A 57,671-nucleotide genomic window follows, 5' to 3' on the forward strand; every position below is an offset into this window, starting at 1 on the left:
TAGAAGATCGAGATCGAGATGACTAGGCCGACAAGAAGGACAATGTAGTCCTTCATCATTTTTCTCATGCTTGAGAGAGAAATTTTAAGTAACATATGCTTCGCTCCCTTATTCCATGCCTGCAGTCGCGCCAAGATCAGCAAGAATATCTAGAATCTGCTTATAAAATTGCTCGCGGCTACCAGAACGATGTAGTTCGGTAAATAATTTACCATCACGAATGAATAAGATTCGTTTGCAATAGCTTGCACTGAAAGCATCATGCGTTACCATCAGAATCGATACATCCTGTTGTTCATTTAGTTCTTGCATCGCTTCAAGCATGCTTGTCGCATTCTTCGAATCCAGTGCTCCTGTCGGCTCATCCGCAAGAATAATTGCTGGCTCATGCACAAGTGCACGGGCTGCAGCTGCACGTTGCTTCTGACCACCAGAAACTTCACTAGGACTTTTCTTAATAATCTCTTCAATGTCTAGTGTCTTCGCTACTTTCATTACTTTCGCGCGAATTTGCTTGGCTGGTACTCCTTGAAGGGAAAGTGGCAAGGCAATATTTTCATAGATCGATAAATTCTCAAGCAAGTTAAAATCTTGGAAAATAAACCCTAACGTCTTCGCACGGAAGTCCGCTAGCTGTGTCTGATTCATAGCCGTGATATTCTGACCCGCTACTTGAATCACACCACCTGTAGAACGATCTAATGTGGAAATCACGTTCAGCAAAGTCGTCTTACCCGAGCCTGATGGCCCCATGATACCGACGAACTCCCCATCCACAATACCAAATGAAATCCCGTTCAATGCATAAGATAAATTATCACCTTTCTTACCATATATTTTCTGGACGTTGCTAACTTCTACTACCTTGTTCATATGATCCTCCTTAGGTCGCGTATGTAATCGCTTGTTCTCTATGGACCAATCATACTCGCTTGCCCAGGATGTTCCTATCGAAGTTAGTGATACGCGAATGACAGTTCTGTAAGATAAGTCAAGGTGACGCACCGATGTGGGTCATCGTATTTAATGTTCTCGTGTTTATTGTCCATGACGATCATGTATCAACTGAATTCCATTAAGGCAGCTACCCTATGGTATGGATATAGTGAAGAATAAGTAGATGATATAAACAAAAGACGACCTTCGATCCCATATCTGGAACCGAAGGTCGTTTGTCCTTATAGTCGTTCTTTCGGAAGAACGATGCTTTTGTATAGCTGAACAGTGATCATGTAATATACCGTGTAAATCACAGAGAAGATCACGATTGGCACCCAAATTTTGAAATATGGATCAGCCAAAATAAAGCTAAACATTTCCATCCCCGCAACAACGTGCATAACACCAATGATTGCTGGAAGCGCGAAGATTGCAAGTAATTCCTTGTAGATTGACTTCGTTAATAATTGCTTGCGTACCCCAATCTTACGTAGCATCTGATAACGCTGTATATCACGGGCAGCACCAGATAAAATTTTGAACATCAGACAACTTGCCATCATCGCAAGGAATGCAATACCTAGGAAGAATCCCATGAACATCGTACCGCTGGACATCGTGTGCATTGCTTCGTACGTTGCATACTTGGTACGCATATCTTCCATTTTGCTACCATGCTGTTTAGCAAGAACCATTTGTCTCTCGTTTATTTCTTTCAATTCTTTTTTGTAAACGAGGAAATCGTCGACATACCCAACGTATACTTTATGCTCTTCTGCCTTGACATTATTATAATTGTTCTGATCGGCTACATACGTACTTCGTCCACCGAACATGGAGTAACCGCTATTAAACTCTGTGCTTAGAGTTTCACTCCAATTCGATTCCAGAACTTTAGCTTTCGGAGCAGAACTATCTTTATCTCGTTCAAAATCAATATAAAGAGGTTCAGGTAGCGGAATTGTTAATCGTTCCGGCTTTTTCTTGGGATCGAAAATCCCCTTATCACTCTGCTCTAACTTACGATAAAGTGGCGGAGATGCGAGCAAGTCTTCTTTTAAGAAGTATATATTCTTATCCGTTATCTTATAACGATACTCATGCTGTTCATTGAATTTCATATTTGCAAGCAAATCTTTATCATGCTTACTCGGATCATGAACGACAACATCAGCTACTTGACTATTCGCTGCATTATTATAGGCATTGTTCTGGAACGCAAGCCCTCCAGAAATTGCGCCTACACCAAGTGCAATTAGCATAGCAATTGTACCTAATAATCGGGATAAGGAATTCGCACGAAATTGAAGCTGAGAGAATGTAAAGGCATTAATGCCTTTCAAATTACGCTTCTCGTTCTTCTTTAACCCATTTACCCATACCGGCAAGAAAGTCATAAAGAATAAGTACGTACCAATTGTTGTAGCAAACGCACCAAGGTAAAAACCCATCTCTTTAAGCTTCATTAAGTTCCAAATACCATAGTAACCTGCTGCAATACATGCCACTGCAATGACTGCGAAGATTACTGTGATGATTCCACCTTTTCTAATACGATCTTTACTCGACTCTGCGCGAAGTAAATCTAGAATCGATGTACGTGAAAGCTTAAGTGCATTCACAATACCTGTTAAGATGAAAATTGCAATGAAAAATCCAATTGTCATAATGACAGCCTTCATTAAGAAAGCATCGTACCCGCTCGAAGTAAAATCAATTTGCTTCATGAGCATCTGACCCACAACTTTAGCAAGCCCTGTTCCTACAAGAATACCGATAATGAGCGCAGCAATCCCAACGAGCATTGTTTCAATAAACATCAATTTTACAATCTTACTTTTCTTGGCACCTAGCATCATATACATGCCATATTCTTTACGTCTTAGTGATAACAAGAACGAATTTGCATAGAAAATATAGAAGAATGTAATGATGGCCAGCAATACAGAACCCACATTGAACACTAACATAATCGATCGGATGACCGCATTTGCCTTTACAAATTCTTCGTTCATCGCAAGTGTTTGGAACATGTAGAAGATCGAGATCGAGATGACTAGGCCGACAAGAAGGACAATGTAGTCCTTCATCATTTTTCTCATGCTTGAGAGAGAAATTTTAAGTAACATATGCTTCGCTCCCTTATTCCATGCCTGCAGTCGCGCCAAGATCAGCAAGAATATCTAGAATCTGCTTATAAAATTGCTCGCGGCTACCAGAACGATGTAGTTCGGTAAATAATTTACCATCACGAATGAATAAGATTCGTTTGCAATAGCTTGCACTGAAAGCATCATGCGTTACCATCAGAATCGATACATCCTGTTGTTCATTTAGTTCTTGCATCGCTTCAAGCATGCTTGTCGCATTCTTCGAATCCAGTGCTCCTGTCGGCTCATCCGCAAGAATAATTGCTGGCTCATGCACAAGTGCACGGGCTGCAGCTGCACGTTGCTTCTGACCACCAGAAACTTCACTAGGACTTTTCTTAATAATCTCTTCAATGTCTAGTGTCTTCGCTACTTTCATTACTTTCGCGCGAATTTGCTTGGCTGGTACTCCTTGAAGGGAAAGTGGCAAGGCAATATTTTCATAGATCGATAAATTCTCAAGCAAGTTAAAATCTTGGAAAATAAACCCTAACGTCTTCGCACGGAAGTCCGCTAGCTGTGTCTGATTCATAGCCGTGATATTCTGACCCGCTACTTGAATCACACCACCTGTAGAACGATCTAATGTGGAAATCACGTTCAGCAAAGTCGTCTTACCCGAGCCTGATGGCCCCATGATACCGACGAACTCCCCATCCACAATACCAAATGAAATCCCGTTCAATGCATAAGATAAATTATCACCTTTCTTACCATATATTTTCTGGACGTTGCTAACTTCTACTACCTTGTTCATATGATCCTCCTTAGGTCGCGTATGTAATCGCTTGTTCTCTATGAACCAATCATACTCGCTTGCCCAGGATGTTCCTATCGAAGTTAGTGATACGCGAATGACAGTTCTGTAAGATAAGCCAAAAAGGCACTACCCCTAATAAATAGGAGTAGTGCCTCTTCTAACATTGAATTCGCGTTTATTACAGCTTCGTGTCGTCTACACTGTTGAGCCACTCTTCAATCGTACCGATAACAGATGCCACGCAGCCATCTTCGAATGGTGAGATCAAGTTTGCTTGCTCTACGAGTTTAGTGAAGGACTTGCTTCCGCCAGCCTTACATAGTTCAACGTAATCTGCCCAAGCCTTCTCTTTGTTGTCATGCATGCCTTTCCAGAATTGGAACGCACAGATTTGAGCTAATGTGTAATCGATATAATAGAACGGTGAATTGAAGATGTGCTGTTGTTGCACCCAGAATCCGCCGCGCTCTAAGTAATCATTCTCATCATAATTGCGGTGAGGCAAGTATTTGCGCTCGATATCACGCCATGCTTGCTTACGCTCAGCTGGTGTAGCAGTAGGATTCGCATAGATGAAATGCTGGAACTCATCTACCGATACGCCATAAGGAATGAAGTTGAGACCTTCACCTAAGTGATTGAACTTGTATTTCTCTGTGTCTTCCTTGAAGAACAATTCCATCCAAGGCCATGCGAAGAATTCCATACTCATTGAATGAATTTCGCAAGCCTCATGTGTTGGCCAGTGATACTCTGGGATTTCATGTCCACAGCTGGAATACACTTGGAACGCATGACCTGCTTCATGTGTCAACACGTCGATGTCGCCTGCAGTACCATTAAAGTTGGAGAAAATGAACGGCTTCGAGTAGTCGCTGAAGTATGTGCAATAACCGCCACTTTGCTTGCCTTTCTTACTCACCAAATCCATAAGCTCTTCATTCACCATCATCTGGAAGAACGCATCTGTCTCTGGAGATAGTTCTTTGTACATTTGAGAACCGCTATTTACGATGTATTCCGGGTCGCCCTTCGGCTTCGCGTTACCTGTTAAGAAACTGAATTTATCATCGTAATAAGACAATTTCTCAACACCAATGCGCTTCGCTTGGCGCTCTTTCAAGTTTTGTGTAACAGGAACGATGTACTCCAAAACTTGCTTTCTAAAGTTCGCAACCATATCTGCATCGTAATCGATACGTTGCATACGTGCATAACCTACTTCAGTGAAGCTGTTAAAGCCTAGCTTTTGTGAAATCGTGTGTCTTACTTTAACAAGATCATCATAGATACGATCTAATTGTTCTTCGTTTTCTACGAAGAAGCCATAGCGTGCCTCACTTGCACGACGGCGCATATCGCGATCTGTCGATAACGTAAACGGCTGCATTTGCGCAAGTGTACGCTCTTCACCTTCAAACGGAATTTTTGCAGAAGCAATCAACTTCTGGTATTCCGAACTCAGCTTATTTTCCAATTGCAAGTCTTCGATGATCGAAGGACTAAATACTTTGATTGAAAGCTCTGCTAATTGAAACAGCTGTGAGCCCCACTTTTCTTCCAACTCAGATCTAAACTTGGATTCTACAAGTGCTTTGTAGTAATCTGCTTGATGCTTCTGAATGTGCGGAATCGTATCATCCCAGAATTCTTGCTCAGCTTTATAGAACTCATCATTCGTATCTATGGAGTTGCGTACATAAGCGATGTTAATCAACGTTTCTACGCTGCTGCGATGTTGATTGTAAGCTCTCATAGCTTCATTTTGCGCTTCGAATGTTTCTGCTGCTTGGAAAGCAGCGAGCAGCTCAGTAAATTGACTTTCCACCTGCTCCATATCTGGTCTTTCATAAGGCATTTGACTAAATTTCACTCGGTAATCATCCTTTCTAGTTACAAGAAAATAAGTTACCTTAAATTACTTCCCTACTTTTTACTGAAACCCTTCTTATGTTTCTGATTTTTAGTAAAATTTTAAATGACAAACTGATCGACAAATGCCGAAACAGGCATCGACTCGAATTTCTCCTGATCCTTACTTGCATCAAAAATGCTCGTAGCCTGATGCTGTGGAAACCTCGTAGCAAGGCTTGCTATGAACTTACTTTCTAAATGTGGGATACCTTCTACACGACGGCGGCGATGTCCGATTGGATACTGCACTTCAATATTAGCTGTACATGTTCCATCTTTGAAAAAGACTTGAACCGCATTGGCAATGGATCGTTTCTCAGGGTCTAAATAATCGGCAGAGTATGTGATGCTCTCTTGTGTACGCATGAATTGACGTAAAGTATCAATCTGAGGATCAGAGGCGAACGAATCTTCATAGTGATCCGCGTTCAGTTCCCCGTACATGAGTCCAATTGCCACCATATATTGCAAGCAGTGATCGCGGTCAGCAGGATTGTGAAGCGGTCCTGTCTTGTCGATGATTCGAATCGCTGATTCGTGGGTTGTGAGTACAATTGCATCAATATCGTCTAAGCGATGTTTGACTTCAGGATGTAATTGAATGGCACATTCGACTGCCGTCTGGGCGTGAAATTCGGCTGGGAATGAGATTTTGAATAGAACATTTTCCATGACATAGGAGCTATAAGGTCGGCTAAACTTAAAACTATTCCCCTTGAACAACACATCATAGAAACCCCACGTCTTCGCCGTTAAGGCCGACTCATATCCCATCTCACCCTTCATTGTCATCAAGGCAAGTCTAACCGCACGGCTTGTGGCATCTCCTGCAGCCCAAGATTTACGAGAGCCGGTATTCGGTGCATGACGATACGTACGAAGCGACTGTCCGTCAATCCAGCTTTGAGAAAGCGCACTTGCAATCTGCTCTTCACTTCCTCCGAGAAGATGAGTCACCACTGCTGTTGAAGCGACTTTCACGAGTACGACATGATCCAGTCCAACTCTGTTAAAACTATTTTCCAAAGCAAGAATGCCTTGTATCTCATGGGCTTTGATCAGCGCGGTCAGGACATCACGCATGGAAAGTGATAATTTGCCCTCCGCAATGTTCTTCCGACTCATGTAGTCTGCTATCGCAAGGATGCCCCCTAAATTATCCGATGGATGACCCCATTCAGCAGCAAGCCATGTATCGTTGTAATCCAACCAGCGAATCATCGTTCCAATATTAAACGCAGCTTGGACGGGATCAAGTTGATGTTGAGTCCCCGGCACTTTCGCTCCATGTGGGACTACTGTTCCTTGTACAATTGGGCCGAGCAGCTTCGTGCATTCCGGGTAACGCAGTGCTAGTAGTCCACAACCAAGTGCATCCATTAGGCACAAGCGCGCAATATTGTAAGCTTCTTCACTTTCAATGGAGTCATTCGCCACGTACCTCGCTATTTCTTGGAGTACTTGGTCGTATTCTCCTCGGGATTTGGAAATAGATGATGACATAAGTTCGCACCTCCTTTTTCAACGTATAGAAAATGGAGTCCAGACATGTTGTTAACCTCGATCTGCCATAGGCAGCCATGGCATCGGATCATGACCAATATAATCGGCACTAGGACGGATCAGCTTATTATTCGCTCGCTGCTCCATGATGTGGGCTGACCACCCACTTGTGCGGGAAATAACGAAGATTGGAGTAAACATCGCCGTAGGAATACCAAGCAAGTGATAAGCCGATGCGCTATAGAAATCCAGATTCGGAAACAGCTTCTTCTCCTGCCACATCAAGCTTTCAATTCGCTCAGAGATGTCAAACAACTTCATGTCCCCTGTTTCTTCCGACAGTTTACGCGACCATTCTTTAATAATGTCAGATCGCGGATCAGAGATCGAATAGACCCGGTGACCGAAGCCCATCACGAGCTGTTTACCCGCCAGCATCGATAAGAGACCCGCTTCGGCATCATCGGGATCGTTAAATTTAGCGATCAACTCCATCGCCGCTTCATTCGCTCCGCCATGTAAGGATCCGCGCAGTGTTCCAATTCCTGACGTGATCGCAGAGTACATATCCGATAAGGTGGATGCCGTCGTACGCGCAGCGAAGGTGGATGCATTAAATTCATGTTCGGCATACAGCGTGAGCGAGATGTCCATAACACGTTCATGCAGCTCACTTGGCGGATGACCATGTAGCAATTCTAAGAAAAGACCGGCAATGCTATCTGAACTTGCATGTAGTTCGATTCTTGTACCCGATTGTGAATAATGGTACCAATACAGCAGCATCGATCCGAAGCTTGCCATCAATCGATCAGCAATATCTGCTTGGGTATAGGACTCACCCTCTATCTCCATCGTACCAAGCGCCGAACATCCGGTACGCAGAACGTCCATCGGATGCGCTGAGCGTGGCAGTCGCTCCAGAATATTTTTCAGATCAGCAGGTAAATCTCGTAGTCCTTGAAGTTTCTGCTTGTATGCAACGAGCTCATTAGAGCTTGGTAATTGACCATAGATGAGCAAATAAGCGGTTTCTTCAAACGTAGCATGTGCAGCAAGATCAAAGATTGAATATCCGCGGTAATTCAGACCTTTACCTTCTTTTCCAACCGTAGCAATTGATGTCTGACCTGCTGTTATTCCCGCTAAACCACCTTGTTTCTGGGGTGCAGCCATGTTTATGATCCCCCTTTCACTTTAGCAAAGAGCTCATCCAACTTTTTCTCGTAATCGTAATAGCCAAGTACATCATATAGTTCAGTGCGAGTTTGCATTTGGTCCGTAATGTTACGCTGAGTTCCCTCCGTTCGAAGGGTCTGATACACTAAATTCGCTGCTGCATTCATCGCACGAAATGCCGCGAGCGGATAGAGTGCTAAGCTCACTTGGGCCTGTTTCAATTCATCAATTGTAAAAAGCGGGGTCTGTCCGAACTCCGTCATATTCGCTAAGATCGGTACTTGAACCGCTTGGGCAAAACGCTCATACTGCTCTAGTGTCTGAACAGCCTCCGGGAAGATCATATCCGCCCCAGCCTCCACACACGCTTGTGCACGATCAATCGCAGCATCCAGCCCTTCATTTGCAAGTGCATCGGTCCGTGCCATGATGACAAAGTTCGGATCGATCCTAGCATCCACCGCTGACTTAATGCGATCTACCATCTCATCTTTGCTCACAATGCCTTTATTCGGACGGTGTCCGCAGCGCTTCTCCATAACTTGATCTTCAATATGAACGCCTGCTGCACCCGCACGGATCATCTCGCGAATTGTTCGCCCCACACTATGCGTACCGCCGAAGCCGGTATCCACATCAACTAGTAACGGTAAATCGACTGCGGCAGTAATGCGCCGAACATCGTCTAGAACGTCGGTCAATGTCGTCATTCCCAGATCCGGCATCCCGAATGAAGCATTCGCAACACCTGCTCCTGACAAATAGATCGCACGAAAGCCGACCCGCTTCGCCATCAGCGCCGTATACGCATTAATTGTTCCTGCCACTTGGAGTGGACACTCATCGATCAGCGCTTGTCGTAGCCGCAATCCTGCTGATTCCATCGGCATCACCCCTTTCTACCTCACTTGATACATCGCGTCTTTCAAAATGTGCTTCGCAATGACGATCCGCTGAATCTGGTTCGTCCCTTCGTAAATTTGCGTGACTTTCGCATCGCGCATATAACGCTCGACAAGATTGTCTTGAGAATAGCCATAATCACCTAACATCTGTACCACATCTCTCGTGATGGACATCGCCGTATCTGTGGTAAACATCTTTGCCATCGAGGCTTCCTTGCCACAGGGCAATCCCTGATCGCGAAGCATAGCCGCTCTGTAGATAAGCAGCTTAGCGGCTTCAAGCTGAGTCGCCATGCTGGCGAGTTTATTTTTCATGAAGAGTAAATGTGCGTCGTTCAGGTCGGCACTCTGCTGCTTCGTATATTGAAGGGCTTGATCATACGCCGCCCTTGCGATTCCAAGAGCTTGTGCCGCGATGCTGATACGTCCACTATCCAGATGCCGAAGTGAGATATGAAACCCTTCACCTTCTACTCCAAGCAGTTGCGAAGCAGGTACTTTGGCTTGATCGAAGATGAGCGTCGTCGTCGCAGAGCCGTTCATCCCCATCTTCTTCTCTTTTTTTCCAATAATAAGACCTGGGGTCTCCTTCTCAACGATAAACGCAGAAATTTGGCGTGCACCGGAATTTGTTTCCGTAACAACTGATGTTATGTAAACATCTGCTTCGCCGCCGTTTGTAATGAACATTTTGGTACCATTCAGGATATAGTTCTCACCCTCTCGGTACGCCTTGGTCGCAATTTGTGAGGCATCTGATCCTGCTTGGGGTTCAGTGAGCGCGAATGCGCCGATCATCTGTCCCGTTGCTAATTTACGTAGGTACTTTTCCTTCTGCACCTGTGTCCCATTGTTCACAATCGGCATCGTACCGACTGAAGTATGCACAGCGAGAATGACGCCAAGTGTAGCGCTCGCATAAGAAATTTCTTCAATCGTGAGGTTGTACGAGAGAAAATCGACTTCTGACCCTCCCCATTGTTTCGGAACAGGCAGTCCGAGTAGCCCTTTCTCACTCATTTTGTCTACAATGTCACGTGGAAACTGATCACTTCGATCAATCTGTATGGCATAGGGGATGATCTCCTTCTGTGCAAATGTACGCACCTGATCACGATGCGCCTCTTGCTCGGATGTCAGAGTAAAGTCCATGAGCAGCCCCTCCCCCATAAATATGTTTCAAATGAGACAAATAGGTCAGTACTTATAAAAACCACGACCTGTTTTTTTACCGAGCCATCCTGCCTTCACATATTTGCGCAGCAGTGGACATGGACGATACTTGGTATCTCCTAAGCCCTCATGCAGCACTTCCATAATGGATAAACACGTATCTAGCCCGATAAAATCAGCTAGCGAAAGAGGTCCCATCGGGTGGTTCATCCCAAGCTTCATCACTTCGTCAATGGCTTCCGGTTTCGCAATTCCTTCATACACACAATAAATCGCTTCGTTGATCATCGGCATGAGAATACGATTGGACACAAAACCTGGGAAGTCATTGACTTCCACAGGAACTTTGTTCATTTTCCGAGCAAGATCTGTAATGGTCTGAGTTGTTTCATCTGATGTGGCAAGCCCACGAATGACCTCAACAAGCTTCATCACAGGCACAGGATTCATGAAATGCATGCCAATCACAAGCTCAGGACGGGTCGTGACAGCAGCAATCTCAGTAATCGGAAGGGACGATGTATTCGTTGCAAAAATAGCTTCTTTCGGCGCGATCGCTTCCAACCTTCGGAACAATTCACATTTGACAGACATGTTCTCAACAATCGCCTCTATAATGAGTTGAACCGAATGGGCGTCATCAAGTTGAGTAGATGGCTCGATATGCGCGAGGATCGCTTGCTTAGCAGCCTCGGTCTTACGACCTTTGGCTACATCACGAGTTAAATTGATCGTAATTTGATCGATTCCACGCTGGACAATCGCATCGGTTTGGTCATGTAAAATGACATACAGCCCTGCTTCGGCTGCTACCTGCGCAATACCACTGCCCATCTGACCTGCGCCAATAACCATCACAGTCTGAATCTCGATACTCACTCGATCACCTCTAATGATTCGGATGGCTCACCACTTGATGGTGGATGGACTTCAAGCATGATCGCATCGCCTTGTGCTGCACCTGAACAGATTGCCGCTACACCTAAACCGCCGCCGCGACGCCTTAATTCATGAATTAAGGTACAGATAATACGGGCACCGCTTGCTCCAATCGGATGGCCTATCGCAACAGCACCACCGTTTACATTGACTTTGTTCTCATCCCAACCGAGCAAGTATCCTGTCGTTATGGGAACCGCTGCAAACGCTTCGTTCACTTCAAATAGATCCACTTCCCAGGTTTCACGACGAGTTTTTGTTAACAAATTCTTAATTGCGAAAGCTGGTGTCACCGCAAGATAGGGTGCGACTACTGCATAATCAGCATGACCGATAATAGTTGCCAGTGGAGTTAGACCTTCCTGCTTCGCACGTTCTTCGGACATCAGAACAAGAGCAGCAGCCCCATCATTCACTCCCGGTGCATTGCCAGCTGTAATCGTGGAGGTTGACTCACCCAGTGGCTTTAGCTTCGCTAATTTCTCAAGTGATGTATCTCGGCGAGGCGCCTCATCTTGATCGACAATCGTCTTGCTTCCATTCTTATTCGTAATTTCCACAGGTATGATCTCATCCTTAAAGTAGCCGGACTCTTGCGCATAAATCGCACGCTCATGTGAACGAAGTGCCCAAGCATCTTGCGCTTCTCGTGATATTCCATACTCAGCCGCTACCTTAGCTCCATGTACAGACATGGGCACTTGATGGAATGCACAGCGGAGTCCATCATGATTAAGTAAATCTACGACCTCAGTGTTACCAAGGCGCATACCCCAACGAGCACTCGGAAGCGCATATGGCGCATTCGACATCGACTCCATGCCGCCAGAAACGATAACTTCCCCATCACCTGCTCGAATGATTTGATCACCAAGGGTGACGGCACGCATACCAGATGCACATACTTTGTTAATTGTCTCGGAAGTTGTCGTCCAAGGAAGTCCTGCTTGCCTTGCTGCTTGCCGAGAAGGAATCTGACCCGCTCCTGCTTGCAGGACCATTCCCATGACAACCTTATCTATGTGATCTGGCGCTACACCTGCTCGTTCTACGGCAGCTCGAATCACAGTTGCACCAAGATCTACTGCAGAAAGTGAAGATAACGCTCCCCCTAATTTTCCAATTGGTGTACGTACAGCACTTACGATTACCGTTCTTCGAGATGCTGTGCTCATCGCTCAACCTCCTCTAGTAAAGGACTGTATCCGTGATATGATTTTCCAAATACTGTTTCATACTTTGCAGAAAATGCCCGCTTGTCAGTGGATCAATTGCGTTAGAATCAACTGTTAAACATAAGTTCACAATGGAGCGAATGGCGAACATACTGTCAACAACGACTGGACGTTTCGTGATCATCTCAATGCTAAGGACAGCTGTTTGTGGATAATGAAGTGTGGGCTGAGATTCAATCGAACCGATTGCCCCTGTATTGTTAAGCGTAAACGTACCGCCTGAAGATTCATTCACATTAAGTCGGTGATGTTTAACTTTATTCACAACATCATGAAGAGATTGCGTGAGTCCTAAGAAGCTTTGATGATCGACATTGCGAATAACTGGTGCGTACAGTTTGTGATGAGCTGCGACTGCAAGGGATAGATGAATGGGCTTACCCGTAGTGAGTTGCTCGCCTTCCCAAGTGGAATTAAGCAAAGGATATTTCTTCAAGCCCTCGACGACTGCTCGGATAAAGAAAGGTAAGTACGAAAGTTTAAGCCCTTCTCGGCTTGCAAAATAATCCTTTTTCTCTTCTCGAAACTTAACGAGATTCGTGACATCGACTTCGACCATCATCCAAGAGGGATGTGCGTAATATTGAAGTGGAGTCGTTTTCTGTGAAGCTTGAATGTTAGAAATGGCAGCGATAGGGGTGTGATTATTAGAGGATATAGGGTGGGTAGATGGGTGGATGGGATCGCTGAATGGGTTGTTTGTTGATATTAATGCATGTGATGGCGACATGGATTGTGATGATAACTCTGAGGATCTTGATGCAAGTGGTTGTTGTACTTGTGACAACGGCGCTGACTTTGATAATGATTGTTGCTCCAAATATCCCAGTACATCCTTCCTCGTCACCCGTCCGCCTTTACCCGTACCCTGAATTTGGGACAAAGTAAGATTATGCTCTCTTGCTAATTCAAGTACAACTGGGGAGTAGATGTGGGCTTGGGAAATGCCGACAGAAGATTGCGCCAGCGTAGGTTGCTCAGAAGTACCTTCATTGAACGGATGTACCTTACTTGTTTCACCCTGTCTCACTCCGTACTGTTTTCCCCCATCCTGCCCCGAATCACCGAACCTTTCAGCTTCCGTCTTTTGCTCCAAATTAGTTACACTTTGCTCCGTAATCTCACACATCACTCCACCTACTGGAATCGTTGCTCCAACAGCAGCAATAAGTTGGTGAACAACTCCACTTACAGTCGAGGGGACTTCTGCAGTGACTTTATCGGTCATAATCTCGCAGATCGGCTCATACTTATTGACCCAATCACCTGGAGCGACTAACCATTTAAGTACTGTCCCTTCGGTTACTGTTTCTCCAAGCTGTGGCATACGAACAATCGAAGTCATCTCATCTCCCCCCTTAAAACTCAGCTAGATCGCGCATGGCATGCATTACAGCATCTGCATCTAGCATGAAAAATTTCTCTAGTGGTGGACTATATGGCATTGCAGGCGTATCTGGCCCACATAGTCTACGAATAGGTGCATCTAACTGAAACAAGCATTCTTCGGCAATAATCGCTGATATTTCCCCACCGATCCCGCCTTCTTTGTTATCCTCATGGATAATAAGAACTTTGCCCGTCTTAATTGCTGCATCAATAATGGCTTGCTTATCAATCGGATATAACGTGCGCAAATCGAGTATATGTGCACTTATCCCCTCTTCGGCGAGCGTATCTGCTGCTTGAAGCGCATAATGTAGCATAAGTCCAAACGCAATAACCGTTATATCATCGCCTTCGCGTTTCACTTCGGCTTTTCCAATTGGCAAGGTGTAATCCGTATCAGGAACTTCCCCTTTAATTAATCGATAGCACTTCTTATGTTCAAGAAACAACACAGGATCTTCGTCGCGAATGGCAGATTTAAGCAAGCCTTTTACGTCATATGGCGTAGATGGGGCTACCACTTTAAGTCCAGGTACATTCGCGAACATAGCCTCAATACTTTGCGAATGGTACAGCGCACCATGCACACCGCCTCCATATGGAGCACGAACGACAAGTGGACAATGCCAATCATTATTTGAGCGATAGCGCATCTTCGCTGCCTCACTTACGATCTGATTCACGGCTGGCATTATAAAATCGGCAAACTGCATCTCTGCTACGGGGCGCATCCCATAGGCAGCAGCACCAATAGCCACACCGACAATCGCAGATTCTGCAAGTGGCGCATCAATAACTCGCTCTTCCCCAAATTGTTCTAGCAACCCCTTAGTTGCCCTGAACACGCCTTCACGAATACCGACATCTTCCCCAATAACGAATACCTTACGGTCTCGCTGCATCTCTTCACGTAGTGCCAACGCAACTGCATCAATATAGCTAATGACGGGCATTGGTATGACCTCCTAATTTCCATACACATACTTAAGCGTGCTTTCTGGCTCGGGAAAAGGCGCCTTTTCCGCATAATCTGTTGCATCGTTTACTTCGTGAGTAAGTTCACTTAATAAGGCTTGTTCTTTATGCTCATTCCATAGCCCGACTTCTTCCAAATATAGACGAAACATTCGAACAGGATCTTTACTTCGAGCTGCTGCCACTTCATCTTGAGAACGATATTGACGGTCATCATCATCACTAGAATGCGGATTAATCCGATACATCAACGCCTCGATCAAGGTCGCACCTTCACCCCTGCGCCCCCGATCTACCGCTTCTTTCACAACCTGATACACCGCAATAGGATCGTTCCCATCTACCTTCACACCAGGGAATCCATACCCTTGCGCTCGCATCGCTACACTTTCACAACCAAGCTGCTTATGCAGTGGTACGGAAATCGCGTACTGATTATTTTCACAAAAGAATATAACCGGCAGCTTGTGCACCCCTGCGAAATTCGCACCTTCATGAAAATCACCTTGATTGCTCGTGCCTTCACCAAAGCTGACATATACAACCATGTCTTTTCCTTCTAGCTTTCCACCAAGAGCAATACCTACTGCATGTGGAATCTGCGTTCCAACAGGACTTGATGCACTCATAATGTTATGTTTACGACATCCGAAATGCCCAGGCATCTGCCTGCCGCCACTATTGGGATCTTCTGCTTTAGCAAACACGTTCAACATTGAATCGCGGCTTGTCATCCCGAATACATGGACGAACGCCAAATCACGGTAATAGGGACAGGCATAATCTTTTCCAATTTCAAAAGCGAACGCCGCCCCCACTTGCGCCGCTTCCTGTCCTTGACAGGATAAGAAGAATGGGATTTTGCCCGCTCTATTTAATAAAGACATTCGTTCATCGAGCTTACGAGTTAACAGCATATATCGATACATTTCGATGACTTGATCGTCAGGCAATCCCGCCTGCTGATGGCGACTTGGAATCGTCATATCAGCTGCTCCTTCCTTCAGCTTCTTTCATTAGATGGCTACTTATGACGAGCCGCTGAATCTCGTTCGTACCTTCATAAATTTGTGTAATCTTGGCATCCCGCATAAACCGTTCCACCGCATATTCACGAATGTAGCCATAACCCCCGAAGATTTGCACAGCCTCTGTCGTCACTTCCATTGCGGCATCACTTGCAAACAACTTCGCCATGGACGATTCACAGCCATAGCTTAAACCTTGATCCTCCCGCCATGCGGCTTGGTAAGTTAATAAGCGAGCTGCTTCAATCTTCGTCGCCATGTCCGCAAGCTTGAATTGGATTGCCTGCATCTTCGCTATTGGCTTGCCAAACTGCACCCGCGTAAGCGCATACTGAATCGCTAAATCGAACGCCCCTTGTGCAATCCCTACTGCTTGAGCTGCAATACCGCTTCGCCCTCCGTCTAACGTCTTCATCGCAATCTTGAAACCTTCACCCACTTGCCCGAGCATATTTGCCTTCGGCACTTTGCAATCTTCAAAAATGACCTGTGTCGTTGAGGACGAGCGAATGCCCATCTTCTTTTCTTTTTTACCAATGGTTAGTCCAGGCGTGTCTTTCTCCACAATAAAAGCAGTTATGCCTTTATGCTGCATTGCAGGATCGGTCTGAGCAAACACGATAAATACGTCTGCATAACTTCCGTTCGTAATAAATATCTTCGTCCCATTTAACAGCCATTCTTCATCTTGTAAAATCGCCGTCGTCTTCATATTGCTCGAATCTGAACCCGAACCCGGCTCTGTCAAACAATACGCGCCCATCCTCTTTCCTTCCGCCATTGGTTTCAAAAATTTAAGTTTCTGTTCTTCCGTTCCATAGCTGTATACCGGCCAGCTTGCCAATGAAACATGAGCAGATAACGTCACACCTACTGATGCGTCGATCTTCGATAATTCCTCCACAGCAAGAACATAGCTCAAGTAATCTGCGCCAGCGCCGCCATATTGTTCAGGCCAAGGAATACCCGTCAACCCGAGACTCGCCATCTTCCTCCAAATTTCCATATCCCAGCTTTCGTTCTCATCCCGCTCAATTGCTGTCGGTTCAACTTCACTTTTAGCAAAATCACGAATCATCGTACAAAGCATGACTTGCTCTTCCGTTAATTGAAAATTCATCGCTGCCACGCTCCTTGTTCACATATTCCGTCTGTACTGCCCTCCAACTTCATAGAGCGCACTTGTAATCTGTCCCAGCGAACAATATTTCACGGTCTCCATTAACTCTTCGAAAATATTTCCCCCGCGCTGCGCAACGTGCTGTAATTGTTTCAACATGCTTTCGCTTACATGCTGATTTCTTTCTTGAAAATGCTTCAAATTTTCAATTTGTAATTCTTTCATTTCAGTCGATGCCCGTGCCAGTTCAATCATCGGTGCTACGTAATCTTCAGCAAGTGTGAGCGGATTCTGATACGTATTGACCCCAATGATCGGCAGCTCGCCGCTATGCTTCAATTGTTCGTAGTACATCGACTCTTCTTGAATTTTACCCCGTTGGTACTGTGTCTCCATCGCACCAAGTACACCGCCGCGATCATTAATTCGCTGAAATTCAGCAAGAACCGCTTCTTCTACCAGATCAGTCAACTCTTCGATGATGTAGGCACCTTGTAAGGGATTTTCATTCTTCGCCAGACCATATTCCTTCGTAATAATGAGTTGAATCGCCATCGCGCGTCGAACGGATTCTTCGGTAGGCGTTGTAATCGCTTCATCATACGCATTCGTATGCAGACTATTGCAATTATCTTGAATCGCGAGCAGGGCTTGAAGCGTTGTTCGAATGTCATTAAAATCTATCTCTTGCGCGTGGAGCGAGCGACCGGAAGTCTGGATATGATACTTGAGCTTCTGTGACCGATCATTGCCGCCATATTGATGCTTGATTACCGTTGCCCATATTCGTCTTGCGACACGCCCCATGACCGTATACTCAGGGTCCATACCATTAGAGAAGAAGAACGATAAATTCGGAGCAAAGTCATCAATATGCATCCCCCGACTGAGATAATATTCCACGTACGTAAACGCATTGGATAAGGTAAAAGCAAGCTGAGAGACCGGATTGGCACCCGCTTCCGCAATGTGATAACCCGAGATCGACACCGAATAGTAATTACGTACATGATGATCGATAAAGTATTGCTGAATATCTCCCATCATCCGCAGCGCGAAATCAGTCGAGAAAATACACGTATTCTGACCTTGATCTTCTTTCAGAATGTCTGCCTGAACCGTACCTCTCACATTCGCCAAAGTAAATTTCTTGATCTGATTGTGCTCTTCAAGAATAGGTTCTCGCTGATGTTTCTCCACAAACTTCTGGACTTGCTGCTCAATCGCTGTATTCATATACATCGCAAGGATAAACGGTGCAGGTCCATTGATCGTCATCGATACCGAAGTCGATGGGTGACATAGATCGAAGCCTGCGAACAGCCTTTTCATATCATCGAGCGAACAGACGGATACGCCGGACTGACCGATTTTGCCATAAATATCTGGACGATAGTCAGGATCATTGCCATATAAAGTCACCGAATCGAATGCAGTGGAGAGGCGCTTGGCATCATCATTTTTCGATAAATAGTGAAATCGATGGTTCGTGCGTTCTGGGGTTCCTTCTCCAGCGAATTGACGCTTCGGTTCTTCTCCCTCTCTTTTAAAAGGAAACACGCCTGCCGTATACGGAAACTGACCCGGCACGTTCTCCTTGAGGCCCCACTTGATGCGGTCACCCCAATCCGAATAGGTCGGCAGCGCAATCTTCGGAATAGCTAAGCCTGACAAAGATGTTGTGAAAAGCTGTGTACGAATCGCTTTATCTCGAACATAGGTGACGTATTCTTGCTGACGATAAGCAGATTGCATCGCATCCCACTGATCTAATGCTTGCCGACTTTCGGGATGTAATTGCGATTCGAGGAGCGCAATACGATCATTAATGGCATGAATGAGTTCAGATTCCGACGTAAAATTCGAATGATTTCCCTCATGTGTACGACCCGCTTGCTCATTATTCTCTTCAAGCACCTGCTTCGTCCCATTCAGTTGATACAGCTTACGTGCAATAGAAGACTGTTCCTCCGTAAGTCGCTTATACTGACGAACCGTGCTCACAATTTCGGCCAAATACATCGTCCGATCTGGTGGTACTATGAAATTCTTACGACTGCGTGTTTCTTTAATCTCCAGACTCGACACCCAATCCATCTTGCATTTATTGTTAATAGTGTTAATTAAAGCGCGATACAAGACATTCGTCCCAGGATCATTGAATTGACTTGCGATTGTCCCATAGACAGGAAGTGTGTCATCACGTGCATGGAATAGCTGATGATTGCGCTGATACTGCTTTTTCACATCACGGAGTGCATCTTCTGAACCTTGTCTTTCGAACTTATTGATCGCGATCAGGTCTGCATAATCGAGCATTTCGATCTTCTCCAATTGAGAAGGTGAGCCGAATTCTGACGTCATGACATAAATCCCAACATCGGAGATCGTATGAATGCCTGAATCGCCTTGTCCAATGCCCGCTGTCTCGACAATAATCAGATCAAATCCTGCTGCCTTGGTTACCTCGATTGCATCTGTAATGGCTACGGATAGCTCAGACTTCGACTTACGAGTTGCCAACGAACGCATATACACACGTGGACTGTGAATGGCATTCATTCGAATACGATCACCAAGTAAAGCACCGCCAGACTTCTGTTTGGAGGGATCAACGGACAGAATTGCCACTGTTTTACTTGGAAAATCGTTCAGGAATCGCCTCACCAGTTCATCGGTGAGCGACGATTTACCCGCACCACCTGTGCCTGTTATGCCGATAACAGGTGGAAGATTGGTGATTCCAGGGTTCGAGTCCGAACCGGCAATCCGGTCTCCTTTTGCAAATAGAACAGATCTAGTGATGCTCGGAGTTCCCTCTAGCAATGCTTCTGAACGGGAAATATACTTCGCGATCGCGAGTGCATTACGCTCTTGCACCTGCTCGAATTCAACATTCGACTCCAACTCTTCGCCATGCTGCTGATCCTCTGCCAAATTCCTTACGGTCGGATAGTCTGACTCTCGCAGCATATGATTGATAATGCCTTGCAACCCAAGTCGCATGCCATCATCCGGTGAGTAAATCTTCACAATCCCGTACGCTTCAAGTTCCTTGATCTCCTCAGCAACTATGACGCCGCCACCGCCACCGAAAATCTTAATGCCATAAGCCCCTTTTTCACGTAGCAAATCGTACAAGTACTTGAAGTATTCAACATGCCCTCCTTGATACGAACTAATTGCAATACCTTGCACATCTTCTTGGATCGCTGCATTCACAACCTCATCCACAGAGCGATTGTGACCTAAGTGAATCACTTCCGCCCCTGATGCTTGCATAATTCGACGCATAATATTGATCGATGCATCATGCCCATCAAATAGACTGGATGCTGTAATGAACCGCAGCTTATGCTTTGGACGATACACTTCTGTTTCCATTTAAAGTTCGCCTCCATTTAAGCGCTGCCAAGCCAAGGAGTATCCCCAAACACCCCCTATTCTAGTGTAAGAATGAACAGCACGGGTTATGACTTTACGACAAAAAAACACGACAGGAATAACTCCTATCGTGTACCTAAATCGATTCATATGTAAGTTTATATAATTAGTAAGGATTAACCCTCAATCGCATGTGATACTTGCTTATGCTTGCTCCCAAACATGATATAGAATAACGTTGCTGCTGTGACATAGAGAGCACCTGTAATGCTGAACGTAATCGCATAACCCCAGTAATAACCGTATGTGGTAACTAAGTACGATTGTACCGTGCCCATGCTTGCCCAACCTATCATAAACGCTGTCTGTGTCATGGAGTTCACAATCCCTCTACGAGAATCGGAGACTCGTTCGATCATAATGGATGATGTAATCGGATTCGCTGCATTCATGAGCGCTTGTCGGAACAAGAAGCCAATTGAAGCCACAATCAATATATTCGTGAAACCCGTTAGGATCAAGAACGGTAGCGATAACAATTGAAAACACACGATTGCACGTACAGGTCCTATCCGTTTAACGAGCATCGGCCCGATCATCATCGAGAAGATCGTCATAATTTGCCCAAGTGAGATGAGTAATCCAACCATCGTCATATTCACACTAAATCGATTGACGAAGTACAAGTTCAGATACGGGATCACAAGCCCTGAGCCTATCCCGATCATCAGATTAATCAATGTAAACTGCGCAATGACTTTCCACTCCGTCTTCGCATCTCGCGCAGTTGAAGGTGTTACCTCTTCCTCTACTTTTAACTGTTTATCCTTGGCTGACTGCTTCTCCTTCGATTCCGTTACGAACAAGAGCGGTAAGAAGGCAACGACACTCACAACACCAGCAAACATGAGTACAGCCTGCAAGCTCATTTTCTGCGACCACCCGATAGATTCGAGCATGTCCGCAACAAATCCCCCACCAAGACTGCCGAGTACTTGTGCAGCGAGCACGACAGAGAAGTGATAACTGAAAAACTTCAGACGATACTCCTTACTCACATTTTCCGCGAGAAAAGGTACAGCAAGCACTTGAAAAACAGCTACGAATAATCCCGATCCAATCGCAAGCAACTGCATGCTGGATTCAGTCTCGGCATATGCGCGCCCTAGATACGTTAATCCTGTTAATAACGCACCAATTATAAGCAGACGCTTACGACTGGATCGATCCCCCAGAAACCCTATTGGAATAAACATAAGTGCTGTTGCTAAAGATTGTATACTGACAATGGAACCATTCATCGTCTCGCCGTAACCAATCGATTGAATATACAGGTTATACAAGACTGAGAAGATTCCACTGCCTACTTGGTAAAATATATTTGCTAGAAAAAAGAGCTTCACATTGCGGTTCCATTTGTTCATTTCGGTCTTGATCTGATGTAAGACGTTCATGTGTTCTCCCCCGTTATTCAATAAAATGCACAATTGCACAATCACCATTGTAGCACTTTGGAATACATAATGGGATTAAATTATCTCACAATTAACATTCTTACACTTCAGCTTCCCTTACCTTACATTTGTTCCCATAAATTTCAATCGTCTCATACGTTGCGTACACACCATTCTCAGTAACAAACGTCGCGTCATAGCGCTTCATCACTTCATGCAGCAATACTTTCGTTGTCCGAACCGGATACGAACCTTCACTGTAACTCGCACCTACGGCCTTAATCGATTGCAGGAATGCACGACAGTTCGGGTAAATCAAGCGTTCGAACTTCTGCATTACAGACACATTACGTAACCCGCTTTTTTGAAAATAGTCCAGCCAAGCTATCGCAGCCTCCATCGGCAAGCCATGACTTGCTTGCGCTAAGCCCATCTCTAATTTCACTTCGTTAAATATTTCATGCATTTCTTGAAAAGTTTGCGGTCCGAACGTTGATGCAACAAGAATGCCGTCATCTGTCAGCATATTATTAAGCTTAGTAAGTGTTGTAAGTGGAGCTCGCAGCCATTGAAAGACAGCACTTGAGATAATCAAATCATAAGGCGCATGGTCATGCTCGTTAATCTGCTCAATATCACCAACGATAAATTGAACCGATTCATTGTCTCCTAATCTCGCTCGCGTAGCAGTCACCATATCCGCTGCAATATCTATCGCTGTAAGCTGTGCATGTGGATAACGTTCGATCAATAGCTGCGTTAGAATTCCAGTTCCACACCCGATCTCAAGTACGCGAACATCCTCCTGTAGTGGACCGATTCCTTCAAGTAATTGATGTGCCATTTTCGTCTGAATAACTGCATGTGCATCATACGTGCTAACAGCACGATTAAATTGTCTCGATACTTGCTGTTTATGTGCATCCATGTTGTAATCGCTCCTGCATCCAATTGTTAAATCGAGTTGGGTTGGTCTGGAATGGAACATGTCCGACCCCTTCCCATATTGAACAGTTACCCTGGGAAAGTACCCCTGCCAGCTGCATCGCTCCTGAACTTGAACATATCGTGTCTTCACTGCCATTTAGAATGTGAATAGGCATCGTGATGCGACTTACTTGCTCATAAATGTTGAACTGTCCTAAGTAATCGAGTCCACTCACAAGCGATGGTAACGATGGAAGTGGCTGATCTTCTCGCTGCTTCAACCACTTGAGTTCTTGACCCTGATCAAGTTCCGACTTTGCAAACATGCTAATATCAAAAGCACGAAGTAGCGCTACCCGATCTACCACAAGTTGGTCTCTCATCCGACGGAGCATCCGTTCATGAACACCATTCGGAGTATGCATCGAGCGAATAAATTGTCCTGAAGCACCTACAAGGAACATGGATTGGATGAAATTCGGATACATTACTGCAAGTTCTAGTGCTAACATTGCCCCCATCGACCAGCCCACGATAACAACGGTTGTTGAAGCTGAGGCTATGGACTTTAGCGCTGCTTCTGCCATCTCAAGTAATGCTTCCTTACTATCACAATGTGTAAAATCAACTTTGTCGTGTTTATATTGCGGCCATTTGGCAATCTGTTCATCCCAAACGTCAGCCTGCATCGACCAACCTGTCAACCACAGAAAGGATAAAGGCTCTATTTCCGATTGGGACGACACTCCTGATTTCGACTGTGATCTCAAGTCCGATTTCATTTCAAAGTCCATTTCAGATCCTGACCTTAAGTCTAACTCCATATCCTGCTCAAGCGGACCCTTCCCTTGTTTATGTGTCATCCACTCATCCATGCCCAATAACTCCCAACTCTTTTCCGATAGACACGATCTTCTCTGCAGCTTGTTCCAGCGCTGCTTGATCATGATTCGCCATGATTGTAAAACGAATGCGCGACGTATTCGACGGGACAGTCGGCGGTCGAATCGCGACTGCTCTAATATGTTGCTCCGCCAGCTTCTTGCTGAATGCGAGCGCAGTACCTTCATCACCAATCAAGATGGGAATAATCGGTGTTGTTGAACCGCATGTATCGAAACCATTAACTTGCAACGCAGAGCGAAAATAGTCGCTTTTGGCATGTAAATTGGAGCGTAAAGTATTCGCTTCCTGTACTAAAGTAAGTGAGCCTTGAATACCGCCAATTACTGCTGGCGGCAATGCCGTCGTATAGATCAGACTTCGACACGTATTAACGAGGTAGTCGATCCATACTCTTTTTCCAGCAATATAAGCCCCATAACTACCGAATGCTTTACTGAACGTACCCATATGAATATCCACATGCTCAGCTACACCAACCTCTTCGCACATTCCTTCCCCACATGGACCGAATACCCCACCTGCATGAGCCTCATCTACCATCAAGGCTGCATCGTACTTTTCTTTCAACTTCACGATCTCATGCAGATTGGCTACATCGCCATCCATGCTGAACACGGTATCCGTCACGATTAGTTTCTTCCGAATCCCTTGTTCATCTGCCTTACGCAGCAATGTTTCCAAGTGATTCATGTCATTATGTCGATACCGATAATGCTTCGCTCCACTTAGTCGAATCCCATCCACAATGCTGGCATGATTCAATCGATCACTAAATACGGCATCCGAAGAACCAAGCATGCTAGATAATACCCCAAGATTCGCCATGTACCCACTTGCCATCACGAGTGCTGCTTCCGTATGCTTAAACGTTGCAATTGCATCTTCCAACTCTTGTACTCGTAGATCATGCCCGACGACCAGACGCGAAGCTCCTGAACCAGCACCAACTCTCGCTGCTGCGATCTGCGCCTCGATGATCATCGGATGATCAGCTAATCCCAGGTAATTGTTCGATGACAGATTAAGCATCCGCTGACCCTGCCAATTGAGATAAGGGCTTGCACCCTGACCCACGGCTGTGAGTTTTCGATGCAAGCCCGCCTTATGGAATCCTTCAAGCTCCTCTTGAAGCGATTGTTCCCATACTCGACTCATACACAAACTTCCTCAATCTCAAATCCTAAATCCGCAATCATTTGATGATCTGTACTTACTTGCTGTCCTTCTGTTGTCAAATAATCCCCTACGAACAAGGAGTTAGCAGCGTAAAGGGACAACGCTTGAAGATGACCCAAGTTGATCTCGCGTCCACCGGAGACACGAATTTCTTTTTCAGGACAAATAAAGCGGAACAGCGCTAATACCTTCAAGCAGTATCTAGGAGTTAGTTCTTTCAAGTTCTCAAGTGGTGTTCCTTTAATGGAGTTCAAGAAATTAACCGGAATCGAATCTGCATCCAATTCACGCAGCGAATACGCAAGCTCCACTAACTGCTCGTGTGTCTCACCCATTCCAACAATACAACCAGAGCATGGGGAAATACCTGCTACTTTTACTTCTTCAACTGTGTTCACACGATCATCATACGTATGTGTCGTCGTAATTTTGTTAAAATGATCCGCACTTGTGTTCAAGTTATGATTATAGCGATCTACACCCGCTTCTTTTAACTTATCTGCCTGTCCGTCCTTCAAGATGCCAAGACACGTACAAATTTTCAATTGATACTGGTCTTTGATTTCCTTCACCGCATCATACACTTCACCTAATTCACGCTCAGTCGGACCACGTCCACTCGCTACAATGCAATAAGTTCCAGCCTTGCGGTTTACCGCTTCCTTCGCACCTTCTACAATGGCTTCTTTATTTAACATCGTGTACTTTTCAATAGGTGCATCCGATACAATCGACTGAGAACAGTAACCACAATCCTCTGGGCAAAAGCCACTTTTGACATTCAAGATCATATTCAGCTTCACTTTATTGCCGTAGTAATGATGACGCACACGATAAGCCGCATGCAGAATCGGCAGTAGTTCCCTATCACTTGCGCGTAGAACAGCTAAACCTTCCTCCATCGTAAGCTTCTCACCATTTAGCGCTTTAGTCGCAAAATCATTCCAATTTATAACCGCTTGATCATTAATTAATGTCATGAATTATCATTCCCTTTCGTTATGTATTCGATGAGCGGACTTATATCCACTTGTTTATGGATTACGTCAAATAATTGCTCAGGTGTGGCTTTACTCTCAGTTCCTATATAAGGCAACCATCCCATAACCGTTAAATCGCCATAGGTTTCAATCATTCGAATATTACAAACAACATCATCACCACTAACCGTGATGCTTGAAATACTATTGAGAACAACCCCAAGCGGCTCAAGTCCATTCTGACGAATCGCCATCGCTGTCAACACGGTATGATTCACGGTACCAAGCGTAGGTCTAGCTACGATCAGAACTGGAAAGTTCAACTGCTTCGCAAGATCTGCAATTGTCCAATCCGCTCCCATCGGCACCATAAAGCCGCCTGCCCCTTCAACAAGCACAACATCGCGATCTACTGAAGCCCGATTAACCATGTCCAGTAAGCTTGCAGGATCAATCACAACACCAGATCGCTCAGCAGCAAGTACTGGGGCAAGTGGCTGTTCGAAGCTATACCCGACGATATTTTCAATCAGCTCTTCCGACAGTGACATCGTCTTTAATCGCATTGCGTCGCCACTTGGATCATTAGCCAGATGTCCACTTTGAACAGGTTTAATGACCGCAACTTTGTAGCCACGCGCTTTAAGCAGCAAGGCTAGACCTGCAGTTACAACGGTTTTACCCACTTCGGTATCCGTCCCCGTTATAAAAATCCCCTTACCCTTTCCCTTGCTCATGGTTCCGTCACCTCTTGAATCGCTTGGCGAAGAATCCGAAGCATATCTGTTAATTCTTCTTGTGTTGAAACAAGTGGAGGCATGAATGTAACGACATCATCGAGTGGTCTTGTTAACAATCCAAGGTCCACTGCCCTACGGCATACGCTCGCTCCCCTTGCTTCCATCCAGTCATACATTCTACGCGATGCTTTGTCTGCTACGAGTTCAATTCCAATCATCAGACCTAGCTGTCTCACTTCACCAACATGATCTAACGTTTCAATTTCTTGCAATAGAGGCTTTATCGCTTCGCTCATACGCTGTACATGAGCAACCGTCTGATCTTTTTCGTAAATATCCAAGCTCGCAAGTGCAACCGCACATCCAAGCTGATTACCTGTATAAGAATGACCATGGTAGAAAGTTTTACGTTCCCTGTGTTCACCATAGAAAGCATCATAAACCTCATCAGAAGTAAGTGTCACTGCAACTGGCAAGTAGCCACCAGTCAACTTTTTGCCGACCATCATAATGTCAGGCTGCACACCGTCATGTTCACATGCAAACATCTTCCCTGTGCGTCCGAATCCTGTTGCCACTTCATCTACAAGCATCAATACATCATACTTGCGGCATAGTGCTTCCACTTGTTTAAGAAATCCAGCAGGCATCATGATCATCCCGCCAGCACCTTGTACCATCGGTTCAATGATCATCCCAGCAATCTGATCTGCTTTCTCGATAAGCTTCTGCTCAAGTTCCGTCAGACATGCTTGCACACACTCTTCAGCCGTTCCATTAAAGCGATATGGATAGGGGTATGATACTTTCTCAGTATGGAATAACAATTTCTCGAACGTCTTGTGAAACCCATCAATTCCACCCACACTAACTGCACCAACCGTATCACCGTGATACGCATTTTTCATCGTAAGTAGTGTGCATTTCTCTGGCCGCCCTTTATTGTTCCAGTATTGATAAGCCATCTTGAGTCCGATCTCAACAGATGCCGCACCGCTGTCGGAGTAGAACACCTTCTGCAATCGCTCCGGTGTGATTTGAACCAATCTTTCTGCAAGCAGTAATGCTGGTATATTTGCGCTGCCAAGCAGCGTAGAGTGTGCAATTTGTCCAAGCTGTTCAATAATCGCGTCATTTAGCTCTTGCCGATTATGCCCATGCGGATTGAGCCATACTGAGGCGTTCGCATCGTAGTACTCTTTTCCACGAGCATCTGTCACCTTCACACCTTGACCCGAAGCAATAATAAGCGGTTCATCCGCTAGATAAGTTTTCATTTGGGTAAAAGGATTCCATAAGTATTTGCGGTTCTTCTCTAGTAGTTCTTCATAAGTATGGGTCATCACTCGTCCTCCTCTTAATTGTTAACCAAATTTCAACAACATAGGTTAACAATAGGGCGAGTATATCACAAACAATTACGATCGGTCTATACCTCAAAGCGGAACAACAACCTCACTACCTATCGATATCCATACGCCAAAAAAGCCGTAATCCTCTTCATAAATCTAGAGAATCCGGCTTTTTCTTAACCCTTATTTAGATGTTCTGATCAGCACGAATATGTGCAAGTAAATTCTCACTGCTTGTGTTAATCATCTCATACACTTCTTCAAAGTTACCTGTAAAATAAGGATCTGGAACATTACCCGCTTGACCTTCTGGAAGAAAGTCTAACATCTTGAACACTTGGGATCGAGGCTCTTCTGTGCCTACGAAACCTTTTAAATTCTCGACATTCGAATCGTCCATTGCAACGATGTATTCAAATTTACTAAAGTCTGTCGACACGACCTGTCTGGCGAACATATTGCTATCATCAATTTTGTATTTTTGTAAAATATCACGTGTGCCTTGGTGCGGTTTTTCGCCGAGATGCCAATCTCCAGTACCTGCAGAATCAATCGTAATCGAATCTAATAGTCCCGCTTCCCACACTTTATGACGGAATACCGCCTCTGCCATTGGCGAACGACAAATGTTACCTAAACATACGAACAATACATGAACCATCTAAAGCACCACCCTTTCATAAGCATCTTTAGCAAATTTTCCTAAACAAGCTTATGTTAACTGTAGTATCAAGATTCCGCAATGTCAAATGAGGTTGTGCTTGTGCCGTGTCCATCTAGCTTGCTTCCTACATATATTGTTTGAGAACCTATAGAGAGGATGGATGACAAATGTTTGACCCCTCACGGACGGTATACTTGAATCGATTAATAAGATCGACGACAGCAACTCCACACGCTCCTAATGAGTTGCCATCCCTATCTATATCGAGTCACAAAGCTCCAGCTAAACCTAAATTTCTTGCCTGCAAGAAACCAACAAAGAAATGCCACAAGAAAAAGAAAAAATGCTGCCCCAAACTTACATTTACGGAGCGCAGCTACAATGACATTCCTGTCTTAGATACATGGACGCGCCTGCCCTACCAAGATACCTCCCTACAAACCACGTATTCCTATGCCGTCACGAATCAAGGCCTTGCTCAAATTATTGCACAAATTCAAGTGAGTGCAGATTGTAAGCATGCAGCAGAAGACGTTACTGTACAGGTTCATCCAGGTGAAACGGTCGTTCTCGTCCCCCTGCGATTCCTCAAATATACCCGTTGTTGCTTAAAAACAACTCAAACCTCCACCCAATCGCTCTGCAACGTGTATTACCAAGCACAGAGTAATAGCAGATAAGTTTCTTTACAGCACTTCGCCAACCGTAAGATCGTCCACGTACGTAATCAGTTTCGTACTGATTTCCCCCCATACATGCTGATACTTCATATTCGGAGGTGCCGTAAGCAGCAAGTGATGAACTCGAACATGCAGCGCTTTTACAAGCATGTGTTGACCTTGAAGGAAACTAATCGGGTCCGAGATTTGTCTGAGCACCTCTCTCCAGTAACCCTTAATTCTCGAACGTAATTCATGTAGACCTGCACTCTCAGCTAGACCGTATAAGAAGGACAATTCATTCCATACCTGATCTTGGATATGAGCCGTCAATTCAGGTGATATGGAGAATGCGCCTTGATCCCATAATACATATTCATACACATTCCCTATGAGCGCATCTATCTCCTGATCCTTCATCATTTGGGCGAATCGACTCGCCGCATGAGCATCATTACTCTTTATTGCCGCATAAAAATAATACTTGCTGCTTGCCGCATCCAGTGGAAGATGTTCTTCTAGCCAATGGATAAGATGATCCGGTTGTTCTAATAACAATTTGCAACGAATGCGTAAAGACTCCCCATCCGCGAGCTTCTCTATTGGAATCTCATACTCTTCTATGATTTGAACGACTTGTTCATACATCCCTAGACTATAGAACAACACGGCGATACTCCACCAGGTTCGTGAAGATTTGACATGAAACATCTGATGCAGCAGCGGAATAATCTCACCGATCTGTGAAGTTCGGACAAGCAATTGAATCAATCGAATGAACGGAGGCAGCGAATCTGCTTTAAAATTAAGTGCCATTAAGTAGTGCTGGATAGCCATATCTATTTTCCCTTGGCTTTCATACAACTTCCCCAAGAAGAACGCTGGAAAATAAGTACCCATCCCGTGAATTGTATTGTATTGAGATGGCGCTTCACCATTTGCTAATGCTTGGTTATAAGAATCTATTGCATTATGGTCCTGCTGCAATCTCTGATACATCGTCGCTTGTGATACATACAAATCAGGGAAATCTGGATGTATTTCAATAGCTTCTCTACTAAGTTCAAGTGCCTCCTTATATCTTCCCATCGCTTCAAGTGCATCGAGTTCCCGTTTATATACCATATGACTATAGCTGCATGGTCTGCGATCAATAAGTGTCCGACTTCGTCTTAGTTCAACTAGCGCTTCTTCTAACTGCCCCAATCGAATATATTCTACAGCTAAGTTGTATCGGTGGAAGGGTTCGTCTGCTGTAACCTCAAGCTCCTTCAAGAGCAGAGCAATATTACGAGCTGACTTGTCCTTCTCCGTCACCACTTCATTCACATAACCATAATGATCCACTTTGTATGAAGTAAAAATAAGCTTTGCCTGCGGATTCGTCGTTATGATCGGAGCCACAATCTGCTCATGGATTCGTCCCTTATACCGATAACTGGGGATATTGCGGAATATCCGAATCGAAGGCATGACCATCGAACCTAATAGCTTATTCTCATTCCCATAATGACTGACCACTTGTAGAAATAAGCCATCTGCATCTGCGTTCTCTTCCAAATATCGGCGTAAATCTGCCCCTTGATTTTCGATCAATGCTTCATCAGCATCCAGAATCAGAATCCATTTCCCATTCGCCTTCTCAATCGCTTGATTTCGTGCCCATGCAAAGTCATCCCGCCATTTTTTATGATAAACACGTGCTCCTAATAGCTTCGCATACTCCACCGTACGATCTGTCGAGCCTGTATCGACTACAATACATTCGTCTGCGGCATCTTGAACACTGGACAAGCAGCGCTTAATTAATTTTTCTTCATTCTTCGTAATGACACATAGGGATAACAGCGGTTTATGCTTCGATTTGGACATGGAATCGCTTCCTCTCTTTCGCCGACCATTTCGTCATGGCATCCGTCTGCTCCAGGCGTTTAATTGCACTGCGCACTTTCACCAATTCTTCTTGCAAGAATAAGGAGGTGGCAAATAGCTGAGACGAATCAGCAAGCAGCTTTTCACTTTGTCTCATATTGGCCAAAATAAGTGCCGTATGCACCTGTGCATCCTCTTGATAAGGTGGTTGCAGATGCAAATAACCGAAGAAAGATGCTGCTTCCTCATATACGCCTCGTTTGTATAGGATCTCACCGAGATAGCGATAGCATTGCAGATCTAACGATTGATTTTGCAAGCCAGCAATGAGCAGATCTGCGCTTAGAAGTAGATAACCCCGTTGAAATAATATTTTTGCATAAACATTCGGATCTTCGACTTGGCCCTGCAACCGCTCTGCAAGCTTCATATATCCTTCACTTACCGCATATTCCATCATAATGATCACTTGAAGCTCAGACATCGAAGTTCCACCCGCAAGTGTGAATGGAGCATTCTGTTCAATTAAAGTAAGCAGATGCTGCAAGTTTGATTGCATAGAAGTTGTTAAGAGAATGGAGTTATCGAATAGATAGGGTTCACCCGCATATTCTCGCAGCTCCATATACATTTGATGACCAGATGGCATGATTGCGAGCACATATTGTTCGATTTCAGTCCACATCTGTGTTTGAAACTCAAGATCTGTACTTGTTAATTCTTCAACCCAAGTTTGCAAGACTTGAAGAAAGTTCAACCGTAAACCTTGTATTCCCGCTTCCTCTTCTTTCAATCTAGCTTGCAATGCCTGTTGAAAAGCAGCCGATGCTTCTTCTATTTTCCCCTCGCGGGCTAACCATACCCCATGCAACTCCCAGATCCGATAAGTCGGTAGTCTCGTGAAGGATAGACGCAATACTTCCGATTGTAATATCTGCCTCGTACAGTTAAGCGCCTCTGCATACCGATACTGTCTGCCATATAAAGTAGATAGCATCAACATTGACATATCATCTTGCTTTATTGTCATTGCGTTATGCAGGGTAGACTCCACATCTTCTAGTCGCTCCTGCATAAACGCACAGACAATTGCCAGTTCAGAGAATTCCAAAGCTTGCTCTATTTCTCGTTCACCACTCTGAATGAGGTTTGCAAATGAAATGGATTTCCCCAAATACGTATGCTTTATCCGCTCATTTACTTGCATCCACTCCAGAGCAGATTGTAATTGCATAAATTCGTCAAGCGGCCACAATCGTTCTGTACGGCATCCAATCTGTATGAGTTCGTGAATTTGAGATGAATTACAAGCTTCATTATCAAATAAGACGACTACCCAATCTGAAGATCGTCCTAGAAGTTGCTGCTGCATCATGAGCCAAGAATCTGGATCATTAGTAACTAGAATTGAATCCTGAAATGTAGGCATATCTTGAGCTTGCGAAGGATGATCCCTTTGTAGAATAACAGGTACAAACCAATCCATTCGTGCATCCTCCTTTATCTATGGCCACAAAAAAACAAGAAGAGAAACTTCCATCTTCTTGTTTAAAATATGGCTATTAGCTTGCCAAGGTTACACTTGGGTATCTAGATATACGTCGATTGTCGCAGCTCCGCCCGTTGAAACTTGGTAGGCAAGTTGTGTATATCTTGCGAATCGAGCTGGCACAAGTACAGCAGTAGTTCCTGGAGTGAGCCCTGTTTGAGTCTGATCCGTAAACCAGTTCACACCATCGGAACTGATCTGAATCGCCAAGTCAACAGAAGTGCCGCCTGCACGGTTATTAATGAAATACGAGTAGACTCGATAAACGTTCGTCGTTTGCGTAATAGAAGCCGAAGAAACTGGCGTAAATGATACATTCGCAACCGCAATATTCGTCGCAGCAAACTGTGTATAACTTGCAAATTGTATCGTTGTTAATGTACCTGCTGTAATCGTTGCTCCTTGCACAGCAGTTACCGTACCCGCAAGGATTGTTGCTGATAATGTACCATTTAATAAAGCTCCAACAGTCTGCACCAAGTTCAGTGTTCCACCTGTGATCGTTGCAGATACCGTACCATTTAATAATGCCCCAACGGTCTGCACCAAGTTTAACGTGCCGCCTGCTATTGTTGCCGATTGCACAGCGGCGAGTGTTCCTGTGGTGATTGTCGCTCCTTGTACCGCTGTAATCGTTCCTGCTAGGATCGTAGCCGATACCGTTCCTCCCGTAATCGTTGCCGACACTGTTCCTCCGGTAATCGTTGCTGATACCGTACCATTAAGCAGTGCTCCGACGGTCTGCACCAAGTTTAGCGTTCCACCTGCGATTGTCGCCGATTGCACGGCGGCGAGTGTTCCTGTGGTGATTGTCGCTCCTTGTACCGCTGTGATTGTTCCTGCTAGAATCGTAGCTGATACCGTTCCTCCCGTAATCGTGGCTGAGACTGTTCCTCCTGTAATGGTTGCCGATACAGTACCATTTAGCAGTGCTCCGACGGTCTGCACCAAGTTTAATGTTCCACCTGCGATTGTTGCCGATTGCACAGCGGCGAGTGTTCCTGTGGTGATTGTTGCACCCTGTACGGCAGTTAACGTTCCTGCTAGGATCGTTGCTGATACCGTACCACCTGTAATCGTGGCTGAGACTGTTCCACCTGTAATCGTTGCCGATACGGTACCGTTTAGGAGTGCACCAACGGTCTGCACCAAGTTCAGCGTTCCACCTGCGATTGTTGCCGATTGAACAGCGGCGAGTGTACCTGTAGTGATCGTCGCTCCTTGTACCGCTGTTAACGTTCCTGCTAGGATCGTAGCGGAGACCGTTCCACCCGTAATCGTTGCAGATACGGTACCATTAAGCAGTGCACCTACGGTCTGTACTAAGTTCAATGTACCACCTGCGATTGTTGCCGATTGTACAGCAGCGAGTGTTCCTGTTGTAATTGTCGCTCCTTGCACGGCCGTAATTGTCCCTGCAGTGATCGTTGCACCTTGCACAGCTGAAAGTGTACCCGTGGTAATTGTCGTACCTAGAACAGCATTTAATGTTCCTCCTAGTACATTTACATCTAAAGTGCTGCCAGAGAAGGATACCGCAACTGTACCGCCAATAATATTGGCGTTAACAGTACCCGCAAGCAGGGCGCCTACGGTTTGCACCAAATTAATTGTACCGCCCGCAATCGTAGCTGACTGCACAGCTGCAAGTGTACCTGTAGTAATTGTTGCACCTTGTACGGCAGTTATTGTTCCTGCCGTGATTGTAGCACCTTGCACAGCATTGAGCGTTCCTCCAACAATTGTAGCAGACACCGTACCGCCAGTGATTGTAGCCGATACCGTTCCTCCAGTAATTGTTGCGGAAACTGTACCATTTAACAGCGCACCTACGGTTTGTACCAAATTAATGGTTCCACCCGAAATCGTTGCTGCTGTAATTATTGTGTTGGTATTTAATCGGCCAGCACTGTCTGTACTAAGCACAGTCGCATTTGTTCCATTGCTACCGTAAATTAATGTTTTCAATTGATTGGGATCGGGGCTGAATACATTGTAATTGGGCATACGCTACCTCCTTATCTATTTCGCTTTCTATACTGTATGGAGGAATGCGTTATCTCGTATGGGTACTAGAACCGGATCACTGTAAAATCAGACAAACATTCCTATTTAATTTTGAATGACAGATTGAATCCGATAGGCAAGTTCCATTGCTTGCATACCTTCCATCACGCCAATTTTTGGCTTCTGATTTTGCCCGATACATAGAACGAAATGCTCCAACTCCGCACGTAGCGGTTCTTGGCTTGGTACCCACATTTTTTCTACTACACTCTCTTGACGATAGGCGCTTTTTGCATGTAAGGAGGTGCTAATCTTCTTATAGACGGATAACTCTCGTGCAAGATAATTGGCATGAATATATCGATTAAACTCTGTTATTGATAGAGTTCTCACTTTCTCTTGAGCGATGCGATTCGCGGCAAGCACAGCAAACACACCACTTTCAAAAGTCAGTAGCGCCGCTGCCGCCTCTAACCTTCCTCGATGATCCATTCCCGTTCCCGTAGCCTGTATCGATTTCAGCGGACTTCTAACTAGATGCAGTACGATATCAATGTCATGAATCATTAAATCCAAGATAACATCTGTATCCGAATTCACTTGTGGTGTTCCAAGACGACGAGTTTCTATATACACGATTTGACCACTTGTAACGACCTCGCGCATCGCTTCGATCACAGGATTAAATTGCTCGATATGACCAACTTGTACCCTCACATTCGGATAATCTTCGGATAACTGCACCAACTGATGTGCTTGTTCAAGCGTTAGTGTCATTGGTTTTTCGATTAATACATGTTTACCCATTTCTATCGCATGACGAGCATACTCATAATGATAAGAAGTAGGAACAGCAATCACCACTGCATCCGTGTGCTTCAACATTTCCTCATAACTACCGAATGACTGTACGTGATACTGATCTACAATTTGTTCCAATCGAACTGCATCTGTATCAAACACCCCTACAAAATGCACTTGATTCATTAATGCCAGCACTCGACAATGATTCATTCCCATATTCCCTATCCCTGCAACACCTATCCGTATCCGTTCCATCGCCATACCACCAACCTTGCGCACGATAATCTGCTTCACAGCATTATATGGAGACAGACATCAGCTGGCTCCCAATCTGGGCATCAAAATCACATTACTCCTTAGTTTTCAAGTAAGAAGTTACATAGGAACCAGCTTGTATTTTTTGCACCAAGCCATCATCTTGTTCATATGATGAAGAACACTGGTTAATAACCGTTCGTGACTGACATCTGCTGCTGGAGAGGATGATCATCGAGTGACTAAATTGAAAGTGAAGATAACGGTTCAACAAACCAGCACGGTTAGCGAAACCACGGTGGCGATAGGCTCGCAAGTGATAAGTAAGTTGAAATTACCATCACGTGGTTCCATCATTTTGCAATATGGGAATACCCAGACAACTGTTCACATCCTAAGTATTCCGAAGTGGAACGGTTTACGCTTGCAACCTAATTTAGCATCCAATCTTGGTTTGTTGTCCGGATCCCAATTATCGTGTGTATATCGACCAAGCTCCAATACACTTACAATTGGTCCGTTAATTGGTGTCATTATTAGGCGTATCAAAGCGTCTGATCCTGAGAATTTATTAGGGAATAACAGCTCATTTGGGCGTGAATTTGCTGAAGCATGCAACTTGTATGGTGCCTCCATGTTCTTCTTTACGCATGACGATATTCACTTGGATCAACCTTATGTAAGTGGATGGACATATCATGAAGATCAATGGCGGAAAAGTCATTTTCCAATCCCAAACATTATCTACAATCGTCTAACATCTAGAAGTATTGAGAGCAGTACGACCGTGCAGCAATTCATGCGTGATTCCAAATTGAACTACGATACACAGACTTTTAACGAGAAGTATCTCAATAAGAATGAAGTGTTTGACGCACTCAAGCATGAAGGCATACTGACCCATTCCTTACCTGAATCGCACTTGCTCCTCAATTCCAATATGCTTAAGACGATGCTTGCCAAGTATCCTTCTGTGTTTCTTAAACCGATTAAGGGCTCTCTTGGAAAAGGAATTATTCGCGTTCGTCGCGAAGGCGCTAACACTTATCATTGCCATACCGTAAGTATGGGCGGACTGCGAAGACAAACCTATCCTACCTTCGCTAAGCTGATCACTGCCATGTCAGGTAAATTCAAGTCTGCGTCATACCAAATTCAACAAGGCGTAGATCTAATCGCGGTCAATGGACGTCCAGTAGATTTTCGAGCACTCGTGCAGCGTAATTCCAAAGGGATCTGGGCTATTACCTCTATCGTTGCGAGAATCGCTGGCAACCAAACTTTCGTCTCCAACCTCGCTAGAGGAGGTACTCTGCACAACGTAGAGAGTGCCCTGTCGATGTCCAATCTGAACCCGCAACAACGATCTCTAGTTAAAGTACGACTTCGTAAATGTGCACTTGATGTTGCCAAAGGGATTGAGAATCAAATCCAGAGTCATTTTGCCGAATTGGGTGTAGATCTTGCCGCTGATACGAACGGTCGTGTATGGCTACTCGAAGTCAACTCCAAACCATCCAAAGAAGATAATTCACCACTGAATGATCACAAAATTCGACCATCGGTCAGACGAATCATTCAATACTCTAAATATTTAGCTAAATTTTGAGATCGTTGCCCGTACGTGCATGTCACTCTCCCTCTCATAATAGAGTTGGGAGTTTTTTTATTGAGAGAAAAAAAAAGACATACACACCGTTATATAGGTTGTATGTCTATTAATTGTTCATCTGATGGTGACAGTTCAGATTGCAACTGTTCAGATTGCAACTGTTCAGGTTCTAAGGCTTCAGTTAGTATTATTCCATGATCTTCAGGTTCCACAGGAATTTCCTCAGTTCGGAAGTCGTTAAGATGCAGATCATTTGATGATTCCTCTAGAACAGCAGGAGTAGGTTCACCGATCGTTATGACCTCATTGCCTCGTTTCGCTAGAAAAATCGCATATTCCAGCGGACGTCTACATGACTCACGATACAAATTCATTTTCCCTAGCCCTTTAAAAATATCTCTCCCCGGCTTCGGATTAACTTCAATAAGCCATACCCGACCAGTTACATCCACTCCAATATCAAGTCCGAACTCCATCATGTTGCCAAAATGTTCTTCAATCGTTCGCACCACTTGAAATGCTAGCTCAAAGCATTCATCACGAATCGCTTGGACTTTCTCTGCACCAAATTTCTCTGTGATTAAAGCTTCGAACGAAACCGCCTTACCTCCACCATGTAGATTCGATGTGGAAGAGTTTCTAGGACCAACACGTATGCCCATCCCTGTAACTGTCCACTGTCCCTGATCATCCTTCTGAATCAATAGTCGCGTATCGGCAACGTGCTTTGGAATAATTTGCAGATCGAGCCCTTGTTGGATCATAAAGATCCCTTTTCGAATTCGCTGCTGATCTACCCATGTATTCAGCCAATGACATAGGGTAACCACGCGACGTGCTTCAATTGTTTTTTTCGATAAATTACGTGATCGCGCTTGAATGAGAAACCCTTTGTCTGTCCGGCTAATTTTCACAATGCTGCGACCGCCTGTGCCATTGCCTGGTTTCACATATAATATACGGTATTTGCCTATCATTTCCCGTAAATTACTAACATTGTACTTCATCGTTTCTGGCATCCACTTCTGCAGTGCGTCGGTCTGCATGAATAATTTCGTTGCTCGCCATTTGTTCGTATACCGATTATTTGCATAAATAAAAAGCTTAGAATTTCGTACCTTTCGATAAGCGGGATCACCTCTGCGACAACGGTCGATCACCACATCCGGCCATGGAAATAAGTGGCGTTCAAGCTTTTTACTTCGCCCTTGTACGTATCCATAAATAGATTTCCTGTCCCGATTCACATCATCCGCTGAAAATAAGTACACGAGAGCGCCTAGGTCTTGCCCTTCCTTCAATAGCTGCTTCAAATAATTCGACTCTTTGAACTTAAGTCCAACTCTCCAAGCCAAAATACCAATTACAGGTCTGCTCATGTAGGGAAACGTCCTCTCTATCATCACATTTTCATAGGCAGAAGATAGTATCAGTTTATTCCTATATCTAGAGAACGTGCGTAGACCCACGCCTAGCTTTTACTAGACATATAAAAAACCAGACTACCTCTAACGGCTGTCTGGCTCATATTGAAATTACTTATTCTTTTTTACAAGTGGATAGAACACAATTCCGAATAGAACCATGCCTACACCCGCGACGAATGTAAACCAATCGGTCATTCCTGAGCGAATCACCCATAGCGAGTAAATCGTTGCTAATGAAGCAATTGTCCCATCAATAATACGCTGCGTCTTCTGCCCTTCATACGTTTCACCAAGCCATACCAATTTCAATTGATACAAGGCTGCAATCGTATAAGGAACAAGAACAGCTAGAATCGCGATTGTTGTTACAAGCTCAAAAGCATCTGCAATTGAACTGGATACGGTTGAGAAAATAAGGATCTGCGTCATAAAGTTTGTTATTGTCAGCGCCTTTGCAGGAGCCCCATGACGATTCTCCACTTGGAAAATAGGCAAGAACAATCCTTGTTTTGCAGCCTGATAAGGCACTTCTGCACTCAGCAGAATCCAGCCAATCGTTGTACCGATCAGTGAAATAAGTCCAAGACCCGCCATTAAGTAACTGCCTGATGGTCCGATAACAATCGACAAGGCATCTACGAGAGGCTTATGTGAATTCATCAATTGTTCTTGTGTCATAACGCCCATTGCTAGAATCGAAATACTCATATACAAGAGTAATGCAATTCCTAGACCTAGAATCGTTGCGATTTGAACGTATGATTTCTTACGTGCACGTTTAGAGAATACAACCGCGGACTCTACACCAAGAAATGCCCACATCGTTGCCATTGCCGCCATACTAATTTGTTGCAAATAGCTTACTGGTTCACCAGCGGTATTTAATTTCTCTTGCATCAAGGGCATAATATTGCTGCTCTGGAAAGCAGTTAAAGCAATAATAATAAAGAGTGCAAAACCGAGAACTTTCGCTGCAGTAGCAATTAAATTTAGCTTACCTGCACCTTCAATACCACGAAGAATAATAGCGTGATTAACCCACAAGAATGCGGAACAAATAATAAACGTAATAAGATTTCCCAGTTTCAACGTGAATCCAAGTACAGTAAATAGTTCCGCTTGATTCATCATGATTGGAAAGAATGTAGATAAGTAACTAGCGAATGTAGTCACAATAGCTACATTACCTGAGATATTCGCTACCCAATAGCCCCAAGAGACAAAATATCCGGACATATGGGATGCACGAGATCCTTTACGGAAAAGTGCAGTCGCATAAAGCTGTGGTCCACCAGACAAATCTGGTTTACGAATCGACAAATTACCGAATACAAGCGCAATCATTAGTACGCCAGCACCTGTTAGCGCCCATGCAGTAATGACACCTGCTGGATTTGCCACTTTAGCCAGTGTGTTCGGTAACATAAAGATACCCGAGCCCACCATGTTACCTACGACTAATGCGACGAGTAGCCATAAGCCTAATTTGTTGTCTTTCATGTTGTTAATCCCTCCAATGATAGCCTTTAATAATATACAACATATAGGGACAAGTCTCAATGGAAATTAACCGTTGTTCAAAAATTTTTCTTGACTTCCAGACGTAAGTGCGAATATACTCATACTTACAAATCAGCAAATCAAACGAAATGCTCAATCGAATATGTAATTTCTTATCGAGAGAGGCGGAGGGACAAGGCCCGATGAAGCCCAGCAACCGGTTAATAGATGCAAATTCTATTAATGTCATGGTGCCAATTCCTTCAGAATTCATTTGTTGTATGAATTCTGGCAGATGAGAAAAGGTCGGAGTCGTCTCTATTCAGCCCTTTTTGCATTCTGCAAAAAGGGCTTTTTTGTATATTTTTACAAATGAATTCCAATTAACTTGCACACAATACATGCTAGGACGGTGATAACCCATGATCGAATTACGAAATATTACAAAACATTATACAAGCGGCAACAAACAAACAACTGCCCTAAATGGCATTAACCTTCATATTGCTAAAGGTGAAATTTATGGGATTATCGGCCACTCAGGTGCTGGTAAAAGTACGCTGCTACGGACAATCAACTTATTAGAGCGCCCATCCAGTGGTCAGGTGATCATCCAAGATCGAGATATTACACAGCTGTCTCACAACTCACTTCAGCAGCGTCGTCGCAAGATTGGCATGATTTTTCAACATTTTAATCTGCTGTCTTCTGCAACAGTCGAAAGCAATATTGCTTTCCCACTTACACTTGCAGGTGTACCCAAGAGTCAAATTCAAACTCGGGTTAATGAATTGCTTGATTTAGTCGGGCTACAAGAACACCGCAGTAAGTATCCATCCCAGTTATCCGGTGGACAAAAGCAGCGTGTCGGCATTGCAAGAGCCCTATCCGCTGACCCAGACATCTTACTCTGTGATGAAGCTACATCAGCGTTAGATCCACTAACGACGAAGTCGATCCTTGATTTGCTTGCAGAGATTAATAAGAAGTTCGGCATTACAATCGTGCTCATTACACATGAAATGCATGTCATTCGAACCATTTGTGATAAAGTCGCTGTCATTCACGACGGACAAATTGTCGAACAAGGGCTTGTTACAGAAGTATTCTTAAAACCGAAACATCAGGTAACGCAAGAGTTCATTGATGAATTAACAGACCCTGTTGAGTGGAATAATTTGAAGTTTGAACAGTCGACATCACAACAACTTGTCAAGATTACATTCCTTGGTGAGCAAACGTACCTACCACTATTGTCAGAGATCATTAGCAAGACTGGAGTAACTTTCTCCATTATGCAAGGAACGATCTCGCGATTAAAGGATACACCGTATGGCGTACTGCATGTCATTTTCCATGGGGAACAGGCCGCTATTGCTGAAACTATACAACAACTAAAAACTAAAGACTTAGATGTGGAGGTCATTTAAATGGATTTATCAAAAATCATCTGGTCCGACGTTAGCGATGCAACGATTGATACACTAAATATGTTGGGCTTCTCCACCCTGTTTACAATTATTCTGGGTTTACCTATCGGCATACTTCTATTTTGGACTTCCGGTAAAGAAGGTACTCCCAAAGTTGTTTATACAATCTCATCGTTTATCATTAACATCTTACGCTCAGTTCCATTTGTTATCTTGATGATTGCCGTCATTCCACTAACACGATCTATTGTGGGAACATCGATTGGCGTTCAAGCAGCCATCCCGCCGCTCGTTATCGCAGCTGCTCCTTTCTTCGCAAGGTTAGTGGAGACTTCGCTTCGTGAAGTTGACCGCGGGGTGATCGAAGCTGCACAAGCGATGGGTGCATCAAATAGGCAAATTATTTGGAAAGTTCTGCTACCTGAGTCATTACCAGGGTTACTTGCTGGGATGACCATTACAGCTGTAACCTTAGTTTCTTATACGGCTATGTCCGGTCTAATCGGCGGTGGTGGTCTAGGTGACTTGGCTTACCGTTACGGGTACCAAAGATTTGAGACCGAGATGATGATCGTAAGTATTCTCGTCATGCTTGTCCTCGTTCAAATCTTGCAAACGATTGGCGACAAATTGGTTTCACGGTTTTCACGTAAATAGATATTATATAAAAATTTTAGGAGGAACCACACATGAAAAAATTGTTTACGTTCGTACTATCCATCTCTTTAATCGCTGTACTTGCTGCTTGCGGCGATAAGAACGCTGCACCAGCAACACCTGCTGCTGAAGGCGCATCTAAGGAAGTTACACTTAAAATTGGCGCATCTGCTGTTCCACACGCTGAGATCTTGAATTTCATCAAACCGAAACTAAAAGAACAAGGCGTCATTCTTGAGGTCAAAGAATTCTCTGATTACGTACAACCGAACATTCAAGTATTCGAGAAACAATTAGATGCGAACTTCTTCCAGCACCTTCCTTATTTAGAAGCTCAAAATGCAGATCGCAAAATGAATCTGGAATCCATTGTTGGTGTTCACCTTGAACCATTTGGTGCATACTCCAAAAAAATTACGAACATCAAAGACCTTGCAGATGGTGCAACAGTAGCCGTTCCGAACGATCCATCAAACGCAGGACGTGCACTTGCACTTCTTGAGAAAAATGGCTTGATCAAATTAAAAGATGGCGTTGGAATCAAAGCCACTCTTAAAGATATTGTAGACAATCCAAAGAAACTAAAAATCAATGAATTAGATGCTGCTATGCTTCCGCGTACACTTGCAGATGTAGACTTGTCCTTGATCAACACGAACTATGCACTGCAAGCGAATCTTGTACCTACGAAAGATGCTCTATTTATTGAAGATAAAAATTCACCTTACACGAACATTATCGTAGCTCGTCCTGATAACAAAGACTCTGCTGCAATCAAGAAGCTAATCGCTGCTTTGACTACACCAGAAGTAAAGACGTTTATTGAAGACAAGTACAAAGGCTCTATTATCCCAAGTTTCTAAGTGCTAATTCGGATTCCAAATAACAAAAACCATGCCCCTACTAATTCTAGTAGAACGCATGGTTTTTTTCTATGAAAAATAATTCAAATATTTACCATAATAACCTTCACATAAGAACAAACGTTTGATATAATATAAACAAACACTTGTTCTCATTAGAGGAGGATTGACTTATGAAATCATGCTATCATTTCCGTTTTATTGCTGAAGATGCCAAGTCTTTATGGAAAGACCTCACATTCCGGTTTTACCGCGACGGCTCCGTGACGATTACGAACAATGATACAGACGTACGCATTCACCCAAAACAGCTTTCTGGTGCAGCACTTGATTTCTACATCCGCAAACGTATTTATTTAATCAAGACCGATTTACAAGAGAAGATCGTCAAATACGCTTGATCTCCCCTTCTACTTCATGGACTTTGAGCAAGATGCGACTCCTCTTGTGTAACAGGCAATCTAGGCAAACCTCTTACATAGCTGTCTGACATCGCCAATAACTGTGATGCCGCTTCAAAATCTGACGTAAGATGATCATCTGACATCGTCGGATCCGCATGTTTCAAAGCATACTTATCTCCATCTGCTATCGTCCTACCGGGTACGAATATCTCATTCGCATTAATAAATGAGCCTGTTGGCAAATAATAGCGCATTGGCAAGAGTGTATCCGTATTGTTTAGCAGATCTTTCCCGAAGTACACCTTATCGTCCAATGAGAACCCTGCTAGGTTAGCAATCGTTGGCATCAGATCAATCTGACCGCCTACATGCTTAAACTCCTGACCTTGCGTAACACCTGGGACTGAGATAAAGAGTGGAATGTTGAACATATCGGTGTATCCATACTCCCTGCCGACAATTGATTCCATTAGTCCACGTTCTTTAGCTGACATTGAATTAACAGGCAATCCAAAATGATCGCCATACATGACAATCATACTATCTTCCCAAATACCCGCTTCTTTCAGTTCATCGAAAAATTGACCCAATGCTTCATCCGTGTAATGAGCAGATTGAATGTACTTGCCAACCAACGTATCATTATATTCATCTGGCAATTGCATCGGATTCTTAGATGCTGGCAAATCAAATGGATGATGATTCGTCATCGAAATTAAATTCGCATAAAACTTTTGACCTGCATCATGTTTCCTCTTCAATTCTTCCGTCGTCTTCTTAAACAAAACTTCATCTGAAGAACCAAAATGTATAAAGTCCTCTTCACCGAAAAATGATTTATCATAGAAATGATCAAAACCAAGTGCGTGATACAGTTTATCTCTATTCCAGAACTCAACACTGTTCGTGTGGAAAGTAAGAGACTCATATCCGTAATCTTTGACCATACGCGGCATACCAGGTAATTCCTTATCGCTGTATACTTGAGAGGATGCACCATTCTGAGGAACGTACAGTGATGTGTTTAGCAGATATTCCGCATCCGACGTATTCCCTTGACCAATCTGTTGATAGAAATTAGAGAAGTAATAAGATTCTTTCAAGAACTTATTAAGATTCGGTGTAATTTCTTCCCCATCAATCTGCAAGCCAATTAGGAAGTCTTGAAACGATTCCAGTTGAACGACAATGATGTTCTTATCCTTCGCTTCCCCTGCATGATTCTGAGTTGCTTCGGTAGATGCTACCGCTTGCTTTGCCTCTGCTACTGTATCCGGTGTTACAGCTGCGATCGCAACCGAATCCGTTAGCATTCCGTTCATGATCGTATGCACTTCATAATTAAGCAGACCCATCTTCTCTGCCTTTACATGTTCATTTACAATATCTTGATTCGACGAAACCAATAACAAGCAGATTACTAATGCTGCGGAGAATACGCCGAGCTCCAGTGTTTTAGGATATGTAATCTGAACATTACTCCCCCAAGAACGTACTTTTTTACTACAAAGACAAAGTACAGTTATGACGACAAGATCAAGGAAAATAAGCAAATATTGAGGATGCATGATGGTGAGTACACTACTCTTTACCTCAGTAACCTGTTTAACTTGCATCAACGCATGATAATCCACAATAACACCGTAATACTTGTAGTACATCAATACGGCAAAATAAATGATTGTCACGATTAAATTTACAATCATATAGGCGAGCAGTTTGCGTTTCTTGATGAATAACTCAATACATCCAAACAGAACCAATATCGTAGGTAAATCTGTTAATAACGGACTGAACCATGGAACCGATCCTTGAATCACGCTCCAGGTTAAATACATTTTGAGCATCATCAGGATTGAAAACACAGCTGCAAGCGAAACTCGGCTCACATTACTTTTTTTCAAGTTAACGACCTCCTTCTTAACACCCACAACAGTAGCACATGAACCTTAATTTAGAATGAAATAGCATTAATATCCAATTAATTCAATGAATGAACAACAAAAAAATCAGCCTTCCTGCGTAACAATTACGCGAAAGACTGATTTTATTGAATCGTATGTTTAACCCGACAGCAACAGGTTTGAATATGATCGTTGATCATCCCAATAGCTTGCATAAAGGAATAAATAATCGTAGTCCCTACGAAAGAAAAGCCCCTGCGCTTCAAGTCCTTACTGATCTGATCCGAGAGCGGTGTGGATACAGGTACATCCGTCATCTTCTCAGGGCGATTATCAATTGGAACCCCATTAATAAATCCCCATATATACTGATCAAACGTGCCAAACTCTTCTTGTATGCGTATAAAGGCTTGTGCATTGGTCACCGTTGACCGTACTTTCAACTTGTTGCGCACGATACCTGGATTGGCTAACAACTCCATGATTCGTTCTTCATCATACTGCGCCACAACATTCACATTAAATTGATCAAATGCTGCTCGGTACGCCTCTCTTTTCTTCAGAACCGTATACCAGCTTAGACCTGCTTGCGCACCTTCGAGTGTAATCATCTCGAACAAATGCCGATCATCATGTACGGGTACGCCCCACTCTAAGTCATGATAATCCATGTATAGTGGATCTTCGTTCACCCAGCTACATCGTATAACCGTCAACTTGTAACCCCCTCTACAACCCATAATCCCATCATGTACAATAATCCTATTGTATCGATCAGGATACAACCTGTCCACGCTGCATCGAAGAATAAATGGCCTGTTTCATCTCTTGAAACGCAGGTGACAAGGTGACCGCAGAATCACGTGGTCTAGCCCACGGAACTTGGAACTCTTGCAAAATAAGCGTCGGCTTCTCAGACAACACATAAATGCGGTCAGATAAATATAGCGCTTCTTCAATACTGTGAGTCACAAACAACACTGAGCGCTGATCCTGTTCCCAAATACTAAGTAACCACTTCTGCATATCTAGTCTTGTCAGTGCATCTAACGCACCGAAGGGTTCATCCAGACACATCAACTCTTGTTCAGATAGCAGTGCTCGTAGGAACGATACTCGCTGACGCATACCACCCGATAGCACTTGCGGCAGCTTCTTCTCATATCCGCCTAAACCGATACGCGGTAACCATTCACGCGCTTGCTTAAGTGCCTGATCTCGGTTTACACCTGCGACTTCAAGTGCAGTTATCACATTCTCCTCAATCGTTCGCCACGGAAATAAACAGTCCGCTTGCGGCATGTAAGAGATCAAACCACGCTTACCTGTGACGTCTTGATCGTCCAAGCGAACACTGCCGGCAGATGGCTCAACTAACCCGCCAATGATTTGTAGAATTGTTGACTTTCCGCTTCCCGAAGGGCCAATAAGTGATACGAATTCCCCTTGCGCAACATGTAGGCTAATATCTTGAAGGACCAGCTCTGTCTGCCTTTTATCAACAAACGACTTTTGGATATGTTCAAGTACTAATTTATTGTGTAGTGTCATACCTTCGCCCTCACATTCCAACGAACAAGCCAATTCTCGATCCAACCGATTGCCTTATAGAACAATAAACTAAATAGTACGATAAGCAGCATCACGCAAAATACACGATCCGCACGATACGATGATTTTGCCATCATCATATAGAATCCAAGTCCTTTTTCCGCGCCTAGCCACTCTGCAATAACAGCTGACATGACACTATAAGTCGCTGAAATCTTTAGACCTGAGAACATATGCGGTAGTGCCGAAGGAAGTTCAACCATTCGAAATGTCTTCCACTTGTTAGCACCAATCATTTGCATGTAGTTGTACATCGATCGATCCGCTCTTGCAAACCCATCCATCGCTGCAACCGCAACTGGGAAGAAACAGATCAAGCTAATCGTAATTAATTTAGGTAGAATCCCATAACCGAACCAGATCATAAGTAGTGGAGCAAGAATAATGACAGGAATGTTCTGTGATAAGATAAGCAGCGGTGACAGCCCTGCACGCACACGCGGCATTAAATGAAGAATAATTGAAAGTACAAGTCCAATTGCACTTCCTATTACAAATCCAAGTAAAGTAAGCTTCACCGTAGCCCCAATATGAACACCTAGCTTGGGTAATTCACGCCAGCCTTCTTGAATAACCTGGATCGGGCTTGGCAATATCCATTTTTCCACTGCAAACACGATCGTCGACAATTGCCATACAGCCAAGAAAAGGCTGACCGTCACAATCGGCGGCCAGCTCTTGATAAACCAAGCTTTCATCCTCTATACTTCTCCGTTAATTGATCCATTGTGTATCCTTTTTCAGGATTATAGGCGATCTTTACTTGTGAAAGGACACCTGGACAACCCACTTCTATCATAACCTCATTCATGCGCTTCACGATATCAAGGAGCTCTGACAAGTCACCCTCCATCGTCGTCTCAAGCGGACTCACCATGTATTTGACACCCGATTGCTGTATTACTTCAATAGCGCGATCCACATAAGGAATCACATCTTCACCACTGCGTGTCTTTGGAATAATTTGAATGGATACTAGTGCGTTAGCCATGTAAAGACCCCTCTTTTCAAGTTGAGATTAGTTCGCTTTCGGTAAGAAATCGTTCGTGAATGCCGTGTCGACATCCAATTTCTTCTCTAGTAATTTGTGATCAAACATCCAATTGGAATAATTCTCCCATACCGAACGCTTTTGCTCGCCCCATCTTGTTGCTTCTGCTTTGTAACGAGGACTTAACCATTTTTGCGATGCAATGACTAATTCTTTATTAAGTTCAGGAACTGCCTTAATCAAGATGTTCGCTGCATCTTCAGGACTTGCAATCGCATACTCATACCCTTTGGATACAGCCGCCATGAATGCTTTCGCAAGTTCTGGCTTTTCTTTGAGCAGTTTTTCACTGGCAATGACAACAGGTGTGTAGTAATCCAGTTTATCCGAATAATCGGTTAGATAAATCATATTAACTGGCTCTTTGCGAAGCTCTGCTTCAATTCCTGTCCATGCATAGTAAATCCACGAAAAGTCCACATCCCGTTTCACTGCTGTAAAGTAGTCTGCTTCACCAATATTAATAGAAGTAACTTTCTTATAGTCCGCATTTTGTGTTTGCATGAGTGACTCGATAACAGCCGCTTCAGCAGGTGAACCGTACCCACCATACTTCTTTCCTTCGAAATCTTTCGGCGACTTAATATTCTTCGCTACAGGTGACGCAAATCCAGATGTATTATGTTGAATGATTGCTCCGATCGATACAACAGGAACGCCTTGTAAGCGACCTTGAGTAATTGATTCTTGCACACCAATTCCAAATTCAGCATTACCTGCTCCAACCATCGCCATGGATGTGTTAGAACCTGGCAGAACGATGTCAACATTAAGCCCTTGTTCGGTAAAATATCCTTTTTCCTTAGCTACGTAAATGCCTGTATGATTCGTATTTGGTGTCCAGTCTAAGGCAATCTTCACGTCCGTTAATTTCTTGTCTCCTGCATCTTTTGCTGGTTCAGCTGCCTTCTCCTTGCCTCCACATGCTGTTAATGTGAGTAGCATAAGTACGAGTACAGCTGCAAGTGTCACTTTCATTTGCTTCATGTTGCTCTCTCCTTCTTCTCTTGCAGAGAATCTTTCAATTCCAACAAAAAAACTCCCTTACGGGAGCCAGCATTTTTGTGCATGCACAAACAAAATTCATGGTTCCTACGCTGGCATTATCCAGATCAGGTCAAGGGTCAGTATCTTAAGGAATACAATCTCAGCCGGCCAAAAATCCCAGCACCCCGCTTGTTTTTTTGAAGTTCTATACCACTATATAGCAGAAACAATTATTTGTCCAATTATTCCATTAAAAAAATCACAGACCAGCTCAGGGCTGTCCGTGATTTCAATTGACTTGACTATTGAATTACGCGTTTTGCGCCAACATAGTACTTCGAACTCCAGCTGGAGGAAAGACTTGTTACCATTACGCTACGTCCACGTCCAGATACTGCATTAATATATTTGTCGTCTCCAACATAAATCCCTACGTGAGAAATGCGCTTGCCTTCAGCAAAGAACACAAGATCGCCAGCTTGCAAATCACTTACTTTCGTTCCAGCGCTGTACATATCAGCAGATGAACGAGGAAGATCGTAACCATATTTCTTGTACACATAGCTCACGAAACCAGAGCAATCAAATCCACTTGGTGTAGTTCCTCCATATACATATGGAACACCTAGATAATCATAAGCGGTATCAATGAGTTGTGTAGCAACTGCAGGCTTTTCTGGCCCAGCATACCATGCAGGTGCATGGAATTTACCATCGACGCCAAGAATCGCGATACCATTCTTATCGTCCCATTGCATAATAAAACCTAGATGTTCAGCCATCAAGCGAACTGGAACGAAAGTCTCACCATTACGAATAACGGGCTTTGTAGTTAGTTCAACTTGTCTTTCATCAACCGTCATTTTCGAGCTGCCTGTTGTAAATGTAAAGCTGTGTTGATCGTTATGTACAGTTAGGCTAACTTCGCTATCCACTTCTTTCCAAGTCATCTTATAACCGATGTTCTCGAACAATTGACGTGCAGGTACCATAAGCGCACCGTCTTTATCAACAAATGGATTCGTATTGAGGTCAACTAATCGATCATTGACTTGAATTTTAACATCTTCAGCTGTTTGCGCGTTTGCTGTGTTTCCGATTACGAAACCACTACCAAGAACTGCGCAAGATAATACTACAGTTTTGAATAAAGTTTTCAAAAGGTAATACCTCCCTGTGTCTCCGAGGTTAGTTGACGGGTTCGGGAAGAAGGTTGCTCCCTAGTTCGCATGCTGCGCGAACATTCACCCCAAGTAAATTGGTCCCCCGTACCGGCCCTGTTGTTTGAGCCAGATTCGACAAATTATCAATTTGACTTTATCAGATTATCATAATTTGCTAGTTTTGATCAATGAATCGCAGATTAGAAAATTTTCATTTAAGGAAAAAGATTCTAATGTTTCTCTTAAAATATACCAAAAACCCGTGAAGCATCACACTTCACGGGTCCCTATTTTTCTAATTAAACTGCCTCATTTGCAGTAGTTGAAAGACTTGGATTCTTCTTCATGTGTACTTTTAGTGTCATCCAAGTAAGTCCGCCCATCGCAACAATCCATCCAATTAGGACAAACATATTACTCCAGAAATCGCCATATTGGCCACTTGAAATGACTGCCTTAAATCCACTTACCGAGTACGTCATCGGTACTAATTTACCTAAAGGCTGTAATGCATCAGGAATCAGCTCAATTGGGAATGTACCTGCAGAAGTTGTAAGTTGAATGATTAGAAGCAAGATCGCAATAAATCGACCCACATCATTAAAGGCTGTAACTAAGAATTGCAAGATCGCCATGAATGTCCAGCTTGTTACCAAGCTGAGTAGAATGAACAATCCAACGTTCTGAACTTCTAATTTCAAACCACCAAGTAAAATCAAATCTGCGAATAGCGCTTGAAGTGCACCCACTACAAGCATCACGCCGAATTTACCAATAAACCAACTAAATGAACTAGACGGTGCAATTGCTGGCTGTTTCATCGCATATACGATCGTTAGCATTAGTGCGCCTACGAACAAGCCAAGCGATAAGAAGTAAGGTGCAAAACCTGTACCATAGTTCGGAACAGCGCCATTCTTCTCAACTGCTACCCCAACAGGATCTGCGAACATATCAAAGTTCGAATCATTCGCTTTGATGCTGCTTGTTTTGTCTGCTGCCTCAGCTAGCTTGCCAGATAGCTCATCTTGACCACTTACAACCGTACCCATACCTTCAGATAGCTTCGATGAACCTTCTTTTAGTTGAGTCGAACCATCACTAAGTGCACTTACACCACCGGACAATTTCGCCAAACCATCTTTCAATTGACCGCTACCTGCTTGTAAGCCCTGAACTCCCGCATCAACTGTCTTTGCACCAACTGATGCTTCAGCAAGCTTGCCGCTAAGTGTATCAGCACCAGCTACGAGTCCATTACTTGCACCTGCAAGTTGATTCGCGCCTGCTGCTAATTTTTGTTGACCTGTAAGAAGATTATCGACACCACCACTTACCATACCTGCTGCTCCAAGCAATTGCTTGAACTCAGGTGAAGACGCAAGCTGTGGATTCGCTTTTGCCATCGCTTCGAGACCTTCTTTTAACCCCTTAGCACCGGTATTGAGTTTATTGATTCCATCAACTGATCCATTAAGGCCTGTTTGCAGCGAACCAATACCGTCTTTCATTTGTCCAGCACCAGTAGATAATTGTTTACCACCTTGTGCTAACTGATCCAAACCACCTGCAAGTTGACCTGTTCCTTGTTTCAGTTGATTCGTACCACCATTTAATTTGTTCGCTCCTGCTAGAAGATCACTTACCCCACTCTTAAGTGGTTGTGTACCTTCTGTTAGCTTCAGCAAGTTCGAATCAATTTGCATGATCCCATCTTCCACTTTCTTCGAACCATCAGATAACTTCTTCGCTCCATCTGCTGCTTTCACTAAACCATCAGATAACGTCGTCACTTGACCGAACAACGATTCTGTATAAGCACGAGTAAGCTCCTTACCGACTTTTCCTTTTAGCTTATCCATCGCGCTAGAACCAATCTGTGAGGATAAGAAGTTCAAGCTCTCATTAGGAATATACTTAATCTCAGATTGGACCGGTTTATCATCCAATACTTTCGTAGCATTCTCCGAGAAGTTTTTTGGAATTTCTATGGACATGTAATACTGTTGATCGATCATCCCTTGGTGGGCTTCTTCACCGCTCACGAATTCCCACTTGAAATCTTTCGATTCTTTGAGCTTATCCGTCAAATCTTGACCGACATTCAGCTTCTTCTCATTGAAAGTAGCACCTTCATCCAAATTAACGACAGCGACTGGAAGCTCATTTAGCTTCGCATAGGGATCCCAGAATGCCCATAGGAACATGGAACTGTAAAGCAGCGGAATCAGTATCACACCGATTACCGAGAACAGCACTTTCTTGTTTTTGACGATGGATGCCCATTCGTAAGCAATAAAACGTTTTTTCTTATTCATCTTTATTTTCTCCTCTCAATACTAGCTGACCGTTTTAACCATTTGGTCACAAATGGGCTAAAAAAATGGACGCCTACCTGGCGGCCAATCCCTCGACAAAGTATAAATCGAATAGATTTGCGATTTCTTCCTTTTCAAGCGGTGGATGCGTCACTTCCCATTCAAGTACAAACGCAAGATACATTCTAAACATTGCAAAAGCAGTCCGCTCCGGGTCACATGGTCTTAAATCACCGCGTTCAATGGCTTCTTTAATTTTCATGCTGAGTAGTGCGAGTACGGCACTTTCAACTTTACGTATCCCTTCTTTCGCAGCAGGTGTCCCCATCTCTGTAATTTCGTTCGTCATACGAATCATTAAGTCATGCTCTCTTCGAAATTCCAAAACGGTATACAGAAATCGATGCATGTTGTCATGAAAAGAATCCCTAGCTAGAATCGTCTCTTGTGCAATTCGCTGCACATGTTTGATTAGCTCCTGTAAGATCTCTTCAAACAACTCCTCCTTATTCGTGAAAAAGGTGTAAATCGTACCCTTCCCTACATTTGCAAGTTTAGCAACCTGTTCCATGGTGGTCGCCTTATAACCGAATAACGAGAATGACTTACTGGCTGCTTCGATAATAAGCTTACGACGATCCACAGACATGATTGATAACCCCTTTCGTTATGTATTGACCGAATGACTAATTTGTACACTCGGTCAATATCTGAAATTGATCTTAGCATAAACATTTTTCAATTACAATACTTTCTCTCAAAAAAGTTATACTTTATTGCCGCTAATCAACTTTTCAAGGGCTTGATACTCCTTATTGAACTGATCGGTCAGTTCATTGAATTCAACCATTAATTCCGTTACTTTATTAAAACTATTATTGCGTTCATACACCAAATTATCAATATCGACTAATTTACGGCTAGATTCCGCTAACATATCATACAAACCTTGCTCTTGTGCAAGTGCCTGTTCGTACGAGGTACGCATATTCTGATACACAGCGTATCTTCGTTCATATAAGCTAAGTACGCTGCTCGCTTGATTCTTAATTTCTGTTTTCCTTAGCTTTTTAATACTCGAATTCATATTTTTCACGGTATCCGCTGCTTGGGTAAGCACTTGTTTCTCTTCAGTGAGAAGCGATTTTCGCTGATCAATATTTTGCAAACACTTTTGAATTAAATTCTTTACATCATGGTTGGATTTCTTACCTTCTTCCACGATTTTTAGAAAATCATGCTGATCCGCCTGCTCCAGATCAGATATTTGATCCGACCAAGTTGTGCGACTTACTTCTGTCTGCAGCACTTCTTCAACCTTTTTCATGAGATTACTCTGTGCTTGTTGCTGATTATCACAACCTGTCAGTAGGACTGCTACGGTCATCCCTAAGGCGAGTATGGTACTTTTGTTCACAAGATGCTCCTCCTAGATGTTATAAACTTCTATCCTTATAAAAATTCATCATGATATGTGCATTCGGATTATAAACTTCAAACTCATAGCCCTGCTGTTTCAAATATTGAATGATCTTCGGAAGGGCATCTAACGTCTGCTTCTTCTCGTGGAACAAAATGACTTCCAAATTCTGTTTCACATGTTGTTGTACTTGTTTATACACTTCATCCGGTTTATTCGGGAACTTCCAGTCTAGAGAATCAATGGACCAATCCCACATTTTAAATCCTGCGCCCGCCACTTCTTGTCTAAACTGTGCACCAATTTGCGGCATACTTCCATACGGAGCGCGGATAAGCGTAGGTTTCTGTCCCGTAATATTCTTAATTAAAGATTGCACTTGATTGAATTCTTTCAGGAAATTTTCTGAGCCGCCGCTGCGATATAAGCTTTTATAGTCGTGGGTCATACTATGTAATCCTGGATAGTGACCTTCATCTGCTAAACGCTTAATCGCCTTCTCATATCCTTTGACATTGCTACCTTGCATAAAGAACGTTGCCTTAATATCGTGCTGCTTCAGAATATCTAATAACTGTTCCGTGTATTTACTTGGACCGTCATCAAAAGTTAAGTAAGCAATCTTGCGTATTTGCCCATTGTACTCACGCGGTGCGGTTTTACCTAATGGAACCATCTTCAGCTTTGTCAGTTCGCTGACAGCCGCTTGCTCAGAACCTGCCGCAGACGTCGATCCGTGCGAAATTTGCGGTGAGGTCCATGACTGAATTCCGATAACAACAGCTGTGATAAGCAATATGATAACTCCTATGAGGAGAATCCTTCTGCGTTTACGGCGATTGTTTCGTTGAACTCGTTGATTGCGTTCCGTGTAGTATTTCATGTTGCATACCCTCTTTACTGTTGTTCTGTGTTGGTATCTACTAGATTAATATAGTTTGAGTTACATAGATTTACAGAGAGGTTACAAATAAGGAAATATCACGTAGAAACGCAAAAACCACCTTTTTCATTAGAAAAAGATGGTTATAAATGAACGATTATACATCGATTTACACGCTATCCAAGGGTTCAATATGAACATGCGTGTACGCAATCTTATATTTTTTATGAAGACGATTCTCGATCTGTTCACTAATCTCATGACTTTCTACAACGTTAAGATCATTATTCACCGCGACAATAACATCCACCCAGACATGATTACCATGAATTCTTGCTTTAATATCTTTCACAAGCTGCACACCTGGCGTATTGCCGATCGTTTCTTTGTACGCTTCTAGTTTCGATTGATCAAATCCATCAGACAAGGAATGCGTCGTATTACGGAAAATATCCCATGCTGTCTTACAGATTATTATTCCAACAACAAACGCCGCAATTGGATCCAGCCACGGCAACCCAAATTGCGAACCCATAATTCCAACAAACGCGCCAATACTCACTAGTGCGTCTGAGCGGTTATCCTGTGCAGCTGCTTCCATCGCCATACTGCCAGTCGCCTTCGCAAGTCTCCGATTCATCCGATATACCCCATACATAATGACGGCACAGACCAAGCTGACCCAAGCTGACATCAAATGTGGAACTGCGACCTCATCACTCATCGTCGAAAGGACTGCTTGATAGAGCACTTGCAATCCGACAGCTGCCATGATGAGTGAAGCAATAAGAGCTGCGATTGTCTCCGCTCTTGAATGACCATATGCATGATCTTCATCAGGCGGTTTCCTTGAGATTTTGATTCCAATTAGTACAGCAATCGAAGCAATAATATCTGTTGAGTTATTGAGTCCGTCTGCGAAAAGCGCCTCAGACTGATAGTAACTACCTAGCGATATTTTTAAAAGTGAGAGACAACAGTAGACGATAATACTCGTCCATATCCCTTTCTCTCCTTGTTTAAGGTGCGCATTATCCATCATTCATTCCCCCAGTATGTAATTCCTTAATCATTGTACACGGCGGTTATCGAGTGGGTCTAGAGAAACAGAGTTGTCGTAAACCTGCTTAATTGCAGTTGGTTATAGATGTTGCTTCAAGCTAACTTCCATGCCCATGCCCAAATTTGAAAATGAAAAAAGAGCTTTCGAGCTGAGCCATTCCTGCCCAGTCGAAAACTCTATTGTATTCACGATTTCTAATTACACAGAACGAACTAGCCAGATTACACGGAGCTTTGCTCCGTCTGCACAGCTTCTCCGCTCATCTCTCGATCACGCTTGATCTTGCCGTTACCAACAGTAAACGCAATTACAATACCAAGTGCGATGAAGACCAGACCTGTTAAGAACACAACAGACAAGGACTGCGACCATGCAATTTTAATCGGATTCAGAACCAAATTTGTCAGGTCAGCTGGCATTTGCAAGGCATCTGGTTTAATAAGAACGCCGAACATCTTGTCATAGTCACTACCAATAGTTTCAAGTGTCTTACTCACAACAGGGTTAGAAGTCACTTCTTCCGTCTTCATCATATCTGTCATCTTCGCTGGCAACGTTTGGTTCATCACAGTACTTAGTACCGTTGCCCCAATCGTACCCCCAATGGAGCGGAAGAATGTCGAAGAGGATGTAACAGTTCCCAGCATGTTCTTCGGATACTCCGATTGAACAATAATCGTTAAGGATGGCATTACAAGACCCATACCTACACCTAGAATAACCATGTACGAGTAAATGGTCCAAGTTGTCGTATGAATGCCCATTGTACTCATGAGCATGAAGCCTACTGTTGAGATCAACATACCGGCCGCAAGTACATACCGATAACGCATACGCAGCAAGAGCTGTCCGCCAAGAATACTTGAAATAATGAGTGCGATCATCATCGGAGTCATCGCAGACCCTGCCTTCGTAGGCGACACACCCATGACACCTTGCATAAACATTGGAATAAACATAATCGCACCGAACATTCCAAGTCCGAGTAAGAATCCAAGCATATTCGTCGTTGCGAATACACGATTTTTAAATAAGGATAAATCTAGAATCGGCTCTGCCGCTTGGCGTTCCACCATAATAAAGATTAAAAAGAAGATCAAGGAGCCGCCAAATACAAGTAAACTTGTGGAGGACAACCACTCAAATTTATCTCCTGCAAATGTTAAACCGAGTAACAAGGAAACAACTGCTGGAATAAGCGTAATGATCCCTAAATAGTCAATCTTCGGTTTTACTTCAAGTGCAATCTTCTCATTCTTAAGTCCCATGAAAATTAAAACTGCGGATAAAAGTCCGAATGGAATGTTCACTAAGAAGATCCACTTCCAATCAATTGCATCCACAAGGAATCCACCAATGAAAGGTCCAATAACGGAGCTTAGTCCGAAGATACCACCGAATACGCCTTGCCATTTCGCACGCTGTTCCGCTGAGAATATT

Annotated in this window: 48 protein-coding genes and 3 riboswitches (1 of these 51 running past the window's edge); of the genes, 6 read left to right on the plus strand and 42 right to left on the minus strand. The window is 43.8% G+C overall.

Translation table 11 applies throughout. The annotated features are described in order from the left end of the window. Positions 1-108: 108 nt before the first annotated feature. From NV379_RS05145 to NV379_RS05255, 23 genes are all read right to left on the minus strand, one after another. Positions 109-873, minus strand: coding sequence for an ABC transporter ATP-binding protein (locus tag NV379_RS05145; protein ID WP_258206222.1), 765 nt, complete (start codon positions 871-873; stop codon positions 109-111). Positions 874-1,178: 305 nt separating this feature from the next. Further along, a complete protein-coding gene (locus NV379_RS05150; RefSeq protein ID WP_258206223.1) occupies positions 1,179-3,068 on the minus strand; it encodes an ABC transporter permease in 1,890 nt (629 codons plus the stop codon). Positions 3,069-3,081: 13 nt separating this feature from the next. Next, on the minus strand, positions 3,082-3,846 hold the full coding sequence (locus NV379_RS05155) for an ABC transporter ATP-binding protein (RefSeq protein ID WP_258206222.1): 765 nt from the start codon (positions 3,844-3,846) through the stop codon (positions 3,082-3,084). A 181-nt stretch (positions 3,847-4,027) separates the two neighbouring features. Continuing rightward, entirely contained in the window at positions 4,028-5,722 is a 1,695-nt protein-coding gene (locus tag NV379_RS05160) for a M3 family oligoendopeptidase (RefSeq protein ID WP_258206224.1), read from the minus strand. A gap of 101 nt (positions 5,723-5,823) precedes the next feature. Then, positions 5,824-7,266, minus strand: coding sequence for a bifunctional 2-methylcitrate dehydratase/aconitate hydratase (locus NV379_RS05165; protein WP_258206225.1), 1,443 nt, complete (start codon positions 7,264-7,266; stop codon positions 5,824-5,826). Positions 7,267-7,317: 51 nt separating this feature from the next. Beyond that, positions 7,318-8,442: a bifunctional 2-methylcitrate synthase/citrate synthase gene (gene prpC / locus NV379_RS05170; protein WP_258206226.1), complete on the minus strand. Its 1,125-nt coding sequence runs from the start codon at positions 8,440-8,442 to the stop codon at positions 7,318-7,320. A gap of 2 nt (positions 8,443-8,444) precedes the next feature. After that, positions 8,445-9,329, minus strand: a complete 885-nt coding sequence (gene prpB, locus NV379_RS05175) for a methylisocitrate lyase (protein WP_258206227.1) — start codon at positions 9,327-9,329, stop codon at positions 8,445-8,447. Between the two features lie 15 nt (positions 9,330-9,344). Further along, on the minus strand, positions 9,345-10,502 hold the full coding sequence (locus tag NV379_RS05180) for an acyl-CoA dehydrogenase family protein (RefSeq protein WP_258206228.1): 1,158 nt from the start codon (positions 10,500-10,502) through the stop codon (positions 9,345-9,347). Between the two features lie 45 nt (positions 10,503-10,547). Further along, positions 10,548-11,396, minus strand: a complete 849-nt coding sequence (locus NV379_RS05185) for a 3-hydroxybutyryl-CoA dehydrogenase (protein WP_258206707.1) — start codon at positions 11,394-11,396, stop codon at positions 10,548-10,550. A 2-nt stretch (positions 11,397-11,398) separates the two neighbouring features. Further along, complete coding sequence (locus NV379_RS05190) at positions 11,399-12,637, minus strand: acetyl-CoA C-acetyltransferase (protein WP_258206229.1); 1,239 nt, start codon at positions 12,635-12,637, stop codon at positions 11,399-11,401. 13 nt (positions 12,638-12,650) lie between these two features. Then, positions 12,651-14,042 (minus strand): dihydrolipoamide acetyltransferase family protein, encoded by a 1,392-nt coding sequence (locus NV379_RS05195; RefSeq protein WP_258206230.1) that lies wholly within the window; start codon positions 14,040-14,042, stop codon positions 12,651-12,653. Positions 14,043-14,055: 13 nt separating this feature from the next. Continuing rightward, on the minus strand, positions 14,056-15,039 hold the full coding sequence (locus tag NV379_RS05200) for an alpha-ketoacid dehydrogenase subunit beta (RefSeq protein WP_258206231.1): 984 nt from the start codon (positions 15,037-15,039) through the stop codon (positions 14,056-14,058). A 12-nt stretch (positions 15,040-15,051) separates the two neighbouring features. Beyond that, positions 15,052-16,047 (minus strand): thiamine pyrophosphate-dependent dehydrogenase E1 component subunit alpha, encoded by a 996-nt coding sequence (locus tag NV379_RS05205; protein ID WP_258206232.1) that lies wholly within the window; start codon positions 16,045-16,047, stop codon positions 15,052-15,054. Between the two features lies 1 nt (position 16,048). After that, entirely contained in the window at positions 16,049-17,209 is a 1,161-nt protein-coding gene (locus NV379_RS05210) for an acyl-CoA dehydrogenase (RefSeq protein WP_258206233.1), read from the minus strand. Between the two features lie 18 nt (positions 17,210-17,227). Next, the gene (gene icmF / locus NV379_RS05215; protein ID WP_258206234.1) at positions 17,228-20,593 is read right to left on the minus strand and encodes a fused isobutyryl-CoA mutase/GTPase IcmF; all 3,366 of its coding nucleotides are present in this window, start codon (positions 20,591-20,593) and stop codon (positions 17,228-17,230) included. Between the two features lie 176 nt (positions 20,594-20,769). Next, entirely contained in the window at positions 20,770-22,047 is a 1,278-nt protein-coding gene (locus NV379_RS05220; RefSeq protein ID WP_373426077.1) for an MFS transporter, read from the minus strand. Positions 22,048-22,147: 100 nt separating this feature from the next. Continuing rightward, positions 22,148-22,975: a malonyl-ACP O-methyltransferase BioC gene (gene bioC / locus NV379_RS05225; protein ID WP_258206236.1), complete on the minus strand. Its 828-nt coding sequence runs from the start codon at positions 22,973-22,975 to the stop codon at positions 22,148-22,150. Beyond that, a complete protein-coding gene (locus NV379_RS05230) occupies positions 22,962-23,849 on the minus strand; it encodes an alpha/beta fold hydrolase (protein WP_258206237.1) in 888 nt (295 codons plus the stop codon). The genes bioC and NV379_RS05230 overlap by 14 nt, the downstream gene beginning before the upstream one ends. Beyond that, positions 23,842-25,035: an 8-amino-7-oxononanoate synthase gene (bioF, locus tag NV379_RS05235; protein WP_258206238.1), complete on the minus strand. Its 1,194-nt coding sequence runs from the start codon at positions 25,033-25,035 to the stop codon at positions 23,842-23,844. Before bioF ends, NV379_RS05230 begins: the two co-directional genes overlap by 8 nt. Next, a complete protein-coding gene (gene bioB / locus NV379_RS05240) occupies positions 25,032-26,036 on the minus strand; it encodes a biotin synthase BioB (protein WP_258206239.1) in 1,005 nt (334 codons plus the stop codon). Before bioB ends, bioF begins: the two co-directional genes overlap by 4 nt. Further along, on the minus strand, positions 26,033-26,773 hold the full coding sequence (gene bioD / locus NV379_RS05245; RefSeq protein ID WP_258206240.1) for a dethiobiotin synthase: 741 nt from the start codon (positions 26,771-26,773) through the stop codon (positions 26,033-26,035). Before bioD ends, bioB begins: the two co-directional genes overlap by 4 nt. Continuing rightward, complete coding sequence (bioA, locus tag NV379_RS05250) at positions 26,770-28,119, minus strand: adenosylmethionine--8-amino-7-oxononanoate transaminase (RefSeq protein WP_258206241.1); 1,350 nt, start codon at positions 28,117-28,119, stop codon at positions 26,770-26,772. Before bioA ends, bioD begins: the two co-directional genes overlap by 4 nt. A gap of 196 nt (positions 28,120-28,315) precedes the next feature. Then, positions 28,316-28,789, minus strand: coding sequence for a low molecular weight protein-tyrosine-phosphatase (locus tag NV379_RS05255; protein WP_258206242.1), 474 nt, complete (start codon positions 28,787-28,789; stop codon positions 28,316-28,318). Between the two features lie 170 nt (positions 28,790-28,959). Here NV379_RS05255 and NV379_RS05260 point away from each other — a divergent pair, with 170 nt between their 5' ends. After that, on the plus strand, positions 28,960-29,472 hold the full coding sequence (locus NV379_RS05260) for a DUF6385 domain-containing protein (protein ID WP_258206243.1): 513 nt from the start codon (positions 28,960-28,962) through the stop codon (positions 29,470-29,472). A gap of 6 nt (positions 29,473-29,478) precedes the next feature. On the opposite strand, the gene NV379_RS05265 is transcribed toward NV379_RS05260, so the two are convergent. The 4 genes from NV379_RS05265 to NV379_RS05280 form a co-directional block, all read right to left on the minus strand. Further along, positions 29,479-31,323, minus strand: a complete 1,845-nt coding sequence (locus tag NV379_RS05265; RefSeq protein ID WP_258206244.1) for a glycosyltransferase — start codon at positions 31,321-31,323, stop codon at positions 29,479-29,481. After that, positions 31,304-32,809: a hypothetical protein gene (locus NV379_RS05270; RefSeq protein ID WP_258206245.1), complete on the minus strand. Its 1,506-nt coding sequence runs from the start codon at positions 32,807-32,809 to the stop codon at positions 31,304-31,306. The genes NV379_RS05265 and NV379_RS05270 overlap by 20 nt, the downstream gene beginning before the upstream one ends. Before the next feature lie 90 nt (positions 32,810-32,899). Further along, positions 32,900-34,879, minus strand: a complete 1,980-nt coding sequence (locus tag NV379_RS05275; protein ID WP_258206246.1) for a beta strand repeat-containing protein — start codon at positions 34,877-34,879, stop codon at positions 32,900-32,902. Positions 34,880-34,984: 105 nt separating this feature from the next. Continuing rightward, on the minus strand, positions 34,985-35,977 hold the full coding sequence (locus tag NV379_RS05280) for a Gfo/Idh/MocA family protein (RefSeq protein ID WP_258206247.1): 993 nt from the start codon (positions 35,975-35,977) through the stop codon (positions 34,985-34,987). Positions 35,978-36,176: 199 nt separating this feature from the next. Between NV379_RS05280 and NV379_RS05285 the strand changes: the two genes are divergently transcribed. Next, positions 36,177-37,547 (plus strand): YheC/YheD family endospore coat-associated protein, encoded by a 1,371-nt coding sequence (locus NV379_RS05285; RefSeq protein WP_258206248.1) that lies wholly within the window; start codon positions 36,177-36,179, stop codon positions 37,545-37,547. 89 nt (positions 37,548-37,636) lie between these two features. Here NV379_RS05285 and NV379_RS05290 read toward each other — a convergent pair whose 3' ends face one another. Next, complete coding sequence (locus tag NV379_RS05290; RefSeq protein ID WP_258206249.1) at positions 37,637-38,929, minus strand: YheC/YheD family endospore coat-associated protein; 1,293 nt, start codon at positions 38,927-38,929, stop codon at positions 37,637-37,639. A 156-nt stretch (positions 38,930-39,085) separates the two neighbouring features. Further along, positions 39,086-40,477, minus strand: coding sequence for an amino acid permease (locus tag NV379_RS05295; protein WP_258206250.1), 1,392 nt, complete (start codon positions 40,475-40,477; stop codon positions 39,086-39,088). Positions 40,478-40,647: 170 nt separating this feature from the next. Beyond that, positions 40,648-40,779, plus strand: a riboswitch (SAM riboswitch). Positions 40,780-40,899: 120 nt separating this feature from the next. Between NV379_RS05295 and NV379_RS05300 the strand changes: the two genes are divergently transcribed. The 4 genes from NV379_RS05300 (at position 40,900) to NV379_RS05315 (ending at position 43,828) form a co-directional block, all read left to right on the plus strand. Next, a complete protein-coding gene (locus NV379_RS05300; RefSeq protein ID WP_258206251.1) occupies positions 40,900-41,907 on the plus strand; it encodes a methionine ABC transporter ATP-binding protein in 1,008 nt (335 codons plus the stop codon). Beyond that, entirely contained in the window at positions 41,908-42,564 is a 657-nt protein-coding gene (locus NV379_RS05305; protein WP_258206252.1) for a methionine ABC transporter permease, read from the plus strand. It abuts the gene before it with no gap. Between the two features lie 32 nt (positions 42,565-42,596). Further along, positions 42,597-43,427 carry a MetQ/NlpA family ABC transporter substrate-binding protein gene (locus NV379_RS05310; RefSeq protein WP_258206253.1) on the plus strand — a complete coding sequence of 277 codons (831 nt, stop codon included), beginning with the start codon at positions 42,597-42,599 and terminating at the stop codon, positions 43,425-43,427. Between the two features lie 173 nt (positions 43,428-43,600). Continuing rightward, the gene (locus tag NV379_RS05315) at positions 43,601-43,828 is read left to right on the plus strand and encodes a hypothetical protein (RefSeq protein WP_258206254.1); all 228 of its coding nucleotides are present in this window, start codon (positions 43,601-43,603) and stop codon (positions 43,826-43,828) included. Positions 43,829-43,842: 14 nt separating this feature from the next. Here the strand turns inward: NV379_RS05315 and NV379_RS05320 are convergent, their stop codons facing one another. From NV379_RS05320 to NV379_RS05380, 13 genes are all read right to left on the minus strand, one after another. Continuing rightward, complete coding sequence (locus tag NV379_RS05320) at positions 43,843-45,735, minus strand: LTA synthase family protein (protein ID WP_308860248.1); 1,893 nt, start codon at positions 45,733-45,735, stop codon at positions 43,843-43,845. 143 nt (positions 45,736-45,878) lie between these two features. Further along, on the minus strand, positions 45,879-46,475 hold the full coding sequence (locus NV379_RS05325) for a DNA-3-methyladenine glycosylase I (RefSeq protein ID WP_373426078.1): 597 nt from the start codon (positions 46,473-46,475) through the stop codon (positions 45,879-45,881). Between the two features lie 34 nt (positions 46,476-46,509). Then, positions 46,510-47,286, minus strand: coding sequence for an ABC transporter ATP-binding protein (locus NV379_RS05330; protein ID WP_258206256.1), 777 nt, complete (start codon positions 47,284-47,286; stop codon positions 46,510-46,512). Next, complete coding sequence (locus tag NV379_RS05335) at positions 47,283-48,044, minus strand: ABC transporter permease (protein ID WP_258206257.1); 762 nt, start codon at positions 48,042-48,044, stop codon at positions 47,283-47,285. Before NV379_RS05335 ends, NV379_RS05330 begins: the two co-directional genes overlap by 4 nt. Then, complete coding sequence (locus NV379_RS05340; protein WP_258206258.1) at positions 48,041-48,337, minus strand: MTH1187 family thiamine-binding protein; 297 nt, start codon at positions 48,335-48,337, stop codon at positions 48,041-48,043. The genes NV379_RS05335 and NV379_RS05340 overlap by 4 nt, the downstream gene beginning before the upstream one ends. Positions 48,338-48,364: 27 nt before the next feature. Beyond that, positions 48,365-49,384 (minus strand): ABC transporter substrate-binding protein, encoded by a 1,020-nt coding sequence (locus tag NV379_RS05345; protein ID WP_258206259.1) that lies wholly within the window; start codon positions 49,382-49,384, stop codon positions 48,365-48,367. Between the two features lie 84 nt (positions 49,385-49,468). Continuing rightward, a riboswitch (TPP riboswitch) is annotated at positions 49,469-49,582 on the minus strand. Positions 49,583-49,686: 104 nt separating this feature from the next. Beyond that, complete coding sequence (locus tag NV379_RS05350; protein ID WP_258206260.1) at positions 49,687-50,544, minus strand: C40 family peptidase; 858 nt, start codon at positions 50,542-50,544, stop codon at positions 49,687-49,689. A 5-nt stretch (positions 50,545-50,549) separates the two neighbouring features. Continuing rightward, positions 50,550-50,695, minus strand: a riboswitch (cyclic di-AMP (ydaO/yuaA leader). A 151-nt stretch (positions 50,696-50,846) separates the two neighbouring features. Further along, complete coding sequence (locus NV379_RS05355; RefSeq protein WP_258206261.1) at positions 50,847-52,865, minus strand: YhgE/Pip domain-containing protein; 2,019 nt, start codon at positions 52,863-52,865, stop codon at positions 50,847-50,849. A gap of 73 nt (positions 52,866-52,938) precedes the next feature. Next, on the minus strand, positions 52,939-53,514 hold the full coding sequence (locus NV379_RS05360; RefSeq protein ID WP_258206262.1) for a TetR/AcrR family transcriptional regulator: 576 nt from the start codon (positions 53,512-53,514) through the stop codon (positions 52,939-52,941). A 117-nt stretch (positions 53,515-53,631) separates the two neighbouring features. Next, positions 53,632-54,282: a YkyA family protein gene (locus NV379_RS05365; protein WP_258206263.1), complete on the minus strand. Its 651-nt coding sequence runs from the start codon at positions 54,280-54,282 to the stop codon at positions 53,632-53,634. 19 nt (positions 54,283-54,301) lie between these two features. Continuing rightward, positions 54,302-55,168, minus strand: a complete 867-nt coding sequence (locus NV379_RS05370; RefSeq protein ID WP_258206264.1) for a polysaccharide deacetylase family protein — start codon at positions 55,166-55,168, stop codon at positions 54,302-54,304. Between the two features lie 169 nt (positions 55,169-55,337). Then, a complete protein-coding gene (locus NV379_RS05375; protein WP_258206265.1) occupies positions 55,338-56,210 on the minus strand; it encodes a cation diffusion facilitator family transporter in 873 nt (290 codons plus the stop codon). 242 nt (positions 56,211-56,452) lie between these two features. Continuing rightward, a protein-coding gene (locus NV379_RS05380) for an MDR family MFS transporter (RefSeq protein ID WP_258206266.1) crosses the window boundary here: on the minus strand, positions 56,453-57,671 show its 3' portion. Its footprint extends 377 nt past the window's final position; only the last 1,219 of its 1,596 coding nucleotides appear in the window; its start codon lies beyond the right edge, outside the window — the gene reads right to left on this strand; it ends in the stop codon at positions 56,453-56,455.

The organism is Paenibacillus radicibacter (genome assembly GCF_024721995.1).
Classification (GTDB): domain Bacteria; phylum Bacillota; class Bacilli; order Paenibacillales; family NBRC-103111; genus Paenibacillus_AM; species Paenibacillus_AM radicibacter.

Coding starts and splice junctions, on each gene's coding strand:
- NV379_RS05145 (WP_258206222.1), bottom strand. CDS start 873: ATGAACAAGGTAGTAGAAGTTAGCAACGTCCAGAAAATATATGGTAAG.
- NV379_RS05150 (WP_258206223.1), bottom strand. CDS start 3,068: ATGTTACTTAAAATTTCTCTCTCAAGCATGAGAAAAATGATGAAGGAC.
- NV379_RS05155 (WP_258206222.1), bottom strand. CDS start 3,846: ATGAACAAGGTAGTAGAAGTTAGCAACGTCCAGAAAATATATGGTAAG.
- NV379_RS05165 (WP_258206225.1), bottom strand. CDS start 7,266: ATGTCATCATCTATTTCCAAATCCCGAGGAGAATACGACCAAGTACTC.
- prpC (WP_258206226.1), bottom strand. CDS start 8,442: ATGGCTGCACCCCAGAAACAAGGTGGTTTAGCGGGAATAACAGCAGGT.
- prpB (WP_258206227.1), bottom strand. CDS start 9,329: ATGGAATCAGCAGGATTGCGGCTACGACAAGCGCTGATCGATGAGTGT.
- NV379_RS05180 (WP_258206228.1), bottom strand. CDS start 10,502: ATGGACTTTACTCTGACATCCGAGCAAGAGGCGCATCGTGATCAGGTG.
- NV379_RS05190 (WP_258206229.1), bottom strand. CDS start 12,637: ATGAGCACAGCATCTCGAAGAACGGTAATCGTAAGTGCTGTACGTACA.
- NV379_RS05195 (WP_258206230.1), bottom strand. CDS start 14,042: ATGACTTCGATTGTTCGTATGCCACAGCTTGGAGAAACAGTAACCGAA.
- NV379_RS05200 (WP_258206231.1), bottom strand. CDS start 15,039: ATGCCCGTCATTAGCTATATTGATGCAGTTGCGTTGGCACTACGTGAA.
- NV379_RS05205 (WP_258206232.1), bottom strand. CDS start 16,047: ATGACGATTCCAAGTCGCCATCAGCAGGCGGGATTGCCTGACGATCAA.
- NV379_RS05210 (WP_258206233.1), bottom strand. CDS start 17,209: ATGAATTTTCAATTAACGGAAGAGCAAGTCATGCTTTGTACGATGATT.
- icmF (WP_258206234.1), bottom strand. CDS start 20,593: ATGGAAACAGAAGTGTATCGTCCAAAGCATAAGCTGCGGTTCATTACA.
- NV379_RS05220 (WP_373426077.1), bottom strand. CDS start 22,047: ATGAACGTCTTACATCAGATCAAGACCGAAATGAACAAATGGAACCGC.
- bioC (WP_258206236.1), bottom strand. CDS start 22,975: ATGGATGCACATAAACAGCAAGTATCGAGACAATTTAATCGTGCTGTT.
- NV379_RS05230 (WP_258206237.1), bottom strand. CDS start 23,849: ATGGATGAGTGGATGACACATAAACAAGGGAAGGGTCCGCTTGAGCAG.
- bioF (WP_258206238.1), bottom strand. CDS start 25,035: ATGAGTCGAGTATGGGAACAATCGCTTCAAGAGGAGCTTGAAGGATTC.
- bioB (WP_258206239.1), bottom strand. CDS start 26,036: ATGACATTAATTAATGATCAAGCGGTTATAAATTGGAATGATTTTGCG.
- bioD (WP_258206240.1), bottom strand. CDS start 26,773: ATGAGCAAGGGAAAGGGTAAGGGGATTTTTATAACGGGGACGGATACC.
- bioA (WP_258206241.1), bottom strand. CDS start 28,119: ATGACCCATACTTATGAAGAACTACTAGAGAAGAACCGCAAATACTTA.
- NV379_RS05255 (WP_258206242.1), bottom strand. CDS start 28,789: ATGGTTCATGTATTGTTCGTATGTTTAGGTAACATTTGTCGTTCGCCA.
- NV379_RS05260 (WP_258206243.1), top strand. CDS start 28,960: ATGTTTGACCCCTCACGGACGGTATACTTGAATCGATTAATAAGATCG.
- NV379_RS05265 (WP_258206244.1), bottom strand. CDS start 31,323: ATGTCCAAATCGAAGCATAAACCGCTGTTATCCCTATGTGTCATTACG.
- NV379_RS05270 (WP_258206245.1), bottom strand. CDS start 32,809: ATGGATTGGTTTGTACCTGTTATTCTACAAAGGGATCATCCTTCGCAA.
- NV379_RS05275 (WP_258206246.1), bottom strand. CDS start 34,879: ATGCCCAATTACAATGTATTCAGCCCCGATCCCAATCAATTGAAAACA.
- NV379_RS05290 (WP_258206249.1), bottom strand. CDS start 38,929: ATGAGCAGACCTGTAATTGGTATTTTGGCTTGGAGAGTTGGACTTAAG.
- NV379_RS05295 (WP_258206250.1), bottom strand. CDS start 40,477: ATGAAAGACAACAAATTAGGCTTATGGCTACTCGTCGCATTAGTCGTA.
- NV379_RS05300 (WP_258206251.1), top strand. CDS start 40,900: ATGATCGAATTACGAAATATTACAAAACATTATACAAGCGGCAACAAA.
- NV379_RS05305 (WP_258206252.1), top strand. CDS start 41,908: ATGGATTTATCAAAAATCATCTGGTCCGACGTTAGCGATGCAACGATT.
- NV379_RS05310 (WP_258206253.1), top strand. CDS start 42,597: ATGAAAAAATTGTTTACGTTCGTACTATCCATCTCTTTAATCGCTGTA.
- NV379_RS05315 (WP_258206254.1), top strand. CDS start 43,601: ATGAAATCATGCTATCATTTCCGTTTTATTGCTGAAGATGCCAAGTCT.
- NV379_RS05325 (WP_373426078.1), bottom strand. CDS start 46,475: ATGGGTTGTAGAGGGGGTTACAAGTTGACGGTTATACGATGTAGCTGG.
- NV379_RS05330 (WP_258206256.1), bottom strand. CDS start 47,286: ATGACACTACACAATAAATTAGTACTTGAACATATCCAAAAGTCGTTT.
- NV379_RS05335 (WP_258206257.1), bottom strand. CDS start 48,044: ATGAAAGCTTGGTTTATCAAGAGCTGGCCGCCGATTGTGACGGTCAGC.
- NV379_RS05340 (WP_258206258.1), bottom strand. CDS start 48,337: ATGGCTAACGCACTAGTATCCATTCAAATTATTCCAAAGACACGCAGT.
- NV379_RS05345 (WP_258206259.1), bottom strand. CDS start 49,384: ATGAAGCAAATGAAAGTGACACTTGCAGCTGTACTCGTACTTATGCTA.
- NV379_RS05355 (WP_258206261.1), bottom strand. CDS start 52,865: ATGAATAAGAAAAAACGTTTTATTGCTTACGAATGGGCATCCATCGTC.
- NV379_RS05360 (WP_258206262.1), bottom strand. CDS start 53,514: ATGTCTGTGGATCGTCGTAAGCTTATTATCGAAGCAGCCAGTAAGTCA.
- NV379_RS05370 (WP_258206264.1), bottom strand. CDS start 55,168: ATGAAATACTACACGGAACGCAATCAACGAGTTCAACGAAACAATCGC.
- NV379_RS05375 (WP_258206265.1), bottom strand. CDS start 56,210: ATGATGGATAATGCGCACCTTAAACAAGGAGAGAAAGGGATATGGACG.